At 47.2% G+C, this 57,671-nt stretch carries 43 protein-coding genes (2 of these 43 only partly in view); 32 read left to right on the forward strand and 11 right to left on the reverse strand.

Going from position 1 to position 57,671, the window contains the following annotated elements:
- The 3 genes from QP794_RS06325 to QP794_RS06335 all read left to right on the forward strand — a co-directional run.
- Positions 1 to 1,257 carry the 3' portion of a sensor histidine kinase gene (locus QP794_RS06325; RefSeq protein ID WP_285075428.1) on the forward strand. It extends 75 nt beyond the left edge of the window, so only the last 1,257 of its 1,332 coding nucleotides appear in the window; its start codon lies beyond the left edge, outside the window; the stop codon is at positions 1,255 to 1,257.
- A 151-nt stretch (positions 1,258 to 1,408) separates the two neighbouring features.
- The gene (locus QP794_RS06330) at positions 1,409 to 1,762 is read left to right on the forward strand and encodes an ArsR/SmtB family transcription factor (protein ID WP_483311882.1); all 354 of its coding nucleotides are present in this window, start codon (positions 1,409 to 1,411) and stop codon (positions 1,760 to 1,762) included.
- A 17-nt stretch (positions 1,763 to 1,779) separates the two neighbouring features.
- Positions 1,780 to 2,778: an NADP-dependent oxidoreductase gene (locus QP794_RS06335; RefSeq protein ID WP_285075429.1), complete on the forward strand. Its 999-nt coding sequence runs from the start codon at positions 1,780 to 1,782 to the stop codon at positions 2,776 to 2,778.
- A gap of 206 nt (positions 2,779 to 2,984) precedes the next feature.
- Here the strand turns inward: QP794_RS06335 and QP794_RS06340 are convergent, their stop codons facing one another.
- Positions 2,985 to 3,860, reverse strand: a complete 876-nt coding sequence (locus tag QP794_RS06340) for an AraC family transcriptional regulator (RefSeq protein WP_285075430.1) — start codon at positions 3,858 to 3,860, stop codon at positions 2,985 to 2,987.
- Between the two features lie 202 nt (positions 3,861 to 4,062).
- Between QP794_RS06340 and QP794_RS06345 the strand changes: the two genes are divergently transcribed.
- Positions 4,063 to 5,589: a glycoside hydrolase family 43 protein gene (locus tag QP794_RS06345; RefSeq protein ID WP_285075431.1), complete on the forward strand. Its 1,527-nt coding sequence runs from the start codon at positions 4,063 to 4,065 to the stop codon at positions 5,587 to 5,589.
- Positions 5,590 to 5,662: 73 nt separating this feature from the next.
- Here QP794_RS06345 and QP794_RS06350 read toward each other — a convergent pair whose 3' ends face one another.
- Entirely contained in the window at positions 5,663 to 6,436 is a 774-nt protein-coding gene (locus QP794_RS06350) for a helix-turn-helix transcriptional regulator (protein WP_285075432.1), read from the reverse strand.
- 181 nt (positions 6,437 to 6,617) lie between these two features.
- On the opposite strand from QP794_RS06350, the gene QP794_RS06355 reads away from it, so the two are divergent.
- The 5 genes from QP794_RS06355 to QP794_RS06375 all read left to right on the forward strand — a co-directional run bounded on the left by QP794_RS06355 (position 6,618) and on the right by QP794_RS06375 (position 13,380).
- Complete coding sequence (locus QP794_RS06355) at positions 6,618 to 7,391, forward strand: glycoside hydrolase 43 family protein (RefSeq protein ID WP_285075433.1); 774 nt, start codon at positions 6,618 to 6,620, stop codon at positions 7,389 to 7,391.
- Positions 7,392 to 7,436: 45 nt separating this feature from the next.
- Positions 7,437 to 8,180: a beta-xylosidase family glycoside hydrolase gene (locus QP794_RS06360; RefSeq protein ID WP_285075434.1), complete on the forward strand. Its 744-nt coding sequence runs from the start codon at positions 7,437 to 7,439 to the stop codon at positions 8,178 to 8,180.
- A gap of 91 nt (positions 8,181 to 8,271) precedes the next feature.
- Positions 8,272 to 9,951, forward strand: a complete 1,680-nt coding sequence (locus QP794_RS06365; RefSeq protein ID WP_285075435.1) for an extracellular solute-binding protein — start codon at positions 8,272 to 8,274, stop codon at positions 9,949 to 9,951.
- On the forward strand, positions 9,914 to 11,767 hold the full coding sequence (locus tag QP794_RS06370) for a sensor histidine kinase (RefSeq protein ID WP_285075436.1): 1,854 nt from the start codon (positions 9,914 to 9,916) through the stop codon (positions 11,765 to 11,767). Before QP794_RS06365 ends, QP794_RS06370 begins: the two co-directional genes overlap by 38 nt.
- The gene (locus tag QP794_RS06375; RefSeq protein ID WP_285075437.1) at positions 11,752 to 13,380 is read left to right on the forward strand and encodes a response regulator; all 1,629 of its coding nucleotides are present in this window, start codon (positions 11,752 to 11,754) and stop codon (positions 13,378 to 13,380) included. Before QP794_RS06370 ends, QP794_RS06375 begins: the two co-directional genes overlap by 16 nt.
- Positions 13,381 to 13,470: 90 nt before the next feature.
- Here QP794_RS06375 and QP794_RS06380 read toward each other — a convergent pair whose 3' ends face one another.
- Complete coding sequence (locus QP794_RS06380; protein ID WP_285075438.1) at positions 13,471 to 14,238, reverse strand: response regulator; 768 nt, start codon at positions 14,236 to 14,238, stop codon at positions 13,471 to 13,473.
- A 304-nt stretch (positions 14,239 to 14,542) separates the two neighbouring features.
- On the opposite strand from QP794_RS06380, the gene QP794_RS06385 reads away from it, so the two are divergent.
- The 15 genes from QP794_RS06385 to QP794_RS06455 all read left to right on the forward strand — a co-directional run bounded on the left by QP794_RS06385 (position 14,543) and on the right by QP794_RS06455 (position 37,246).
- On the forward strand, positions 14,543 to 15,898 hold the full coding sequence (locus QP794_RS06385; protein WP_079349034.1) for an extracellular solute-binding protein: 1,356 nt from the start codon (positions 14,543 to 14,545) through the stop codon (positions 15,896 to 15,898).
- Between the two features lie 59 nt (positions 15,899 to 15,957).
- Positions 15,958 to 18,855 carry an extracellular solute-binding protein gene (locus QP794_RS06390; protein ID WP_285075439.1) on the forward strand — a complete coding sequence of 966 codons (2,898 nt, stop codon included), beginning with the start codon at positions 15,958 to 15,960 and terminating at the stop codon, positions 18,853 to 18,855.
- Positions 18,856 to 18,912: 57 nt separating this feature from the next.
- Positions 18,913 to 19,830 (forward strand): carbohydrate ABC transporter permease, encoded by a 918-nt coding sequence (locus QP794_RS06395; RefSeq protein WP_373456170.1) that lies wholly within the window; start codon positions 18,913 to 18,915, stop codon positions 19,828 to 19,830.
- Positions 19,831 to 19,832: 2 nt separating this feature from the next.
- Complete coding sequence (locus QP794_RS06400) at positions 19,833 to 20,708, forward strand: carbohydrate ABC transporter permease (RefSeq protein ID WP_024633348.1); 876 nt, start codon at positions 19,833 to 19,835, stop codon at positions 20,706 to 20,708.
- 27 nt (positions 20,709 to 20,735) lie between these two features.
- Positions 20,736 to 22,187, forward strand: coding sequence for a hypothetical protein (locus tag QP794_RS06405; protein WP_285075440.1), 1,452 nt, complete (start codon positions 20,736 to 20,738; stop codon positions 22,185 to 22,187).
- On the forward strand, positions 22,171 to 22,806 hold the full coding sequence (locus tag QP794_RS06410) for a Yip1 family protein (protein ID WP_024633350.1): 636 nt from the start codon (positions 22,171 to 22,173) through the stop codon (positions 22,804 to 22,806). The genes QP794_RS06405 and QP794_RS06410 overlap by 17 nt, the downstream gene beginning before the upstream one ends.
- 15 nt (positions 22,807 to 22,821) lie before the next feature.
- Positions 22,822 to 25,392, forward strand: a complete 2,571-nt coding sequence (locus QP794_RS06415) for a DUF5696 domain-containing protein (RefSeq protein WP_285075441.1) — start codon at positions 22,822 to 22,824, stop codon at positions 25,390 to 25,392.
- Positions 25,389 to 26,291, forward strand: coding sequence for a carbohydrate ABC transporter permease (locus tag QP794_RS06420; protein ID WP_285075773.1), 903 nt, complete (start codon positions 25,389 to 25,391; stop codon positions 26,289 to 26,291). Before QP794_RS06415 ends, QP794_RS06420 begins: the two co-directional genes overlap by 4 nt.
- Before the next feature lie 16 nt (positions 26,292 to 26,307).
- Complete coding sequence (locus QP794_RS06425) at positions 26,308 to 27,252, forward strand: carbohydrate ABC transporter permease (protein ID WP_285075442.1); 945 nt, start codon at positions 26,308 to 26,310, stop codon at positions 27,250 to 27,252.
- 104 nt (positions 27,253 to 27,356) lie between these two features.
- The gene (locus QP794_RS06430; protein ID WP_285075443.1) at positions 27,357 to 29,051 is read left to right on the forward strand and encodes an RICIN domain-containing protein; all 1,695 of its coding nucleotides are present in this window, start codon (positions 27,357 to 27,359) and stop codon (positions 29,049 to 29,051) included.
- A gap of 214 nt (positions 29,052 to 29,265) precedes the next feature.
- Entirely contained in the window at positions 29,266 to 31,587 is a 2,322-nt protein-coding gene (locus QP794_RS06435) for a helix-turn-helix domain-containing protein (protein WP_285075444.1), read from the forward strand.
- A 269-nt stretch (positions 31,588 to 31,856) separates the two neighbouring features.
- The gene (locus QP794_RS06440; protein ID WP_024633356.1) at positions 31,857 to 32,711 is read left to right on the forward strand and encodes an ABC transporter permease; all 855 of its coding nucleotides are present in this window, start codon (positions 31,857 to 31,859) and stop codon (positions 32,709 to 32,711) included.
- Between the two features lie 32 nt (positions 32,712 to 32,743).
- Positions 32,744 to 33,673 carry a carbohydrate ABC transporter permease gene (locus QP794_RS06445; RefSeq protein WP_285075446.1) on the forward strand — a complete coding sequence of 310 codons (930 nt, stop codon included), beginning with the start codon at positions 32,744 to 32,746 and terminating at the stop codon, positions 33,671 to 33,673.
- A gap of 34 nt (positions 33,674 to 33,707) precedes the next feature.
- Positions 33,708 to 35,354, forward strand: a complete 1,647-nt coding sequence (locus QP794_RS06450) for an ABC transporter substrate-binding protein (protein ID WP_285075447.1) — start codon at positions 33,708 to 33,710, stop codon at positions 35,352 to 35,354.
- 65 nt (positions 35,355 to 35,419) lie between these two features.
- Positions 35,420 to 37,246, forward strand: a complete 1,827-nt coding sequence (locus QP794_RS06455; protein WP_285075448.1) for a beta-L-arabinofuranosidase domain-containing protein — start codon at positions 35,420 to 35,422, stop codon at positions 37,244 to 37,246.
- 139 nt (positions 37,247 to 37,385) lie between these two features.
- On the opposite strand, the gene QP794_RS06460 is transcribed toward QP794_RS06455, so the two are convergent.
- Complete coding sequence (locus QP794_RS06460) at positions 37,386 to 37,874, reverse strand: phenolic acid decarboxylase (RefSeq protein WP_079349731.1); 489 nt, start codon at positions 37,872 to 37,874, stop codon at positions 37,386 to 37,388.
- Positions 37,875 to 38,165: 291 nt separating this feature from the next.
- Positions 38,166 to 39,260 (reverse strand): family 8 glycosyl hydrolase, encoded by a 1,095-nt coding sequence (locus QP794_RS06465; RefSeq protein WP_483311883.1) that lies wholly within the window; start codon positions 39,258 to 39,260, stop codon positions 38,166 to 38,168.
- 322 nt (positions 39,261 to 39,582) lie between these two features.
- Here QP794_RS06465 and QP794_RS06470 point away from each other — a divergent pair, with 322 nt between their 5' ends.
- The 6 genes from QP794_RS06470 to xynC all read left to right on the forward strand — a co-directional run bounded on the left by QP794_RS06470 (position 39,583) and on the right by xynC (position 48,756).
- On the forward strand, positions 39,583 to 41,829 hold the full coding sequence (locus QP794_RS06470; protein WP_285075451.1) for a glycoside hydrolase family 95 protein: 2,247 nt from the start codon (positions 39,583 to 39,585) through the stop codon (positions 41,827 to 41,829).
- A gap of 202 nt (positions 41,830 to 42,031) precedes the next feature.
- Positions 42,032 to 43,237 carry an SGNH/GDSL hydrolase family protein gene (locus tag QP794_RS06475; RefSeq protein ID WP_285075452.1) on the forward strand — a complete coding sequence of 402 codons (1,206 nt, stop codon included), beginning with the start codon at positions 42,032 to 42,034 and terminating at the stop codon, positions 43,235 to 43,237.
- A gap of 57 nt (positions 43,238 to 43,294) precedes the next feature.
- Positions 43,295 to 44,062 carry an alpha/beta hydrolase gene (locus QP794_RS06480; RefSeq protein ID WP_285075454.1) on the forward strand — a complete coding sequence of 256 codons (768 nt, stop codon included), beginning with the start codon at positions 43,295 to 43,297 and terminating at the stop codon, positions 44,060 to 44,062.
- A 183-nt stretch (positions 44,063 to 44,245) separates the two neighbouring features.
- Positions 44,246 to 44,566: an ArsR/SmtB family transcription factor gene (locus QP794_RS06485; RefSeq protein ID WP_285075456.1), complete on the forward strand. Its 321-nt coding sequence runs from the start codon at positions 44,246 to 44,248 to the stop codon at positions 44,564 to 44,566.
- Positions 44,563 to 47,064: an FAD-dependent oxidoreductase gene (locus QP794_RS06490; protein ID WP_285075457.1), complete on the forward strand. Its 2,502-nt coding sequence runs from the start codon at positions 44,563 to 44,565 to the stop codon at positions 47,062 to 47,064. The genes QP794_RS06485 and QP794_RS06490 overlap by 4 nt, the downstream gene beginning before the upstream one ends.
- Before the next feature lie 345 nt (positions 47,065 to 47,409).
- Complete coding sequence (gene xynC, locus QP794_RS06495) at positions 47,410 to 48,756, forward strand: glucuronoarabinoxylan endo-1,4-beta-xylanase XynC (protein ID WP_285075458.1); 1,347 nt, start codon at positions 47,410 to 47,412, stop codon at positions 48,754 to 48,756.
- 139 nt (positions 48,757 to 48,895) lie between these two features.
- On the opposite strand, the gene QP794_RS06500 is transcribed toward xynC, so the two are convergent.
- The 6 genes from QP794_RS06500 to QP794_RS06525 form a co-directional block, all read right to left on the reverse strand.
- The gene (locus QP794_RS06500) at positions 48,896 to 49,675 is read right to left on the reverse strand and encodes a Cof-type HAD-IIB family hydrolase (protein WP_285075459.1); all 780 of its coding nucleotides are present in this window, start codon (positions 49,673 to 49,675) and stop codon (positions 48,896 to 48,898) included.
- 4 nt (positions 49,676 to 49,679) lie between these two features.
- A complete protein-coding gene (locus QP794_RS06505) occupies positions 49,680 to 50,729 on the reverse strand; it encodes an ABC transporter ATP-binding protein (protein ID WP_285075461.1) in 1,050 nt (349 codons plus the stop codon).
- On the reverse strand, positions 50,726 to 52,480 hold the full coding sequence (locus QP794_RS06510) for an ABC transporter permease (RefSeq protein WP_483311875.1): 1,755 nt from the start codon (positions 52,478 to 52,480) through the stop codon (positions 50,726 to 50,728). Before QP794_RS06510 ends, QP794_RS06505 begins: the two co-directional genes overlap by 4 nt.
- Before the next feature lie 17 nt (positions 52,481 to 52,497).
- Positions 52,498 to 53,493, reverse strand: a complete 996-nt coding sequence (locus QP794_RS06515; protein WP_483311884.1) for an ABC transporter substrate-binding protein — start codon at positions 53,491 to 53,493, stop codon at positions 52,498 to 52,500.
- A gap of 114 nt (positions 53,494 to 53,607) precedes the next feature.
- Positions 53,608 to 54,465, reverse strand: a complete 858-nt coding sequence (locus QP794_RS06520; protein WP_285075464.1) for an HAD family hydrolase — start codon at positions 54,463 to 54,465, stop codon at positions 53,608 to 53,610.
- A gap of 25 nt (positions 54,466 to 54,490) precedes the next feature.
- Positions 54,491 to 55,225: an MBL fold metallo-hydrolase gene (locus tag QP794_RS06525; RefSeq protein ID WP_285075465.1), complete on the reverse strand. Its 735-nt coding sequence runs from the start codon at positions 55,223 to 55,225 to the stop codon at positions 54,491 to 54,493.
- Positions 55,226 to 55,441: 216 nt separating this feature from the next.
- Between QP794_RS06525 and QP794_RS06530 the strand changes: the two genes are divergently transcribed.
- Entirely contained in the window at positions 55,442 to 56,398 is a 957-nt protein-coding gene (locus tag QP794_RS06530; protein ID WP_285075466.1) for a sugar-binding transcriptional regulator, read from the forward strand.
- A gap of 296 nt (positions 56,399 to 56,694) precedes the next feature.
- Positions 56,695 to 57,671, forward strand: partial view of a cache domain-containing sensor histidine kinase gene (locus tag QP794_RS06535; protein WP_285075467.1) — the 5' portion only. Its footprint extends 727 nt past the window's final position; only the first 977 of its 1,704 coding nucleotides appear in the window; its start codon is at positions 56,695 to 56,697; its stop codon lies beyond the right edge, outside the window.

The raw sequence follows: 57,671 nt of genomic DNA on the forward strand, positions 1-57,671 counted from the left end.
GTCACGGCTCACTTTATGTACACGCAAACATTTCATATCTCTAAAAGCCAACAGCAAAATGAAACATTGCAAAGACATCTCAGTAAGGTGATTCACACGATAGAAGTGGGTACAGATCATTGGACCGATCCAAGCTGGCAACATCTGTTGTACACCGAGTTGAGTAAAGCAAAGATGGACGTGGTCATTGAATCTGGGACCCATTCGGAAATTTATCGTTCCAGTTCAAAACGCCACAGTTCATTAGCGTCGACTGAACAGTTCTCTGTCATTGAAGACGGGCAACTCATGGGAAGGGTTGTGCTATATCTGCCTAAATCCAATGGAGTTCCACTGATTGCGGCCTTTTTCGGACTGCTGCTTGCTTTCTTTGTGGTTGGAGTTGAAATGAGGAGGTTCCTTCTTAAGCCCCTGGAGAAAATGAGCAGTGCAGCTAGGCAAATGGCGTCAGGGCAGTGGGAAGTGCATTTGCCTGATTCCAGAATCACGGAAATCGCCGAAGTTCGCGACGGATTCGAGGTTATGGTGAAAGGGCTTGAGAAATCCTACAGGAAACAAGTCGAGCTGGAGGAAGAACGAAGATTTGTCATCGCTGCTGTCGCGCATGATTTACGTACACCGTTATTTGCCTTGCGGGGGTATTTGGACGGATTGGAGCAAGGAGTAGCACAGTCACCAGAGAAAATAACCCGATATATAGCCGTATGCAAAGAGAAATCCGCCCAATTGGATCGATTGGTGGAGGACCTTTTCACTTTTACAAAAATGGAGTACTTGGAAAGTGAACTTAACACCAAAACTTTGGATTTATCGCAAATCCTTCGAAAGTCGATTGAGAGTTTGAGTCCTCAAGCTGAACAAAAACATATTTCTATCTTAGCCCATTTAGCAGAAGGTTGTTTCATTAACGGAGATTCGCATGTATTAGAGCGCGCAATGAACAATGTGTTGGAAAATGCCGTTAGATACACGCCCTCAGGTGGCAAAATAACTGTTCACTGCTGCAACGACGGAAAGAAAATTAAGTTTACGATACGCGATACCGGGTCTGGTTTCTCTTCGGAAGAACTGGAACGTGTTTTTGAACCCCTCTATCGTGGCGAAGCCTCACGGAGTCGTGCAACTGGGGGGAGTGGATTAGGATTAACAATCTCACAACGTATGATGAAGCAGCATGGGGGAGAACTTGCTGTAAGCAATCACCCTGAAGGTGGGGCGGTGCTAACAGGATGGATACCTCTAGCTAACTCGAATTAAAAAGAAAGATTCAATCGTTCCTCTGACCCCGAATGTAAATGTTAAATATTTCCTTGTGGTCTCCATTTTCTTTCTCATCGTTGTCAAGCACGATAACTCATGACATACTCACAATAAAATGCTTCACCTGTTTGAATGTATAACAAAACAAATGAGGTGTATTTTGAAGTTGAATAAGTTAGATAGAGTGGAAGCGATCAAAAAAGATTTCAAATTGTACCAAAAAGTTTTTTTAGCCCTTGGTGATGAAAACCGACAATCGATTATCACTGTACTTATGGAGACAACGTGTATAAAAGGAATGCGTGTAGGCGAGATTGCAGAAAAAACTCATTTATCACGCCCCGCAGTGTCCCATCATCTTAAAATTTTAAGAGAAGCTGAGATCATTATGATGAGGCAGGAAGGATCCAAAAATTATTATTTTATAGATCTTAGAACAAAATTAGGGGATATGAAAAATATGTTTGGCCGTATCGATGAGTTATTACAACTACATTATTAAGAAACGGAGTCATCATAATGAAAGCAATGGTTATTGAAAAGTATGGACAAACATCCCTTCAGTTGACTGACAAACCAATGCCAACAGTAGGTGATTATGATGTGTTAGCAGAAATCCATGCGTCAAGTATTAATCCGATCGATATCAAAGTCAGAGATGGTAAAGCTCGAATGTTGCTGAAATATGATATGCCGCTTATTTTAGGAAATGATTTTTCAGGAGTGATTGTCCAAGTTGGAAAGAAGGTTAACCAATTTAAGCAGGGAGATGAGATTTACGGCCGACCAAGAAAGAGCCGAATCGGAACCTTTGCTGAGTTTATATCCGTACATGAGGACGATATAGCCCTAAAGCCTAAAAATCTCTCCTTTGAAGAAGCAGCATCCATACCATTAGTTGGACTTACCTCATATCAGGCATTACATGATGTATTACAACTTTCGGCTGGGCAGAAGGTATTGATCCAAGCTGGTTCGGGCGGCGTGGGAACCTTTGCGATCCAACTCGCCAAAGCAATGGGGATATACGTTGCAGCAACGACAAGTGAAGCGGGAATTGCCTTGGTCCAGTCGCTTGGAGCCGATCAGATCATCAATTACAGAAAAGAGGAATTTGATCAGGTGCTGCATCATTATGATGGCGTATACGATACTATTGGGGGGGAGACTTTAGAAAAAGCCTTTAAGATCGTCAAGCCGGGGGGACAAATTGTCTCGGTTACAGGCTGGCCCAATGCACGCTTTGGAAAAGCGTACGGAGCTGGTTTTATCAAAACCACTATTTTTCGATTGATCTCTCGTAAGCTTACAAAATTAGAGGAAAAGCATAATGTGAAATATAATTTCTTGTTCATGAAGCCTAGCGGCAAACAATTAGAGATTATTTCTGAACTGATTGAATCAGGGAAAATCAAACCTGTTATTGATAAGATCTTTTCGTTTGCAGACACCCAAAAGGCGATAGAATACGCTGAAAAGGGAAGAGCCAAAGGGAAAGTAATCGTAAAAATGAAGTGAAACAATACATTGTACTAAGCCGGATACGAAATAAAAAGAAACCACGGTGCCGAACTCGGTACCGTGGTTTCTTTGTTTTGTGATTCAATCGTAACAGATTCCTTAACCCAGGCATCGGAAAATGAGGCAGGTTCCAATGCGGAGTTAACTAGAAAATCTCGATTAACTACGTATTTTGCGATAATGACGGTAACTGGGTCGGTTTTTCACTGGGGAATCTTATAGAAACTGTAGTCTGTATTGTTTCGCTCCTGTTTCACAAACTTGCCGGGAGACATGCCAACAATTCGGGTAAAACTGCGAATGAAATTCGCATAATCCCTGAAACCGGACTGAAAGCAAGCTTCCGTTATGCTCAAACCATCAGACAAGCAGTATTTGGCCAGTTCAATACGACGCCCCAGAATGTATGAGCGTAGGGTCAGTCCCGTATGTTTTTTGAATTGGCGACTAATATGTGTGCTGTTGATATAAAACATCTCTGCGAGTTTGTTAAGCGTGATCTCCTGGGCTAGATGTTCTTCAATATAGTCCATTGTTTTACATACCAGTTCGGGCATGATATCGGTTGGAATGGATGTTGTTTCATGATACGAATCGTTTATTGCAACCATGAGCTGTGCAACGACTGCATTGATTTTAACATCCGTTCCATACGCATCTGAAGCCAGCAAATTCTCCAGTTCGGCAGCCAATCGAAGAATCTGTTTCAACTGCTCCTGTTCCAGATGAACGATATTACCTTTGCCCTTAGGACGATAATCAAAACAAGCGGATAGACTGGTTGACGGAGTAGACATTCTCCGGAGATACGTTTTTTTGAGATTGATCGTAATTCGTTCGTATTCGGAATCATCCATAATATAAGAACGGTGCATTTCCTCAGGAGAAATGACAAGCAAATCACCGGGTTCCAAATGGTAGCAGTGATTTTCGACATAAAAATTGACGTTACCACGAAGAAAAAGGTACACCTCATAGGCATCATGTCGATGATAAGAGCTTTCCAATGGGTAGGTTGTCACCCGGTGCAGATATAAGAGTTCAGGTAGGATGGGATCATACAAATAGGAACCATTCACAAGGCACCTCATCCTTTCACGCAATAAATAGACCGTCACACGCAATGAAAAATTGGTTGGTTTACCTTAAAATGTAATCATCCTATCATGGCGTGCTTATTCTTGCAAACGTTTTCTTTTTTTAGTATACCATATTCAGAATTGGGGACAGCTTAGCATGCTCATGGAATATCCAAAATATTTGAATGGAGGGAACATACCCATGAAATTCAATTCTTCTTCAAATGCCAGTGAACAAACGGAATTGCGACCACAATTTGCCTCAACGTCAAGTATCCAATCAGCGATTGGAAAAGCACCTCAAAACGGAAATCCGCTGATTGCCCACAAATTTGGAGCCGATCCCTACGCTCTTGTATTCCGTAATCGTGTCTATATGTATATGACAAGTGATACGCTGGAGTATGATATGGAGGGTCTTCTCCAGAAAAACAGCTACAAATCAATCAACCGCATAACTATCATCTCTTCAGACGATTTGCTCAACTGGACGGATCATGGTGAGGTTCTGGTTGCCGGACCACAAGGTGCAGCTCCATGGGCCACCCAATCCTGGGCGCCTGCAGCTGCGCATCAGATAATCGAGGGAAAGGATCGGTTTTTCCTATATTTCGCTAACAATGCAAGCGGCATTGGGGTATTAACTGCCCCCACTCCTGTCGGACCCTGGACAGACCCGATTGGAGAAGCCCTTATCACGAGGGAGACTCCAGGGGTTGAAGAGGTGACATGGCTGTTCGATCCGGCAGTGCTGGTAGATGAAGACCACAGGGCTTATATCTATTTCGGGGGTGGAATTCCGGAAGGAAAAGCAGAGAGGCCCGACACGGCAAGAGTGATGCGATTGGGAGAGGATATGACCAGTGTAATAGGCCGTGCCAAGGTTATTCCTGCACCATACATGTTTGAGGATGCAGGCATACATAAATTTAACAACACCTACTACTTTACGTACTGCTCAAACTTCTATGAGGGTGACCGACCAGAGGGCAGTCCTCCGCCAGGAGAGATTGCTTATATGACAAGCAGCCAGCCGATGGGACCATGGACGTACAGAGGATGCATCCTCAAAAATCCGGGGCACTTCTTTGGTGTTGGCGGTAACAATCATCATGCCATATTTCAATTTGCCGATTACTGGTACATTGCCTATCACGCACAGACGTTATCCCAAGCCATGGATGCTCCCGAAGGCTATCGTTCCACACATCTGAATCGAATTAACTTCGACACAGCCGATGGGCACATTCATGAGGTATGCGCAGATGTTCAGGGGGTTGATCAGGTGCAATTCTTCGACCCTTATGATGGAGTAACTGCGGCGACCATGGGATGGAGTGCAGGAGTGAAGACTGAGAAATTAAACTTGCATGACTCTGTATCTTCCACTGAATCGGAAGTAGTAATTACAGCAAATATGGGAAGTGGCAGCTGGATCGCTGTATCGAAGGTTCATTTTGGTCATGAAGGGGCAGCAAGCTTCTCAGCAACGATATCCAATAGCGGGGGTGATGGGGTGATCGAACTTCGTCTGGATCAACCTGACGGACAATTCATCGGACAGCTTCTCGTCGAGGCATCCGATGTAAACCATCCGTGGCTGGATTATTCAACCTCCGTTTCAGATGCCCAGGGCGTTCATGATTTATATTTTGTAGTTCATGGAAGTGGGAGCGTAAAGCCGGACATCAGCATCAGACAATGGAAATTTGAAACAGGTAAAGCTTAGCATGTCCCTACTGCGCCGGAGAAGAGCCCCTGCGCAGTAATTTTGTTGCCAAATGGTGACTTTTGCAAGTGTATTATGATGGAGAAGTAATGGACTTACGATAAGCACGTGGTGTACAACCGACCATTTGCCTGAATTGCCTGGAGAAATGCTCCACATTCCGATAACCGCAAAGCTCACTGATGTCTGAGATTCTGGATTGTCCATGGATAAGTCTTTCTTTGGCAAGACGAATTCTGGATTGGATTACATCTTCCATACATGAGATGCCAAATGTAGTTTTGTATAACGATTGCAGATAGCCTGGACTAAGATGAACACAATCAGCCATGACAGTAACGCTCCATTCTTGGCCCGGATTATGGTTAATACTCTTGCGCAGATCCAGAAGATCCTGATAATGCGGCGTGTTAACGGCGGTCTGAGAGGCTTCGAGAAGCTTGTTAAACATAATTCGAAACAAATAATCAATAGAGAGCTCACGATAATCACACGAAATAAAATTTTCGGTAGCGAGCAATTGAAATAATTGATGACAATAGCCGGGGTCCGGAAGAGGAATGGGTGTGCCCAGTGGAAGAGCTGTCTCCAGTACATACGATTCATCCGAGAGAAATCGTACCCAATCATTTATGTATTGATCCGAGCACGCACGATACATGATTTTCTGATGAGGAGGATAAAGGACGGCACAATTGGCAGGATACGCTTTTATCTCGCCATTCACCCAGAATTCCGCCGGAGTCTGTGTGAGAATGAGGAGCCAGAAATCATGCCCATCCGGTATGTCATAAATGAAGTCTCCCGGGTGAGCGGCATCGTAACCGACATAGAAAATCGTATTCATATCATTCTCCAATCTTAGAATAGATCAATTTTGCGGTAGCATATATCATTCTTTGTGATGCACTTCTATTTTATAATTTTAAGGGAAAACCGTTGGGAAATCATTAATTAACAAACGAATTGCTAAGGATCGAAATCGTTGGTTAAGTCTTTGAAATGATCAATAAAAGGGGAGAAAGAACATGATGTATGCTAACCCGATTATTTGGGCTGATTATCCGGATCTGGATGTGATTCGTGTTGATGACACCTATTATATGGTCAGTACAACAATGCACATGATGCCGGGCTGTGTCATTCTACGATCCTATGACTTGGTCCATTGGGAAACCGCTGCTTATGTGTACGATAGACTGGATGATACACCCGCCCAGTGTCTGGAGGAAGGCAAGCAGATATACGGCAAAGGCATGTGGGCTGCCTCGCTTCGACATCACCAGGACACGTTCTACGTCATTTTTGTTGCCAATGATACCTATAAGACTTACCTGTACACTGCCAAATCCATATCCGGTCCCTGGAAGAAGCATAATGTGGAAGGCTTTTATCATGATTGCTCTTTGTTTTTCGATGACGATAGTCGAATCTACCTGGTTCATGGCAATGCCGAGATTTATTTAACAGAGCTAAGCTCTGATCTGTCCGGGCCCGAACCCGGCGGAGTGCAGCGCATGATCGTAAAAGACAGACAGTCTTATTTCCTCGGCTATGAAGGTGCCCATTTCTACAAAATCAACGGGAAATATTATGTGTTTTTAATCCATATCTCCAAAGCTTTGGGGAGAAGAACGCAGGCGTGCTATATGGCCGATTCGCTGGAGAGTGAGTTTATTGGCGGTGAAGTATTTAATGATGATATGGGTTATTTTAATGCTGGGGTAGCCCAGGGAGGAATCGTGGATACACCGGATGGTGACTGGTATGCCATGCTTTTCCAGGATCATGGTGCCATCTGACGCATTCCTGTTCTGGTTCCGCTGCATTTCGAAAATGATATTCCGGTGTTTGCCAAGCAAGCCCCGAATCCAATCCAGATCCCGAGCACAAGACCAGATTATACATATAAACCCCTGGTTGGGAGCGACTCTTTTTATTATGAACCGGACGAAGACGGAAGGGTACGCCTGAACGATTTTTGGCAATGGAACCATACCCCCAACGATGACCTCTGGTCTGTTACCGACAAACCGGGAGTTTATCGCATGCAATCCGGGGATATTCGTCCAAACCTGACGTTTGCCGTTAATACACTGACGCAGCGTGCAATGGGTCCTGCCTGTGAAGTGATCGTTACACTGGATGGAAGCAGACTGAAGGACGGCGATTACGCAGGCTTGTGTTTTCTGATTGGCACCTATGGTATGATCGCGCTCACGAAAAATGAAGGACAGTTTTACCTGGTCATGCTGGCAAGAACCAGTGAAGATGCATCCATTTTTGGTAATCTGGTTGATGCAGAGCCAGCTACCGAATATGCGAGAATACCGATAGAAGAATCAGAGGTTACGCTTAAAGCCACCGGGAATTTCGTGGACAATCAGGACGAGTGTTCATTCTTTTATCTGGAGGGAGCGAGGTGGAAGCCGCTTGGGATCACCCACAAAATGTTTTATAAATTGGATCACTTTATGGGCTGCCGGATCGGATTGTTCTTATATTCGACGAAAATGATCGGGGGGACAGCTGATTTTTCGAATTTTGAATATCAGGTGATGCTCACGGATGAACAGGATGGAATGGATTAAACGGAATGGATTCGTAGCGTAGTGTATCGAAAGGAGTCGCCCAATCGGCGGCTTCTTTCATAATATTTCCAACCAGATCGGGGTGAATCATATGCGCATCACTGTGTTAACCAAAACAAAATTAATCGTGATTTTACTGCTCAGCGCATGTATACCAACAGGGCATACTCGCGGATATTCGGAACAAGATATGGTGGAGATGAAGGTGCAGGCAGCAGACAACCATCCGAATTTTGGGGAATACAGCTCTCCGGTGCAAGTCTCTTTTGTCAGAGAAGCAGGTGACGATCTGGATCAAATGATCAGCGAGCTTCCCGGGGAGACGTTGTTGGACAATCGCTGGACCCGACTTTACGAACAGAAGCTGGGGATTCAGCTGCACTATGATTGGATCGCCAAAGGAGATGTATTCGGGCAGAAGCTGGGTGTCTCCCTTGCTGCCGGTCGTATTCCTGACATCGTAAGAGTAAATCCGTACCAGCTAAGACAGCTGAGTAACGCAGGACTGATTCAGGATCTGTCCGATGTATACCAAACCTATGCCTCTCCGTTAACGAAGAGCATATTGGAGGCAGAAGGAAATGGTCCGTTTGAAGCGGCAACTATTGATGGCAAACTGATGGCGATACCTGAAACGGCATCCTCCATCGAAACAGCCCAGTACTTGTGGATCAGAACGGATTGGCTTGAACGCCTGCAACTTCATCCGCCTGTAACAATGGAAGACGTGCTTGAAATTTCGAAAGCGTTTACAGAGAGAGATCCCGACGGTAACGGTCAACGGGATACGTATGGACTTGCCCTAACGAATCATTTGTGGGACCCGGTCATGGGAGCTGCTGGCCTGATGGCCGGGTATGACGCATATCCGAATATTTGGATTAAGGGTGCGGATGGCAAGCTGGTATACGGCGGCATACAGCCCGAAGTTCGAAAAGCGCTGCAAGTTTTGCAAACGATGTACCTGGAGGGCCAGATTGACCCCGATTTCAGCTATAAAAAAGGAACAAATGAAGCACGCCTGATCCAGAACGGAAAAATCGGCCTGCTTTATGGCGAACAATGGACTCCTTTTATGATCCAGTCAAGTCGGGAGAACGATCCAAAAGCTGAATGGCAGGCTTTTCCCATCACAGCAGCATCCGGCAGATTGGCCAAGGTGCCCCTTCGCACCAATACCTGGCAGTACTTCGCCGTTAGAAAAGACTATCCTCATCCTGAGGTCATTATGAAGCTCATGAATCTGCATTTGGAGACGAACTGGGGCGAGCAGGCTCAGTACGAAACATACTACAATGACGACTCCAAGGCAGTGTGGATGCTCTCGCCGGTCACTCCTTTTCCGGGAACTAAAAATCTGGATGCCTATCGCCAAATTCAGGAAGCAAGCCGTACCGGAGATCTGTCTGTACTTCAGGAGGAAGCATCGGCAATTCAGAAGAGAATTGAAGCTTACATCAAGGAGGGCGTGGAAAGCGGTTGGGGTTGGAATCAGACCTATGGACCATCTGGAGCGTTCAGCATAGCGGATGGTTATGAAAGAAATGGACAGCTTCTGTACGATCAATTCACGGGTGGCATTACCGATACGATGGTCGACCGGCAGATGATACTGAATGATCTCCAGCTTGAAGCCTACCTGAATATTATTCTTGGCAGACCCATTGAGGAGTTCGATCAGTTTGTGGAGGATTGGCGAAAATTAGGCGGAGATCAGATCACAACGGAGGTTAATGCGTGGTTTATTTCAAAAACGGCACTGGAGCAATGAATCGTTTCTCTGGGGCGGATGTAACCCCGAAAGCACCTCACATGCTGGAGGGGATGAATTGATTAAATTCCCGGCCCAATCTTGGCGCAGCAGCATCTTCGCCCGGCTGATCGTGACTTATCTGATTTTTGTTCTTCCATTAATTTTGCTGGGAATATATTTGTACAACTGGAGTTATGACAATGCCAGACAGGAGATATCGTCGTCAACAGAAAGGCGGCTTGTCGGTTATCTCGATGAGTTGAATCGGGAAATGGAATGGATGGAGCTGCAGCAGTTTGACATTGTGGAAGACAGGAAGCTCAACAGGATTGCCATTCTATGGGAGATGATGGATCAGGTGGATCGCCGAGATACACTCCATTATCTGTCCGAACGGCTTGCCACGTTCAAGAATAGCAGTGTTTACATCAAAAATGTTCATGTGCATATTCGCACGATCGGTAAAAGCATTTCCGCCACTCATGGGATTGATGATTACAACAGCGATTCCTATAACTATTTCAGTTCAGGTGTGCAGGGAAAAGGAACTCGTTTTGTGGTGAAAAAGGATGAAATGAACCTGAGTGCCGTAAGGTTGAGTGGTAAAAAAGGAGAGGCTCCGCTATTTGTAGTGCAGGTCGAGCTAGATACGGAACAATTTCAAAATGCACTGACCCAGCTTAACCTGTATCCTGACAGCGGTTCGTTTCTGATGGAGGAGCAAACGGGCCATATCATTACAGACCTTTCGCAGCGTGATTTTATTCTTCAGGCTTATCGGGATCACATCATTAAAGGTGACCATGGTGCATTTCAGGTAAAGGTGGATGGCACACGCTATTATGTCAGTCAGAGCCGGTTGGAATCACTGGGTTTGTCTGTAGCGACGTATTTGCCGGAAAAGAGTGTGAAAAGGCCACTAAGCAAGTTCTACCACTGGGCCTGGCTGTTTGCAATAACTTCGTTTGTGGCAATAACGGCCTTTCTCTATTCAGGCTATAGGCTCATCCACATTCCTCTGCTTCTGCTCGTGAAGAGATTTAAGAAAATGGAGACCGGGGTACTGGACATCCCCATTGTGCATAAGCGAAAGGATGAGTTTGGCTTCCTGTATAGTCGATTTAATCAGATGCTTGAAAGGCTTCAGCTGCTAATTGATCGGGATTTCAAAAAAACAATGATGATGCAGCGTGCCGAATTGAAGCAGCTCCAGTCCCAGATTAATCCTCATTTTTTATATAACAGCTTTTTTATTCTCAATTCACTTGCAAGAACAGGGGATACGGAGCGCATTGAACAATTCACCCACATGCTTGGCGAATATTTCAGATTTATTACCCGAAACGAAACTGATCAGGTCAGGCTGGAAGAGGAGGCAGCTCATTCACGTATTTATACCGAAATTCAGAAGCTGCGGTTTTCCAGACGCATACAGGCAGACTTCGGTGATATGCCCGCGGCGATGGAGCGCATTTGTGTTCCCCGATTGATCATACAGCCCATTATCGAGAATGCGTATGAGCACAGTCTGGAAAAAATGACCGATCAGGGTATGCTTCGAGTGCGGTTTAGCATCAAGGATAATGTCGCAGAGATTAGTGTGGAAGACAATGGCCATGATTTGGAGGAGCATCATATTGAAGCACTTCAACACAGTTTGCTTGAAAAAAGTGACTCGCATGAAATGACGGGTATGATGAATATTCATCGACGCCTGGTACTGACATATGGGGAAAAAAGCGGCCTGTTTTTGACGAGAAGTGAACTGTCGGGGTTAAAGGTCACAATCCGAATTCATTTGGAAGGAAGGGAAGACGGATGTATCGACTTTTGATTGTGGATGATGAGGAAATTATTACGGACGCTCTTTATGAAACCTTTGCAAGATATATGCCTGATCGTCTTGACGTATGCAGGGCTTACTCAGCGAGTGAGGCATTAACCTGGATGGAACGCTCAAGAATTGATATCGTGTTAACTGACATTCGCATGCCTGGCATGAACGGTCTTGAGCTAACAGAGCAGGTTCAGGCTTATTGGCCGCATTGTCGGGTTATTTTTCTAACGGGTTACAGCGACTTTAACTATGCTTACCAGGCTTTTCAGATGCAGAATGTCCGTTATTTGCTCAAAACGGAAGGGTACGACAAGATTTTGGCTGTGGTGGGAGAAGTAGTGGAAGAGATCCGACAGAGTCAGCACATGCACAAGCTGCTGGAGAAAACATACGAGGTTACCTGTCAGCTGGCAGTGTTACAGCAGGAGGAGTATCTGCGGAATCTATTGCAGAACGGGACTGCATATGCAGGTTCTGAGATCGACATCCAGAATCAGTTGGATCAATGGGGCATTGGACTGCGTGCTTCTTCTCCCGTTTATGTTGTGCTTGGCCGAATGACTTACAGGGAGAAGCTCTCCCATGCGGAACGCGCTCAGCTTCAGACATCTGCCCGAATGATCGGTTCTGCTGTGATGGAGGAGCAGACTATTCATATTAGCGTGCTGGATCATTATGGGGATATGGTGTGGCTTATTCAGCCCAAGCAGACGGAATTGGAACCAGGCAGTTCCCTTGTTCGGTATCTGGAGGGTACATTGGAATGGGTGCAGGAGGCATGCATGACTTCACTTGGCATATCCGTGGTCTTTGCATTGGCAGGCAATAGCTGTAACTGGTCCGAAATTCCCCGGCAATACGAGAGGTTGAGGCAACTACACTGGATGAAAATTGGCGATGGCATATCCATGGTGCTTCGGGATTACGATGAGGTTCTTCCGAATCAGGGACAGAGGGAGTTCACACGTATCAGCAACCGAATCGAAGTGATGTCAGGATATTTGGAGACAGGGAAAATCCAGCAATTTTACGAAGTGTTTGAGGCGTTGGCCAATGAACTGATTCATGAGGATGTGACCATGGAGAGGGCCATGGAAACCTACTATAATCTGGCGCTTCATCTGTATTCGACCATCAATCGATGGGGTCTGCATCAGGATATACCCGATCAGCGCAGGCTTTTACATCTCCACGAGTATACTTGTATGAAGGATGCGGTGCAGTTTCTGTATCAGGCAGCCGACCAATTGGTGCGCTTCAAGAGCTCGAATGAACAGGAACGGGCAAATGCCGTAATTCATTCCCTGTGTACTTACGTCACGAAGCATCTGGAAGAAGATCTTTCGCTTGTAAAATTGGCCGAGCTTTATCATTTCAATCCATCGTATCTGTCCCGTTTCTTCAAGCAGGAAATGGGAATCAACCTCTCCGAATTCATTGACGAGCTGAGAATCAGGCGGGCAAAAGAGCTGCTTCGAAATGCCGATCTGATGGTTCGGGAGGTTGCACTGCAGGTCGGCTATGAGTCAGCTCATTCCTTCACTCGTTTTTTCAAAAAGGGGACAGGTATGACGCCTCAGGAATTCAGAGAATCTCTAATGGTTCGTTAAAGCGAAAATGAAGAGAAGCAAGGCTCCAGGAGCGAATGCCCTTTGGCCTTGCTTTTCTTTTGCCTTAACGGATACGGAAGTGCTTCTAAACTAAGCAGTGAATGCTTTTTGTTTTCGATAGGCATTGGGACTTACGCCTGCATATGCCCTGAATTTTTTATAAAACCAGTCTGTATCCATATATCCTACCTCCGCTGAAATTTCATAGATCCGCAAATCGGTGGTCGTCAGCAGTAGTTTGGCTTTTTCCATTCGCTGCTGAAGCAGGTAATCATTGAAGGAGATTTTCTCTTCCATTTTAAATTTCTGTCCAAGGTATGCGTAGTTAAAATGAACCATATCGGAAATTTTCTTCAACGTGATGTCACTACTGAGATGATCGAGGACATAAGCTTTAATCATCTGGATGACCTGGGCGGAATGAACCTGTTTACCCTCAAGCTGAATGATCGACCTTAAGGAGTACAGATTCCGCGTTGGTTGTTCAGGCTCCAGCTTGGTCTGGAGCCTGTCAAGACTATGGAGGAGCGCAGATGCGTTGAGTCTTCCAGGCAGATAATCACTTACTTGATAGGCTAAAGCTTTGCGGACAAGCTGGAACTGATCATTGCCTCCCATAATAAGAATGGGAATCTGGCTTATTTTTCGAATATGGTGACATACCCATAAACCTGCTGCCGAATACCCTCCGGTACTTACGAGCACCACAGCAAATTGCTGCTCGGACAATGCCGATAACGCGGTACGGGTGCAAACAACTCGTTCTCCTATGGCATAATCGGAGTTGCTGCGACGCAGCAGCTGGTGCAATTCCCCGCACATGTAACGACTGAAATCCACAAGCAGAATGTTATGCATGAGCAATCCCTCGCCTTCAATTGTTATAAACCGAATCCCACCGCACATCGATAGCTGAATGACAGATGTCTACATTCCATTAATTCCATTATGAGAAACAAAGAAAGCGCATACAATGTGCATTTGTTTGCTGAGGGAGCATTTATTTACCAATTACCTAGGAAAATGCTTCAATTTGGATTCGAATGGCCCAAACCTATAGTTTGACCGGGTAAATACCTTTATTTTCACAGGTTGTTTGCGCTTTCATTCGAAGGCTACACTTTGATGGCAAACCGAAAAACCACATTCAGGGGGGACAACAATGAGAAAAAACATGTTCATGCTGATGAGTCTGGTCCTTGCAGTCATGCTGTTGCTGAGTGCTTGCAGCTCTGGCTCCAGCGCTCAGACAGAGCCGGAAACGAAGGCACCGCAGGAGGAGCAGGCTGCAAATGAAACAGAACCAAAGAATGAGAACTCTACACCAGAAATGGATTTTGACATGGGGGGAAGAACGATCAAGGTCGTTGCCTGGTGGGATATGGAAATGACCGATAGCAATCCGGACAACATTCAGCGAATCGAGAACCTGGAGGCGCTGAAGAAAAAGCATAACTTTGACATCGAATATATTTCAATTGATTTTGGTGAGTACCAGGAAAAGGTAGTAGCCTCCCTGATGGCAGGAGAACCGCTTGGTGATATTGTACGGCTGGGCAAAAGCTACGCTATCCCCGCACTCACCAAGCAAGATTTGTTATGGCCAGTGGATGAGTATACCAAAAACGATAAAGTGTTTAACCAGAAAACAACGAACCAATATATGCAGTATGAAGGTCGGGGATATGGCTTCACAGAGGACCAATCTTCATTCATAAGCGGTATTTTCTATAATCGCACACTCATGCAGGAACTGGGTATGAAGCCGTTACAGGAATACGTGGACGAAGATCAATGGAGCTGGGATACGTTCATTGAAGTTGCCAAAAAGGCGAACAAGGATCGCAATAACGATGGCAAACTCGATACCTGGGGTTTGGCACAAAGAGGGCTGCTTGAACCCGTGCTGTACTCCAACGAGGCCTCGCTGACCAAGGGTGACAAGCAAAACCTGGATGATCCAAAAACAAAAGAAGCGCTGAAATTCGTGTCCAGAATGGCTACGGAGAAAGTGGGAAGAGCTTCGGAAGGCGGCGACTGGACGGAACCGGCTACCTTCTTTCGGCAAGGCAATACGTTGATGTATTCCGGCGCCATGTACGAGATTGAAGGAATTAAGACAGATATGCAGGATTATGATATCGGCTTCCTTCCGTTCCCGAAAGGACCAAGTGCGACCGCCTACCACTCCGGTGAATCGCAATATCAGGCACTTACCATTCCGAAAGCGGTCGAAAATCCGGAACAACTGATGTACATCTGGGAAAAAATCAACGAGATTGACTCCATCTACGATTACCCTAGTCAGTCAACCCTGGAGACTCATCTGACGGACGAAGCCGATATTGAAAATGCAAAAACGGTTGCCGAGGGCATGCTGGTGCTGGACCATAATACGTTCCCATCTCTGCCGTTCTGGGATTTTAACGGTGAGCTGGTCGATGGTGTTTCCGTTTCGACCGTTATCGAAAAATATAAAGCACCCTTCCAGGCAGCCATCAGTGAGGTATACAAATGAGTCATTTGCTAAATCCAATGGATGCAAAATGCTGAAATAAAAGGGGGACATATGGGAACATGCGGTCACGAAAGAAAAAGGGACTAATTGTGCTGCTCGCCTTTGCCATGATCTTCTCCTTATTGAGTCTGTACCCTACGCGAGATCGCGGTCCGGGCATTGCACAGGCGTACGAGGACTTTGAAGCGGTATCGGGTACAGCTGATTCCCGCAGCTATGAGCACTACATCTCCACTCTCTCAAACACAGATACACCTGATCAGATTATACGAATTGAAGGGGAAGCTTTCCTGCAGGCTGCGGACGGGGAGTTTGAGGTTATTGATGGCTACGCAGGGCTGGACGGAAAGGCGGTAGTCACACCTGAGTCTGGCACCATCAGTTGGAATGTTCCTGTGCAGGCCAGTGGTTTATACCAACTACGCATTCATTATTATCCAGTGGCAGGCAAAAGCTCAGCGATTGAACGGAAGCTGGAGCTGAATGGAGAGGTTCCTTTCAGAGGAGCGGATGTGCTGCTTTTTGACCGAGTATGGGGGAATCGCGAAGACACGATACGAAGAGACGATCGCGGTAATGATCTCAGACCCCGGCAGGTCGAAACACCAGCTTGGCAGCTTGCCTCCTTCAAGGACAGCGCAGGTTATTTCGAAGAGCCCTATCAGTTTTATTTTGAAAAGGGCAACCAGCAGCTGTCGCTAACCTCGCTGCGCGAAAGTATGGCGATCGATTATATCGAGCTATATCAGGAAGAGAGTATCCCAGCTTACGAAGAGCTTCAGGCTGCTTATGAATCGGCGGGCTTGAAGCCGGCTGATCCCGTCATGCTCAAGCTGCAGGGAGAACAGGCAGTGAGCAAATCCTCACCAACCCTTGCTCCCATCTCGGATCGCTCAAGCCCGTCTCTTGAACCATATGACGTCTCCAAGATCCGTATCAACGCTATTGGAGGCCTCAACTGGAAGCTTCCTGGGGAATGGATCGAATGGGATGTCGATGTACCGGCTGATGGCCTGTACCAGATTGCGCTCAAAGTGAAGCAGGATCAGCTTCGCGGCGTGTATGCCACACGGAGTCTGATGATCGACGGTAAAGTTCCTTTCAAGGAAATGGAGCGTATTCGCTTCAACTACAGCCCTGATTGGCAGACGCGGGTGCTGGGCACAAGTGAAAGTGAACCTTACCTGTTTCATTTGAAAAAAGGAACGCACCGTTTGCGAATGACCGTTACGCTGGGGGATATTGCCCCACTACTGCGAACGGTGGAATCCAGCGTGTTGGAGCTAAATGAAATGTATCGCAAAATTTTGATGATTACATCCAACAAGCCTGATCCGCTCAGGGATTATCAGTTGGAGCAGCGCATTCCTGAGATGACGGAAGTATTCAAGCGGCAGGCTGACATTCTCCGTTCTGTTGCGGATTATTTGGAGAAGGCAACTGGTGAACAGAGTGACAAGGTAGCCGTATTACACGCTATGGTTGTTCAACTGGAGGATATGGCGGCAAGGCCGGAGACGGTTCCGAAACGTCTGGATACCTTCAAGATCAATGTGGGCGGGCTGGGAACATGGATTTTGTCTGTCCGTGAACAGCCTATAGCACTGGATTATCTGCTGGTGTCCTCGCCTAATCATGAGCTGCCCAATGCTGAGGCTAACCTTTTACAGCAGATGAAGCACGAAGTGGGAGCCTACGTCGCTTCCTATACAGAGGATTACGACAGTATTGGCAATATGAAGCAGAATACGAATGCCATTACCGTGTGGATTACTACCGGACGCGACCAGGCTCAGGTTTTGAAGAGCCTGATTGATGATTCCTTTACTCCTGAAACTGATATTTCAGTCCAGCTGCGTCTCGTTCCGCCCAATATTTTGCTGCCTGCTACGCTCGCTGGAGAAGGGCCGGATGTAGCCATGCAGATGGGCGAAGATATTCCTGTCAATTACGCCATGCGGAATGCAGCGGCTGATCTGAGCGGCTTCCCGGACTTTGATAAGGTTGCGGAGAGGTTCCGCGAGAGTGGAATGACGCCGTACCGATTCAACAACGGCGTGTATGCCCTACCGGAGCAGCAGCATTTTCCAATGCTGTTTTATCGGAAAGATATCTTGAATGAACTCGGCCTGGAGCCACCCGAAACATGGCAGGACGTTTATAATGCCATCTCGGTATTGCAAAAACATAATATGGAGTTTTACCTGCCTATCGAGGATGCGACGAACAATGCCAACATGATACCGAACGCAACGTTTGCTATGTTGCTTTATCAGAACAATGGCGAATTTTATGCGGAAGATCAGAAGGCAAGTGAGCTGAATTCAGAGATTTCCATGGATGCGTTCAAGCGATGGACGCAATTCTACACCAATTACAAGTTCCCGCTTAAAGCCGATTTCCCCAACCGCTTCCGCACCGGAGAGATGCCCATTGGAATTGCGGACTACACAACCTACAACATGCTAACCGTCATGGCGCCGGAAATTCGCAATCTGTGGGATTTCACAATCGTACCTGGCACGGAGCTGGAAGATGGGTCCGTAAGGCATGAGGTGGCAAGTGCCACAAGTGCGGTCATGATGCTGGAAAATGCCAAAAACAAGGATGCTGCCTGGATGTTCATGAAATGGTGGACTGACAAGCAGACCCAGATTGAATACGGCAGGGAAATGGAAGGCCTGATGGGCGCTGCGGCTCGTTACCCGACCGCCAATATCGAAGCACTGGAGCAGCTGCCTTGGCCTGTTAAGGATTACCAAAACCTGGAGAAGCAATGGGAGTGGGTGCAAGGCATTCCTCAAGTTCCCGGTGGATATTTTACAGGCCGACACCTGGACAACGCGTTCCGCAAAGTGGTCAACGCGAATGAGAACCCGCGCGAGGCCTTGCCAGACTATGTTCTGTATATCAACGATGAGATCGAACTCAAGCGAAAGGAATTCAATCTGAAGTAGAGGAAGGGAGGGTAACGGTTGCACGCAGAAACCACCAAGGCATCGACTGCTCCTGCCATTCACGCAAGACAGGACAGTCGGTGGTCCCTTATGAAACGGGATTTGTATCGAAGCAGACACTATTACGTTCTAATGGCACCGTTTATGCTGATCTTTTTCATGTTTACTGTCATTCCGGTAGGTATCTCGCTGGGACTCAGTTTTTTTCACTTCAACATGCTGGAGCTCCCTCGATTTATTGGCTGGCAAAATTACTCGCGCCTGTTTCTGAATGACGATGTTTTTTTGATTGCGCTTAAAAATACGCTGCTGTTTGCCGTTATTACGGGGCCTGTCAGCTATATTGCCTGCTTTTTATTTGCATGGATTATCAATGAGCTGTCCCCGAAAATCCGTGCAGTCATGACACTAGTATTCTATGCGCCCTCCATTTCGGGAAACGTTTTTTTCATCTGGTTAATCGTGTTCTCTGGAGATAGCTATGGGTATATGAACGGCTTTCTCATGCGCCTTGGCGTTATTCTGGAACCGATCCAGTGGCTTTCGAATGAGAAGTACGTGCTGGCAATTGTCATCCTCGTACAGTTGTGGCTCAGTCTCGGCACGAGCTTCCTGGCCTTCATTGCGGGTCTGCAAACGATTGACCGTTCTCTGGTCGAAGCGGGTACGGTGGACGGTATCAAAAACCGTTGGCAGGAGCTTTGGTATATTACGCTGCCTTCGATGAGACCACAGCTCATGTTTGGGGCGGTCATGCAAATTACAGCCTCGTTCGCTGTGGCCGAAATCTCCATCGCACTGGCCGGTTTTCCGAGCGTTAACTATGCAGCGCATACCGTTGTAACCCACTTGATGGACTTCGGCACCATTCGGTTTGAGATGGGCTATGCGTCCGCGATCGCAACCGTTTTGTTCGCCCTGATGCTGGGAACGAACATACTGACGCAAAAAATGCTGAGAAAGATAGGTGAATGACAATGACCAGCAAGGTACGTGCCGTTTTTGGCATGCCGAGAAGACTCAACCGGTCATTTTCCGTCAGCCTGATGCTGTTTGCGCTGCTGGCGCTGTTCGGGTCATTCATGGTATTGCCGCTGATCTACACGGTTAACAATGCCTTCAAACCGCTTGATGAGCTGTTCATATTTCCGCCACGCTTTTGGGTAAACAATCCGACGATGGAAAATTTCTCGGATCTGATCAATCTGATGGGTAACTCCTGGGTTCCTTTATCCCGGTATATTGCCAATACACTGTTGATTACACTGCTCGGAACGGCGGGCCATATCCTGTTGGCCTCCGCAGCGGCATACCCGCTGGCTAAATATCGGTTTCCCGGCTCAAATGTGCTGTTTACCATCGTCATCCTGTCGCTAATGTTCTCACCACACGTCACGGCGATTCCGAACTACATGGTGATGTCCTGGCTTGGATGGATCAACACACATGCTTCCATCATTGTGCCTTCTCTCGCATTTTCCCTCGGGCTCTTCCTGATGAAGCAGTTTATGGAACAGATCCCCGATGCGCTGCTGGAGGCCGCCAAAATCGACGGGGCAAATGAATATCGTATATTTTGGAGCATCGTGATGCCTAACGTGAAGCCAGCCTGGCTGACGCTTATGATTTTACAATTTCCGGCCCTATGGGGAACAGACGGCGGAAGCTTCATTTACAGTGAAAATCTGAAAACGCTGCATTATGCGCTTAGTCAGATTATCCAGGGGGGGATTGCCCGAGCAGGTGTCGGTGCTGCAGTTGCACTGCTGCTTATGATCGTGCCAATCACGCTGTTTATCATCTCCCAGAGCAGTGTCATGCAGACGATGGCAACTTCCGGTATGAAAGAGTAGAAGGGGGGCAGCAACATATTGAATGGCATGTGGAAAAGATGCGGATGGCTCACCATGGCTCTTGCCTGCCTCCTGTACTTGGGGAATGCGGCGTCAATAGCTTACGCCGACGGACAGACGAATGCGTACAATTATTCGTACTGGGGAGAGGCGGTTCGTTCTCCTGCCGCATATGAGGCGACAACAATCATTACAGGCACGGGGCTGAAGATTGACGCATTCAAAGAACCGACTGACATGCACGTTACGGCTGATGAGCGAATTTACGTGCTGGATTCGGGCAACAGCCGAATCGTTGAGTTGGATCGGGATTTTAATCTGACACGGATTATCGATTCATTTGATCATGATGGACAGAAGGATCACTTCAAACATCCGCAAGGATTATACGTTTCGGACGACAGCCAACTGCTCATCGCCGATTCGGATAATCAACGGATTGTTCATCTGAATGAGCAGGGGCAATTGATCAAAATGGTAGACCTGCCTCAATCCGACCTACTGAAAGAAGATTTCCAATTCAGACCCATACGGGTTGTTATGGATAAAGGAGAGCGGATCTATGTCATGGCTGAAGGCGTCTTCGACGGTTTCATGGAGTTTAATTCCGACGGTTCATTTGCCTCGTTTATCGGCGCTAACAGAGTTTCGGTCGATCCGGTGGAATATCTATGGAAAAGATTCGCTACTCGTCAGCAGCGCAGTCAGATGGTCATGTTCACACCAACCGAGTTTACGAATATGGACATTGACGAGGAGGGCTTCATTTATGCAACCAGCGGTGACCAGACCGGACTCCCGATCAAGAAACTGAATGCACAGGGCACGGATATTCTAAGAAGGGAAGGATACTATTCGCCCCAGGGTGACTTGTTGTACAGCAATGAGAAAGGGCCTTCACGGCTGATTGATGTCGATGTCGGGGACAGCGATATGTATTCCGTGCTTGATGCCAATATGGGTCGGATTTTCACCTATAACGGGGACGGATATTTGCTTCACATGTTTGGAGGTATCGGCAATCGGCTCGGACAATTTAATACGCCTGTTTCTCTGGAGCGTGCCGGGGATCGGATGCTGGTGCTGGACAAAGCACTTGGAGAAATCACTGTTTTTCAAACCACTGAATACGGGCGTACGCTTCATGAGGCAGTACGCAGTTATTTCAATGGGGACGAGAAAGGCTCTGCGAAGCAATTTGCCAAAGCTGCAGACATGAATGCCAATCTCGAATATGCCTACGCAGGCATTGGAAAAGCGCTGTTGCGGCAGAAGGATTATGCGAAATCTACGCAATACTTTAAGCGAAGCATGGAACGAGAAGGGTATTCCAAAGCGTTTCTTCTGTATCGAAAAGACCTGCTCCGCGAGCATTTCTCATGGATAATGTCCGGGCTGATTCTGGTTGCTGCCGGAATGGTAGCCATAACCATCGTTCGCAGACAGAGAAAGGGGACAACGAATGCAAGCATCAAGTAGACAATGGGTTCGATATCCGCTGCATCTTATTTTTCACCCGTTTGACGGCTATTGGGAGCTGAAATACGAGCGGAATCAGAAAACAACGCTGATGATTGCGTTGGTCATTCTGGGATTGCTGGCGATCACGACGATCCTTCAGGCACAATATAGCGGGTTCCTGGTCAATTATAACAATCCGAAACGGTTGAACAGTCTGCTGGAAATGGTCTATGTCATTGTTCCGGTATTGTTCTGGTGTACAGCGAATTGGTCGTTAACCACACTCATGGACGGTGAAGGCAAATTCTCGGAAATCTTCATGTCCACCTGTTTCGCATTGGTTCCGCTAATTCTGATTCAGTTTCCGTGGATTTGGCTCAGCCTAATGATTTCCGGGCAGGAAACGGCCTTTTATTATTTTTTCAACCTGGCTGCAACAGCTTGGACGGTATATCTGTTATTTGTGGGCAATATGACTGTGCATCAGTATTCGCCGGGCAAAACGGTGCTTACCATGCTTTTGACGCTGGTTGCCATGGCCTTCATGGCATTTCTCTGCCTGCTGTTCTTCAGTCTGGTGCAGCAGATTGTGTCCTTTGCAGCCACCATCTATCAGGAACTTGTACTCCGGGGCTAAGGAAGGAGAATGGAGATGTTTTTGTACGTGGCCAAAAAAATGATCGTGATCCTGCTCGTATTCATCCTGTTTCTTGGCGGCTGTCAGCCCGACTCTACGCCTGTAATTACGTTGTCGGCAAATGCGGATGAACAAGCAGAAGTGCCTGTACTGCCGCCTGGTCAGAAGCTGGCCTCATCCTTCAGCAATGCCCGTCTGCCAGACATGCTCGGGCTTGCCCAGAATGATGAGCTGCAGCTACTCATCCAGGAGGATATAGCCGAGATTGCGGTGATTCACAAGCAAAGCGGGCAGATCTGGCGCAGCAATCCGGAAGATCGGAAGATCGATTCGCTTGCGTCGGGAATCAATAAGGATCTGCTGTCTGCGCAGTCCAAGCTGAGCTTCTATAACAGTCTGGGTCAGAGCAGCTCGGTCAATTCCTATACGGACAGCGTAGCTCACCAGCAGATAAGCTACGAAGCATTGCCGAATGGGGTTCGGGTGAACTACCAGTTCGGAACCAATGAGAGTTCTGTGGAAGATCTGCCTGTAAAAATCAGCAAAGAGCGCTTCGAACAGAAGCTGCTTGCCTTGCTCGACAAGGCAGGACAACGTGCCTTGAAGATTGGGTATGCGGAGGAGAAGGACGGGGGTGTATACGTTCGGAACGACAAAGCGCTGCAGGGTCTTCAGTTGACGCGTGCTCTGAAGGCTTTTGAGACAGCCGGCTACACGTCCGAGGACCTAGAACTGGACAATGCCGAGCATGGCATCGAGCAGGAAAAAAGCGGCCCCCGATTGTTTATGCTATCCATTGAATATGAGCTGGATCAGGAATCATTGGTTGTACGTGTACCTGCCTCCGGCATCCATTTTCCGGAGCAATACCCGATCAACAGCATATCCGTGCTGGATTATTTCGGGGCTGGCGCAGCGGATCAGGAAGGTTCCCTGTTTGTACCTGACGGGTCGGGAGCACTCATTCATTTTAATAATGGAAAGGTACAATACCCTGCCTATCAGCAGGATGTATACGGACCGGATCTGACGATGAAGCTTCGTGAAGCGGACTCCTCCGAGGAAAGAGCAAGGCTGCCGGTATTCGGTCTCATTCGTGAGGGCGGCGCATTTCTTGGCATCATTGAGGAAGGAGCAGCGGTGGCGGTTGTAAATGCAGATATCAGCGGAAAGCTGAATAGCTACAACAATGTGTATGCGAGCTTCTACGTTGTAAACAAAAGTGATGTAACACTCCAGGCCAGCGACATGGTACGGACACTTCCCAAGTTTCAGAAGAAGCCGACCGCATCGGATTTTGTCGTCCGTTATGCCTTTGCCGGGGCAGAGAATGCCTCTTACTCCGGTCTGGCTTCCTTGTATCGTGACTACTTAATCCAGACGAATGGTCTTCCTGCGAACCAAACAGCTGGGGGAGAGATGGATATTCCGTTTTACCTGAAGCTTATCGGCGGAATGACGACCAGAAAACATATGTTGGGCATACCTTACGATTCTACTGAAGCGTTGACCACCTTTGATGAAGCCCGGCAGATTCTGTCAATCCTTAAGAAAAAACAAGTATCCAACATTCAGGTTCGGTATGCGGGATGGTTTAATGGAGGGCTTCAACATCAGATACCGGATTCCATCAAAGTGGATGGAGCGATTGGAGGACGAAAAGGCATGCAAGAATTCAGCGACTATGCTCGTAAGGAGGGAATTGGATTTTACCCCGATGTCGCTGTACTAAATGTACATTCCAAGACAGGATTCAGTCCTTCCAAGGAAGCTTCACGCACACTGACGCAGGAGCCTGCACTTCTATACCCGATGGACCCGGCAAGACAGCGCCGTGACCGGGATCGACTTCCGTCCTATATCCTGTCTCCGCATTTGCTGGGAGATGTGACTCAAGACCTGCTGAAAGCACTCCAGCCCTATGAGCAAGGGGGATTGTCGGTGCGTGATCTGGCTGATCAAGTGAACAGTGATATGAATCCGAAGAAACTGCTGGATCGCACAGAAGCACAAACAGCCGTCACCGAGAGCTTGAAGCAGCTTGCGCAGCAAGGGATATCTGTTGTTGCCGAAGGCGGGAATGCGTATGCGCTGCCCTATGTGACAGGTCTCACGGATGCCCCAATGTCCAGCAGCCGCTTCAAGCTGGAGGATGAGGAAATTCCGTTCTTCCAACTGGTTGTACATGGTGGCATCAGCTATACGGGAGCTGCTTACAACCTGTCAACCTATACGGATGCGAGACAGTATGTACTAAAGCTCGTGGAGTATGGGGCAAGCCCCTATTTTACTTGGTTTAACGCACCGAATCATGTTGTGAAGGAAACGGATTACGACAATCTGTATGCTGCGCACTATGAACAATGGATTGATCTCGCAGCGAAGATGTATGAAGAGGTCAATCAGGCCAATCGTCCTTTCGCAGGGCTTCACATGGTGGCACACGAGAAGCTGGCTGAAGGAGTGTATCAAACGACATACGAAAACGGAAGCTTCGCTCTGGTGAATTATAACGACTTCCCGGTGCAGGCTGGCGGTCATAACGTGGAAGCCAAAAGTTACGTGACAGGTGGTGAGCAACTCTGAAAGCGCTACTAAAAGGGAAGTGGGGACGCCGAACCTACGCTCAGCAGAAAGCGGTCTGGGGAGTCATCTATGTGCTTCCCTGGCTTGTCGGTTTTGTCCTGTTCTTCCTGGTTCCGCTGCTGGCTTCCTTGCGCTACAGCCTGAGTTCAATTCAGGCGAATGCACAGGGGATATCCATCCAGTACACAGGTCTCGCTAACTATATCCAGGCAATGACGGTAAATACCAGCTTCAACCGGGCACTGATCGAATCCATCACAGATGTGCTCGTTAATGTGCCTCTGATCGTAATATTCAGCCTGTTCCTTGCAGTTATTCTGAATCAGAGGTTTCCGGGGCGAGCAGTAGCGAGATCCATATTTTTTCTGCCGGTGATTCTGGCATCCGGCGTCATCATGACGCTGGAAAGCACCAGTCTGATCGAGGCTGTGAACCAGAGCAATACAGGTGGCAGCGCCTTGGGAACCTTTGAGATTGAAAAGCTGATGCTGGATGCGGGGTTGAGCGAATGGGTCGTGACATATCTGAGCGGTGCGGTAGACCGGATATATCAGATTGTCAGTCAATCCGGTGTACAGATTCTCATATTTTTGGCAGGTATCCAAACGATATCGCCCCAGCTATATGAAGCATCCAAGATGGAAGGGGCCACTGGATATGAAGCGTTCTGGAAAATCACGTTTCCGATGGTCAGCCCGCTCATTTTTGTGAACGTCATTTACACCATCGTCGATTCTTTTGCAAACAACGCCATGACCAAGCTTATTCGCGATACAGGCTTCGTTAAATTTGATTTTGGGTTAAGCTCAGCCATGGCATGGGTGTATTTCCTGGCTATTGCCGTCATTTTGGTGATCGTTTCAATTATCTTCTCCAAACGTGTCTTCTATCAAGATTAGAAAAGGGGTGTGTGCGTTGATGATATCAAGACTGTTGTCGCTGGAGCAGTGGAAAAGCTGGCTGTGGTCTGTTGTGAGATTCACACTCATTGCAGGACTATCCTTCGTTATTTTGTTTCCTATCTTTCAGAAGATATCAACGTCCATCAAGGATAAAAGTGATTTGTATTCAGCGGTTGTCGTCTGGATTCCACAGAATTTCTCTATCGACAATTTTCGAGAGGCTATTCGTGTCATGGATGACTGGGCAACACTGTTCAATACATTTGCGTTGTCTGCAACAACGACTATTTTGACCACGCTTTCCTGTGCACTTGCCGGATACGGGTTTGCCCGCTTGAAGTTTAAGGGAAGTAATCTGTTGTTTGCCGGAGTCATTCTGACCATACTGGTGCCGCCCACCACGATCCTGATCCCGGTGTATCTGAATCTGAAGAGCTTCGATCTGATGGGACTGATGACGCTGATTGCAGGAAAACCCGTCAATCTGCTGAATACGTACTGGCCGTTTATTCTGACTGCCATAACAGCCAATTCGCTCAAAGCAGGTTTGTATATTTTTATCTTTCGCCAATTTTTCAGGGGCATTCCCAAAGAGGTCGAGGAAGCCGCTTACGTTGATGGTGCAGGCATCAGCCGAACCTTTGCACGCATCATGCTGCCGAATGCAATTCCATCAATCGTTACTGTACTGCTGTTTTCTTTCGTCTGGCAATGGAATGACAGCTTCTACACGACAACCTATCTGACGTCCAGCAAGGTGATGTCAACGCAGCTGTCCTCTCTTCCATATAATCTGGCACAGCAGGTTAGTGATGGCGCATCCAAAGCCGATCCATTCTATCTGAGCATGATTCAGGATACAGGCATTCTGCTGGCGATCCTGCCTTTAATCATCATTTATCTGTTTGTGCAGCGTTATTTCGTTGAAAGTGTTGAACGTACAGGCATCGTAGGATAATGATTCTCTCTTGGATGGGGGCTGGAAGGTCTAGCCCCTTCACAATAAAGGAGGTGTTGCCGTCCGTTTTAACGTTTTACACTTTAAGATCAGGAGGGATTATATTGAAGAGATGGTTGGTATCTTGTAAATTTATGATCATTCTCGGTTTGCTATTGTCTATTATGCCGTTCGGAACCGAACGTGCGGAAGCGTGGGTCGGCATGCCGATGGGCAAGCTTCATGTCAGCGGCAAAAACTTGGTGAACAGTAGTAACCAGCCCGTCGTGCTAAGTGGTTGGCATCAGCCTTCAGGCGCCTACTGGACATATCAGAACAGCAATTATTATCTGAATCTTCATGGCAACAACCGTCATGCTGCCACATTGGCTTATTTGAAGGATATTACGGATACATTCACAAGTACGAGCCCGAAATACGGGAGCAGCCACGGCTGGAATATGAATCAGATTCGGCTGTTCATCGACCGTGAGGACATGGGGGATGTGGCGGCAGGCACCTACAATTTTGCAGGTGTACAAGCCGTGACACAGAACGTCATTATTCCTTATATTCAATATGCCAAAACCAAAGGCGTCTATGTTACGCTTGGACTCGATTTCACACTGAAGGATGATCAAGCCACCACTTCGGCCAATCTGCAAAAGTTCAATCAGATCTGGGGGTATCTCGCTGCTCGTCCAGAGATAAAAAGTGCCGATAATGTACATTTCGAGCTGATCAACGAGCCGGTAAAATCCTATGCGAACGGACATTGGGGTGGTTATAACGGCGAGAACGACTTTGTGGACCACTGGAACGACTTGCGCAATTTCCAGAATTCCATTATCTCGACCATTCGGAGCCAAGGCGCGGATAATGTCATCTGGGCCGCTGGTTTGGGATATAACCAATTCTACAGTCTGACAGCAAGCCATCCGTTGACAGACCCGCTGAACAATTACGGTTATGCCGTTCACTGGTATCCGGGTTACGGAGCATATGACAACATGTCCATTCTGCAAGATCAATGGAATACCAATGTAAAGGCAGCGGCCGATAAATATCCGATCAACATTACCGAAGTCACATGGTTCAAAAAGAAAGCCGGCGATTCCGAATACTGGAATCTGTTCAATGGCAGCAATGAAGGCTTTGGTAACAATACGAAGACCATTTTCAACGCGGCAGGCAATGTCAGTATTGCAGCTCACATGAACGGTTTTATTCTGGATGCTGGACAGCGAAGCTCCTTTGCTGATCCTACGGCAGGATTGAAATGGGACGGGGATGCTTCAAGAAGCGCAATGGGACGATTCCTCTTCGAATGGTTCTATGAACGTGCTCAGACCTATCCGAACGGTGGCACTCCATCAAGCGGTCTAGTCTCGGGTGCGACCTACAAGATTGTAGCCAGACATTCGAACAAGGTTATTGATGTACCGGGTGGGGTAAACGAGAACAACTTGCAGCTTCAGCAATGGTCTGATCTGGGGGGCAATCCTCAAAAGTGGGTCCTGAATCAAATAGCTAGCGGAATTTACAATCTGACGAGTGTGAATTCGCCTGATAAGGTGATCGACATCCGAAATGGCACCAGTACCAACGGAGAGGCAGTACAGCTTATGAGCAATTTAAACACCACTGCGCAGCATTTCAAAATCAATGATCTGGGCAATGGGTACTGGAGTATTATTAACGTGAATAGCAATAAAGCCATTGAGGTAACCGGTTCTGCGACGACAGACGGTGCAAAATTGCAGCAAAACGATTACACAGGCGCAACCAACCAGCAATGGAAGTTTGTAGCCGTCAATTAAACAAAAGGTACAAAAGGAGCCTTCCAGTCTATTGCGGCTGGGAAGGTTTCTTTTTGGTGTTCAGAAGTAGTCCTCTATTAACTGCTAGTGGTTTAGTACAAAAATTTTAAGTATTTGTACCAAAAAGATTAAGGTGTACCTTCACCACACACAAATGAAAGGTGTATTATGAAACAAATCAATTTTGTAAACGCTTACCAAAAAGGAGGTACAAATGCAGCGTCTATGGTTCAAATTCACGCCGTTATTCCGCAGATTTATGGTTTCTTATCTCATTATTCTGATGATTCCTCAAATTGCCGGATATGCCTCCTATAGGGCATCCATTGAAGCAGCGAGGACAAGCTCCATTGAAAACAGTCTGAAATCGCTCAACCTGGGCAAGGAAATTATTGAACGAAATCTCATGCAGGTTGAGGATTTCACAAGGCAGTTAGCGATTAACCAGGAATTGTACCGTTTAATTGCTGATCCTAAGCCGCTCGATGCTAATAATGTTTATGGTTTGGGCCGTATGCAGCGCAGCCTGTCTATGTACAGCAGCACCAATGATTATTTGTCTCATTTCTTCATATATATTCCGAATTATAATGTCATCATCACGCCTACCACCGTTTACTACCGACCTGAGCATTATTACGCCACCAATGCGCTGGAAGGCATGACGTTCGAAGAATGGAAAGAAAACATTTTGAAAAAGCCACATTTAAACGAGATTATTCCCCTTCGGAACTACAAGCAGGAGATTCGCAGTAATCTGCTTGTGGACGCTCCAGCCATTACGTTTCTTCAGTCGCTTCCTTTAAATAGCTTCAACAAACCTCAGGCTACCATCGGTGTCATGATTGATGAGAATCAGATGGCGAGCCTGACTCAACATATTGTGGAGCAATATGGAGGGTGGACACTGGTAACAGACGCCAATGGGAACATCATTTTTTCGCGTGGCATGAATACAAGTGAGGCAAAGCAACTGAAGGATATACCTGCTGCCAAGGATCGTGAAGTGCAGCCTATGGGAGACGGTCGTCTGCTGATTTCCATTCGCTCGGATCAAAATGGCTGGAATTATATGGCTGGCATTCCCGAACGGGCGTTAATGATAAAAGCAGACCAGATAAAGCAGGTTACCTTTACCTTCACGTTAGCCACACTTGGTTTCGGACTAATCATTGGACTTTTACTGGCTTACCGCAACAGTGCGCCGATTCATAAGCTTTTGTTCGTGTTTCGGGATCAGAATATCGGACTACCGGGAAAAATAAGTAACGAGTACGATTTCTTGGCCAGCAATATTACGAGTCTTATTACGAACAACCATCTTCTCAAAAATGCATTGAGTGAGCAGCTCCCGATGCTGCGAGACGGGTTCATCAAGCGTTTGTTGACCGGTGAGTTTTATACAACTCGTGAGTTGGAGGCGATCTCTTCCCAGACAGACATTTCGCTTCATACCAGTCGGGGGGTTGTGGGGATTATGAGAGTAGATGGCTATGGCAGCCCGGATAGCGAAGAAATTATTCAAGAATTAAGTGTTGCGAGGCTAATCGTGCGTGAAGCCCTGACGACATGGAATGCGGATGTTTTGATAACGGAGTGGGGAACGGATCAGATTGCTTTTGTGCTACCGCTGAGGGATGAAGCTTTGGATCAAACCTTGCTCACATGTGAAGCCCAATTGATGAAACTGATGGATTCTGTGTATCAGGATTACCGGGTATCGACGACCATCGGTATGGGTTCTTCGTATGATGTATGGAATGACGTAGGCCGTTCGTTCAACGAGGCCAGACAAGCGCTCGAATATGCCATTCACATCGGGGCTGACCAATTAGTAAAGTTCGAAAACGCTGTAAAGGAAACCGAATTGTACTACTATCCGATGGAGTCCGAACAGCGGCTGATAAATACGCTTAAGGCGGGAGAGACGGAAGAATCCAAGCGTAACTTGGATCAACTGTTTAGCCGAAACTTTGCAGAGCAAGAGCTGTCGTACGATATGACACAGCAATTTATTATGGAATTAAGGGGAACATTTCTAAAGCTGGAGCCTAAGATCATGCTGGATGAAGCGCTTGTCGAGGAGTTCAAGAATCGGATCGCTGGGATTCAGGTCACGGACAGTGTTGCCGTACTACGGGACAAGTTCCATCAGCTGGCGGAAGAGGTCTGCCAGAACGTGCAACGTAAAAAATCCAACATGCATGCGGAAATTGTTAATGAAACAATGGTTTACATCCAGAAGCATTATGCCGATGCGAACCTGACGGTATACCGGATTGCGGAACAAATGGGCAAACCGGAAAAATATATCTCCCAATTATTCAAGGAGCATACCGGAGAGAACCTTTCCGACTATGTAGAGGTGGTGCGAATCAGCAAAGCGGCTGAGTTGCTTCTTGAGAGCCAGCAGACAATTGATGAGATTGCACAGACAACCGGATATAATAGCGCACATTCGTTCCGAAGAGCCTTCAAACGTGTTAAGGGCATCTTGCCAAGTGCATTTCGGCAGATGGAAGATCAAATGAAATGAAGTCGTACGTGATTCGTACCTCATTCGATAAAGTGTACCTTTACGCAATTGGGGAAGCGCTCTTATGATTACCAACAAGAAAGCGCTATCAAAAATGCGCTAACCAAAAAAAGCGGTCTGCCAAAAAGTCTTACTGGCCACCGCATGGGGGGATGAATCTGAGAACGACAATATCTAATGTGGCTTCGGCAACAAGACAGAGCAGACGCTCGGCTGTCAAGCGAGCCGTATCCAGAAGTCTGCGGAGGCATTGGCAGCTATATCTGCTAATCCTTCCACCCGTCGCTTACTTCATCATTTTCAAGTATGTTCCGATGGCTAATGCGGTCCTGGCATTCAAGGATTACAACGTTATCAAGGGGGTATGGGGCAGCCCATGGGTAGGCACCAAGTATTTTGAATTGCTTTTCCAAAATCCCGCCTTCGCCACCCTGATCAAAAACACGCTGTATATTTCCTTCTATCAGTTAATTGTCGGCTTTCCGGTGCCCATTTTGCTGGCGCTGGCACTGAACGAGGTCAAGAGCGCAACGTTTAAGAAAACCGTTCAGATGGTTACCTATGCTCCCTACTTTATTTCGACCGTGGTTATGGTATCCATTATCATGTTATTTCTTTCTCCCCGGCTTGGCATCGTTAATACGATTCTGGGCGCTCTGGGGTTGGAAGCGGTGAATTTCCTGGGAGAGCCTGGATTGTTCCGGTCTTTATATGTGTTCTCCGACGTGTGGCAGAGCATGGGATACTCCGCAGTGATTTATTTGGCAGCGTTGGCTGGCATCGACCCTTCGCTGTATGAAGCGGCCAAAGTCGACGGCGCAAGCCGTTTCCAAAAAATATTGAACGTTGATCTGCCTGGCATACTGCCTGCGGCAGTGATCATTCTGATCCTGAGCGTTGGCAACATCATGGCGGTCGGATTTGAGAAAATTTATTTGCTCCAAAATCCGTTGAATTTGTCGGCTTCTGAAATAATTTCTACCTACGTGTACAAAATGGGGCTGCTGAACGCCAATTATAGCTTTGCAACGGCGGTTGGCCTGTTTAATTCTCTGATTAACCTGATCCTGCTGCTGACGGTGAACGCAGCCGCGAAGCGATTGTCCAATACAAGCCTGTGGTAGTGCACTAGGCCCGAAGGGAGGAAGTTCATCTGATGAGCGAGTTACAGACATACTCACGCCGTTCGACGAATAAAGGGAAACCCACGATCAGGGAGTCCTTTGGGGACCGAATATTCATGACCATCATCTACATCGCTCTGATTGTCATTTTAATTGCCGTGCTTTACCCGCTAATCTATATCGTTAGCTCTTCCCTAAGCAGTCCAGCCGCTGTCTCTTCCGGGAAAGTCTGGCTGTGGCCGGTTGACTTGACGCTGGATGGATACAAGGCGGTATTGCAGAACGATCAGGTCATTACCGGATATGCCAATTCCTTGTTTTACACCGTAAGCGGCACGCTGATCAGCGTAGCGCTGACGATCATGATCGCTTACCCGCTCTCCAAAAAAACCTTTGTCGGACGCAGTCCGCTGATGATGTTCATCACGTTCACCATGCTCTTCTCCGGTGGATTGATTCCAACTTATCTCGTAGTCAAAACACTGGGATTGATCGATACCCGCTGGGCGCTGCTGATCCCCAATGCCATCTGGGTGTGGCAGGTCATCATAGCGCGCACGTTCTTTCAAAATTCCATTCCAGAGGAACTGTCCGAAGCAGCCGACATTGACGGATGCAGCGATATCCGTTTTATTTTCAGCGTCATTCTGCCTCTGGCGAAGCCAATCGTTGCGGTGTTATCGCTGATGTATGCAGTCGGGCAGTGGAATGCGTACTTCGATGCATTGATCTACTTAAAATCGCAATCGCTTTATCCGTTGCAGCTAATTTTGCGGAGCATCCTCATTTTGAACAATGGTACCGGAAACATGGACGCAGGGGAAATGTTGAAGCAGCAGCAAATGGCTGAATTAATGAAATTCTCGTTAATCGTCATGGCCAGCTTGCCGGTGCTGGTTATCTATCCCTTTGTTCAGCGCTATTTTGTGCAGGGCATGCTGATTGGCTCGGTCAAAGGCTGACGTTTTACAATCATCAGTAAAGGAGAGGATTTTTTTGAGAAAACCAGGGTCCATCATATTTGCCTGCCTGCTTCTTCTTGGCGTGGCGCTTACGGGATGTTCATCCACCGAACAAGGCAGCGGATTGAAGGGGGAGGGTTCCTCCGGCAATAAAGTCTCTATTAATGTATTTGCACATCAAGGTTCGGATACGAATCTTCAAACCAATAAATTCACCAAAAAGATGGAAGACAAGTTCAACATCCATTTTAATTGGACGACAGTTCCGTTTGACGGAGCATCGGAGAAGAGACAAATCTCGTTGGCTTCGGGAGACTATCCTGATCTGTACCTGCTCATTCCGTGGGTAGATCGATTTTCGCAAACGGACTTGTTGAAATTCGGCCAGCAAGGTGTCATCGTGCCTCTCAACGATCTGATCGACAAATATGCTCCAAATATTAAAAAGGTGCTGGACAGCAACGAATATTATAAAGCGATTAACACGGCTCCTGATGGCAATATCTATGGTCTTACGGGCTTGAATGAATGCTTCCACTGCTCCTATCCAAACAAGATGTGGCTCAATACAAAATGGCTGAAGCAGCTCGGATTAGCTGAGCCCAGAACCTTGGAGGACTTCAAAGGGGTGCTTGAGGCGTTCAAAACAAAGGACCCCAACGGGAATGGCAAGGCGGACGAAGTACCGCTTAGCGGCTCCATTGAAAATTTTGGCGTGCACATTATTCCGTATCTGATGAATGCCTTCATTTATGACGACGACAGAACGTATCTTCTCGTTAAGGATGGCAAGATAGACACTGCTGCCAATAAATCGGAATGGAAAGAGGGACTTGCCTATATCCGATCCCTTTACGAAGCAGGTCTGATTGATCCAGGGGCCTTTACACAGAATTCGGGCGCATTCAAGAAAATCGGTGATAATGCTGATGCACAACTATTAGGCGCAGGCGCAGCCATGCACCCGGCCCTTTTTGTGAATACCGATGAGGGCTCGCCTTATGGCAAGGACTATAACGCGATTCCTCCGCTGCAAGGACCGCATGCCAACTATGCAACCTATAACTATCCGATTGATCCCGGGGCGTCGTTTGTGCTGACGAACAAGGCAAGCGAAGAAACGCAGATTGCAGCCATTCAAATGCTGGATTATCTCTACACAGAAGAAGGAGCCATGAGTGCATATCTTGGTGAGGAGGGCACAAGCTGGCGCAAGCCGCAAGAAGGGGAAGTGGCCCTGAATGATCAAGTGCAGCCACTCTACAAAGCAATTCCGCTCCCAACAGGAGCAGAGCCGCGCAATGATAGCTGGGGTGCCCTGAGTCAGTACAATCACCACAGGGCATACCGTGATGCCGAAGTTCAGGGCAAGGACATCTACGCAGGAGACGGACAGGAACGCAGGTTATACGAGGCGACGCTGCTGATGGAAGGCAAGGAGCCTGAGAACGTATTCCCGCACTGGGCGCTGTGGGTTGACCCGGCAAGCGCCGATGAAGCGAGCATGATGCAGACAAATCTCAAGGATTATATTGACCAGAATGCGCTGCAATTCATTACAGGAGCGAAGAGTCTGGATAAGGATTGGGATGATTACGTGAAAGGGCTGGAGGGCCTGAACATCAAGCGTTATCTGGAAATCATGCAGTCTTCGTATGATTCTTCATCCATTTCTAAATAAAGGACACCGGTCTGAATGTGGTTATAATTCCTCATATGTATCATAGGGAATGGAGGTGACCGATATTGTTTGCCAATTTTGGCTTGAATGAAGTGAGGTTAAATACAAATGAATTTGCTACCCGCCGGCAATACATCAAATCGTACCTTGCTTCATTTGATGTTAACCGGCTTATGCATACATTCAAATATAATGCGGGAATAGCTTCTCATACCGAACCGCTTGGGGGTTGGGAAGCTGAGGATTGCGGCCTTAGGGGACATTTCGCTGGACATTTCCTTTCGGCTTGTGCCAAATACGCCTTTGCCGATCAGGATCAGGTGCTTCACAGCAAAGCCAGCGAGATTGTGGACATCATGGAATCCTGTGCTCAGCCCAACGGATATGTGAGTGCATTTGGGGAGGATCAGCTCGATCTGCTGGAAAGCGAGGAGAACCGGAAAGTATGGGCCCCGTATTATACTTTGCACAAAATTATGCAGGGACTTATCGATTGCCATGTGTACCTTGGCAACTCGAAGGCACTGAAGATTGCTGTGAATCTGGCCCTCTATATTCATGGGCGGTTCACAAAGCTCTCCTTTTGGAAAATCGATGGTATTCTCCGCTGTACACGGCTGAACCCGGCTAATGAGTTCGGAGGTATGGGAGATGCGCTGTACTCGCTCTATGATCTCACAGGAAATGCCGAAATACTGGAGCTTGCCTATCTGTTCGACAGAGACTATTTTGTAGGTCGCCTTGCCAACGGTCAGGATGTGCTTGCAGATTTGCACGCCAACACTCATCTCCCCATGATCATAGCGGCCATGCACCGTCATGATATTACCGGCGAGGAGCAATACAGAGCGGCAGCCTTATATTTTTACGAATGCTTGAAGGGGAGAACATTTGCAAACGGCAATAGCAGCTCAAAGGCTGCAGCTCCTGTTGAAGGTGGAGTTTCCGAAAAGTCGGAACACTGGGGAGGGTTCGGAAGACTGGAGGATGCCTTGACAGGTGGAGAGAGCGAGAGCTGCTGCGCGCACAACACAGAGCGAATACTGGAGAGATTGCTGTCATGGTCAGGAGCAGTTGAATATCTGGATCATATGGAATCATTGAAATATAACGCGGTTCTGAACAGCGCCAGCAGCCAAACGGGGCTATCGCAATATCATCAGCCAATGGGGAGCGGTGCAACCAAAGCCTTCAGCAGCGCGCATGATTCCTTCTGGTGCTGTACGGCTTCCGGAATCGAGGCGATGAGCGAACTGCAGAAAAATATCTGGTTCAAAAGCGAAAACATGCTGCTGTTGAATGCATTCATATCGTCAACGGTCGAATGGAGCGAGCACACCAGCATTGTGCAGCATACCCGTTTTCCTGATGGGCTTGCGTCCACCCTGATGATTGAGACGCTCATACCCGTGACATTAGCATTGCTCCTGAAAGCGAAGTCTGTCAAAGCGGTGAAGATCAACTCGGTGCCGGTGGAACTGGAACATAACAACGGGTACATCGTCATTCAGCGCGAATTTCATGATCGGGATATAATCGAGATCGAAATCGCTGCCGAGCTGCATCTGGTCCTACTGCAAGGCTCGGACAGCATGGCAGCGGTAATGTATGGCAGTATTCTGCTTGCACAACTGGGGGAATACACAATATTGAAGGGAATTACCGAGGGCAATCTGCATGAGAAAATCGTCAGACTTCCCCAGGAACAACTGGCATTCGCCGCAGAGAGTGAGCAGGGGAATCAAGTGAAATTCATCCCGCTGTTTCGCGTGGAGGAAGAAAAGTACTCGGTCTATCTGGATTTGCAAAATGATTCTCCTGGTGTCCAACGATTCTCAATGGCCGAGTTGGGCAGCCCGGCTTATGAGCAAGAAGAGGCACCCAGTCCTTGAAGAGCATAGGATGAGGGCAGAAAAGTGACATTGGTTGCTGGATTTGCATACCCCAAAACGTTCCCGGTTCGCAGGAATACGATGCGAGCGGGAACGTTTTGGGTTAGATATATTGAAATTTTATGTTGCAATGAAGCGTCTATTTCAGTTTTCCGGCACGAATATCGTCGGTCATACCGGGATAAGGCGCGATGGAAATAAGCTTCTGATTGTCGATCCCGGCATTTTCCATAAATGTGATATCGGCAAATTCGGGAACGACGTATTTAGGATATGTTTCATACTTTTCGCGTGACTCGATCATGAGATCGATATAGTCGTTCTGGTAGCAGACGGTAATTTCCGGATGCTCATGAACCCATTTCGGGAAAAAAATAATCCCGTGCATCCGCTTCTCGCGCGGCATGAAATTCAAGGAAACATCTGTCCCTGTCGGCTCGGTCCATGATACTTTGTAGACACCCTCAGTTAATTTCACAATGTTGACTTCCTGATCCCGCACCCAACGCCCTGCAACCATCCCGCTGTGAATGCGATAATCAATGGTATGATCGTTTTTGATGTAGATTTCGTATTCCCAGCCATTTTCGTAAGTATAGATCATATGGCTCCCTGTAAAGCCTTGCAGTGCATCCTTGGTTTCCATCATAGAATGCTCCCTTCCTGATCTTATATTTCCATTCGTTTTCGATGCCCATTCCTATTCAAGTGAGACTGGCTTTCGATTTCATATCTCGCCAGCTTCGAATATTATATTCCCATATATATGTATACTTTCCGATGATGTCTCTTGCCGTTTTCGGCTTTTGTCCCGTCAGAATTTCAATGGCGTAGAGGGGAGTGATCCACCTATCTCAATCCTGTAGACAGTTTACGTTTACGGCTTGAAATAGGCGGAAATATGGCCCTGAAATCTATGTTAATAGATACGATAGTTGCCGCTCAAAGCCAGCAGACTAAAGAAATAAAGACAGTTGTCATAGTATCGGCGCACACCTTTGCGCAGCGGCGTGTTCCAAAACTGGTGCACGAACTGGCTTGCATGTGGACCGTCCGCTGCCAGAGAAGCCATAGCATTGGTGGCGAGGAGCCCAACCGGATGCAGCGATGGCTCGTCAAAAGGCTCACCTTCAATGGTATAGCGACGATAATCAGACATTTCAATTTCACTGAAAAAAGCCTGTATGCGATTGGACTGCTCCACTTGCCAGCGATCCTTACGGAACCATTCCCAGTCGAGGGCTATATTGGCCGCAACCCGGTAAGCATCACTGTAAAAGTGTCTGAAATCTCCATGACGTTGTGGCGGTGCAGGTGTGCCGTCAAAATTGGCGTACTCGGGTGAGAGTCCGGTCACCGGATGACATGCTTTGTGCAGATACACCCGGCTGGTTGCCGCAGCCTCTTTCCAAAAAGCTTGATCGCACTCATCTGCGTACTTCGCGAACAGTTCATAAAAATGGGGCAGATGATAGGACGGGTCGCTAAAAGGTGATTCCGGTATGAACTTGATTAATTTCGTTTCCGGGTCCCACATCGGATCGCCTTCGCCATGTTCTCCTTGATGTAGGCATGCATGTAATATTGTTCTCGCTTGCTCTGCATAATCATATGGCGCAGGTCCATCTCCCCAGCGGTTGGAGGCAAAGAAAAGGGCCATCGCAAAAAATTCTTCACCGTCCGGTGCTGGGCCTTGCGATATCCGCGTGCCATCAGGTTTGCAATGCCATGCAAAATAATCCTTGTATCGACCTTCCGCATGCTGCATGAATGTTTTCGAGAAATTCCAGAGTCGATCGAACTCTTCTTTTTTGTTCATTTGCACAGCCATCATCATGCCGTAAGACATGCCCTCGGAACGCACATCCAGATTGCCAGTGTCAAGGATGTATCCTTTGTCCTCACCCATGGGGTGATAGATGCGCGTATCCGGGTCACCGTAGAACAGCTCGGTCCAAGTGTCCTCGATTCTTGCATTGATTTCCTCATCCGTATAACCGAGTTCCAAAAACATATTTCTGTATTCAGAGGTGGTGTAAGCGCCTTCAATAGTGTGAGTCAAATTCGTTGCCTCCTTTTAGTCAATCATACTTGCTAAAGTATATCATGCAGGCTACTTATCAAATTAAAGCATTCACTTATAAAATTACAGTATTTTGGCCCGAGCTATTGGCCTGAAGAAAAATATGCGGAATAATGCAATGGTGCACATTGAAATATACATATCATGAAAGAGTACTAATTGGTTGGATTACGTCATTTTCTTTCCATATTTGAATGTTAAAATGAATTATAGACCTAAAAGTTGTATCGAATATGAATATGGGAGGAACGTAATGACAGAAGCAAATCAGAATCATCAACGCATGTGGTACAGCAAACCTGCCAAGATGTGGAACGAGGCTCTGCCAATTGGAAATGGTCGCCTTGGTGCAATGATATTTGGAGGCGTAGCCGAGGAACGCTTGCAGTTGAATGAGGATTCCATGTGGTACGGTGGGGCTCGTGATCGTAACAATGAAGATGCACTCCCAAATCTGCCTCGTATCCGCAAGTTCATTATGGAAGGGAAACTTCGGGAGGCTGAAGAGATTGCTTCCATGACGATGGCGGGACTTCCAGAGGCGCAGCGACATTATGTGCCACTTGGGGAACTGCAGTTATCGTTAAGCCATCATGATGGTCCAGTCGAGGATTATGTACGGGAGCTTGATTTGGACCGGGGCGTTTCAAGGGTAAGCTATCAGGTCAACAACATCCGTTATTCACGTGAGCTGTTTGCCAGCCACCCGGATCAGGCCATCATACTTCGAATCTCCTCAGATACAAAGAATGCAGTATCGATAAAAGCCCGATTCAACCGACAGAATTGGAGGTACATGGAGAAAACAAAGAAGTGGGACCAGAGCGGTCTGATCATGCTTGGTGAATGCGGTGGTAAAGAGGGTAGTTCTTTTGCTGTTGTTATGAAAGCGATTCCAAACGAGGGTTTCTGCCGCCTTCTGGGCGAGTACCTGCTGGTGGAGGGCGCGTCCTCGGTCACACTGATGCTTGCTGCGGGAACGACTTTCCGTCAGGAAGATCCGGAGTCACACTGTAAACTTCTTCTGGAAGAGCTTGGCCGGATTCCTTATGATACGCTGCTTGCAAGGCACACAACGGATTATGGTGAACTCTATAACAGAGTAGCATTGGATCTGACAAAGAGCTCTGATCGTAATGAACTTCCAACTGACAAAAGATTAGAAGAATTCCAAAAGGGATCTGAGGACCCGGGATTGATCGAGACCTATTTTCAGTATGGCCGTTATCTGCTCATTTCCTCCAGCCGGCCAGGCTCTTTGCCTGCAAATCTTCAAGGGATATGGAATGACAGTTTTACACCGCCGTGGGATAGTAAATTTACGATCAATATTAACGCACAAATGAATTACTGGCTGGCCGAAAACTGCAATATCGCAGAGTGTCACGAGCCATTGTTCGATCTGATTGAGAGAATGCGGGAGCCGGGCCGAATCACGGCACGGGTTATGTATGATTGCCGGGGGTTTACGGCACATCACAATACGGATATTTGGGCAGACACAGCGCCACAGGATACCTATCTTCCAGCTTCGTTCTGGCCGATGGGCGCTGCTTGGTTATGCTTGCATTTGTGGGAGCATTATCGCTATAGTCAGAACCGCATTTTTTTGGAACAGGCCTATGAAACCATGAAGGAATCGGCCGAATTTCTCCTGGACTATCTGATCGAGGATGCAGAGGGCCGTCTGATTACTTGTCCATCCGTCTCTCCTGAGAACAGCTATAAGCTGCCTAGTGGCGAGATTGGGGTGCTTTGCGCTGGGGCTTCAATGGACTTTCAGATCATCGAAGCACTGTTCAACGCTTGTATTCGCAGTGCCGAGTTGATTGGAAGAGACCATTCATTCAGGAAAGAACTCGCTGATGCCCTGAAGCGAATCCCGAAGCCGCAGATCGGCAAGAACGGCCAAATTCAGGAGTGGATGGAGGATTATGAAGAAGTGGAACCAGGCCATCGACACATCTCGCATCTATTCGGGCTGTATCCTGGAGAATGTTTCACTCCAGCACATACGCCGGAATTGGCGAAGGCTGCACGAATCACGCTGGAGCGCAGGTTGGAAAATGGCGGTGGACACACAGGCTGGAGCCGGGCCTGGATCATTCATTTCTGGGCACGCCTTGAGGATGGAGAGATGGCTTACGAAAATGTCAGAGCTCTGTTGGAGCACTCAACGTTGCCTAATCTTTTTGACAATCACCCGCCGTTTCAGATTGACGGCAACTTTGGTGGAGCATCGGGAATTGCTGAGATGTTACTGCAGAGTCACACTGACGTGATTCGGCTTCTGCCTGCTGTACCTGTCCAGTGGCATGAAGGGAGTGTTAGAGGCCTCAGAGCCCGAGGCGGATATACACTCGATTTCTCCTGGAAGATGGGGGAGGTGACTACAGTAACCGTAAAAAGTACAAACACTGGTGTTTGTCAGTTGCAAGGCCTTGGTCTCAAGCCCATTTCCTTTAATGCAGAGGCTGGACAGTCCTATACTTTCACCTGACGGATTGACAATCAAAATGGCTGGCAGAAGGCTGGGTATTGGAATAGAAACTATACTTTGTCAGGTAAAGACATAGCATTTAACAGGTTGTCTGCTTTACGTGCGAGCGTTAGACTTTAAGTTAATAAAGTATAAAAGACATCTGTTAGCATACGATGTTACTCTCATTTATCCGGGGAAGGAATGATTTTTCATGCAGGACATGAGTGAGACATCCTTGAACTTCGAGTCGCAAGCTTATCGTGATCTGATTGCAAAATCACTGCTGCATAAAGGTCATAATGCCAGACTGAAGAAGGCTATCGAGAAAACAAAACGAGGTGAGCCTGTAACGATTGCATACATCGGTGGCTCGATTACTCAAGGTGCCGGGGCGGAACCGATTCATATAAATTGTTATGCATATCAATCCTTTCACCTTTTCAAGAAAATGTTCGCTCCAACAAGTAACAGCTCACTACGTTTTATTAAGGCCGGGTTAGGCGGAACACCTTCCGAGCTTGGTGTAATCCGCTATCATCGTGATGTACTTAGAGAAGGGGAAGTCAAGCCAGATATAGTCATTGTGGAGTTCGCCGTGAACGATGCCGATGATGAAACCGAAGGAACCTGTTATGAAAGCCTTGTGCTGCAAGCATTAAGAGCTGACAATGACTCTGCTGTCATTCTGCTATTCAGCGTATTTAAGAACGACTGGAATCTGCAGGATCGGCTGGCTCCTGTAGGTCGGCACTACAACCTCCCGATGGTAAGTGTGAAAGATGCTGTTGTAGAACAGTTTCAACTTCCCCCTGAGGAAGGAAGACTCATCTCCAAAGAGCAATACTTCCACGACATCTATCATCCGACCAATGCCGGGCATCTCATCATGGCCAACTGTCTGGGCTGGCTGTTTGAGGTAACGGATCGTTCTGATCTGGATCAAGGAAAGGATACGATTAATAAACCACCACTAATCGGAAATGCATTTGTGGATGTGAAGCTGCTGGACCGACTGAATGGCGTGAGCGTCGCCCGCATCGATGTGGGAGGTTTTGGAGAAACGGATACGGATCTGCAAATGGCTGAGATGGATGATGATCCATACGGCACGCCTCATTTTCCTAATAACTGGATGTATACCAGAGAGAGCGGGAGTCAAGCTGGCAGCTTCAAGATGATTCTGCGGAGCAAGCGGCTCATTCTGATTTTCAAGGATTCTGCAAATGATGAGTTTGGTACCGCAAATATATGTGTGGACGGGGAGCTGGTCCATAAAGCAGACCCGCATCAAATCAATTGGACGCATTGTCATGTGCTGCTCCTGTTCGATGAGAAGCAGTCCAGCGAGCACATCATTGAGATTGGAATGGCCGAAGGTCATGAAGACAAATCGTTTACGATATTGGGGTTTGGTTATGTCGATTAACAACGGCATCTGGCTCAATAGAAGCTTGAGATGCAAGTGTAGGAGAGGAGAATGAGGATGATCGCAGCACCAAAAGGATACGACCAGTATAGGGAGGGCATACCGCGCGGGATCATTGAGACGGTGGAATATCCCTCGACCACGGTGGGGAATTCGCGCAAGGTAATGGTGTATACGCCTCCCGGATTTTCTTCGGATAATACGTATAACGTCCTTTATCTTTTACATGGCATAGGCGGGGATGAAACCGAGTGGTACAATCATGGCACTCCTCAGGTCATTCTCGATAATCTGTACGACGAGGGCAAACTTGAGCCGATGATTGTCGTTTTCCCCAATGGCCGCGCGATGCCGAATGATCGAGCAGAGGGGGATCTGTTTGCTCCGGATAAAATTCAAGCGTTCGAGAGATTTGAATCCGACCTGCTTGACGATTTAATTCCTTATATTGAAGAGAATTACCCGGTGTGGATCAATCGGGAAAACCGCGGGATTGCCGGTTTATCGATGGGCGGTGGTCAATCCTTAAATATCGGATGGGGTAATCTCGATCGATTTGCATGGATTGGAGCCTTTTCCGCTGCCCCAAACACACGTGCTCCGGAAGTGCTCATTCCTAATCCGAGTGAGATTACCGGGCTTGTGAGAAAACTTTGGCTGTCCTGTGGTGATCAGGATAACCTCAAACATATCAGTGATCAAATGCATGCTTATTTGGCACAACACGGCATTTCTCATATTTGGAATGAGGAACAAGGTGGGCATGATTGGCCAGTATGGAAGAATGGACTGTATCAATTTTCCCAATTGCTTTTTAAAATTTGATTTGGATCTCTTGGATCACTTAACTTAGTGAAACCTGATTTAAACGGTTAGACTTTATCCTGTCAAACCGTTTTTTTTGTTGTCTGACCATTCGGGAATCAGGTGATCCGAATCCTGATTAGGTTTGCCATTTGACATCTACATCACTATATCGTAATATTGTAATATAACGTTTTAGGAGGAATGAGTTTGTATACACCTGCCTTTGATAGTAGTGATCTTAAGCAGTTCGACGAACCTGCTAATCTGCTGAAAGCTTTATCTCATCCCATTCGTTTGTGCATTGTACGTGGGCTGATGCGCAAAAAGAAATGTAACGTTTCATATATGCAGGAGTGTCTTGATCTGCCGCAATCAACCGTATCTCAGCATTTGCAGAAGCTGCGCAGTGCAGGTATTGTCGCCACTGAGCGCAATGGCCTTGAAGTGAATTACGTGCTTGCGGATCAACGGATTGAACAGATTATACCTATTCTTTTTGGAGAGGACGATTGTGAATCATGAGCAAAAAAGTATTGATTGTTGGTGGCGTAGCAGGGGGAGCATCTGCTGCTGCTCGCCTGCGCCGCCTGGATGAACACGCCGAAATCATTATATTTGAGAAAGGACCCTATATTTCATTTGCCAATTGTGGGTTACCTTATTATATTGGAGGCACGATCGCTGAGCGCGATCGTCTGCTGGTACAAACACCTAAAGGAATGGCTGATCGTTTTCGAATCGATGTACGTACGAAGAGTGAAGTCATCGCGATTAATCCGCACAATCGAACCGTTCAGGTACAGAGCCATGAGCGCGGACAATATGAAGAAAGCTACGACGAGCTAATTTTGTCACCAGGTGCACGGCCTATTATTCCTGATCTGCCGGGGAAGGACAACCCGCTTATTTTCACCGTTCGCAGCATACCGGATATTGACCGCATCAAAGAGCAGGTGAATTCAGATAACAACGCTTCTGCAATCGTTATTGGTGGTGGATTTATCGGTGTTGAAATGGCGGAAAATTTAAAAGAAGCAGGACTGGACGTCACACTGGTCGAGGGTAACGGACAGCTGCTCACCCCATTTGATCCCGAGCTGGCAGCGGCACTGGGACAGGAAATGGAGCAGCATGGCGTTAAGCTGCTATTTTCACAGCGTGTCCAGGGTTTCCAATCACGTGAACAAGGGATTGGTGTGGAGCTTGCCGATGGTCGGGTTCTTGCCGCTGATCTGGTCATTCTGGCAATAGGCGTAGCTCCGGACACTGCTTTTCTGCAACATAGCGGTGTTTCCCTGGGTGCACGTGGACATATTATGGTCAACGAAGCGCTGGAGAGCAGTGTGCCGCATATCTATGCAGTTGGTGATGCCATTGAAGTAAATGATTATATTCATGGAACGAAGACTGTGATTCCGCTGGCTGGACCTGCCAATAAGCAGGGACGAATTGTTGCCGATCGGATTGCGGGATTACATTCAACGTACAAAGGAACACAAGGGACGTCCATTATTAAAGTATTTGGAATGACCGGTGCCTCAACCGGCAGTAATGAAAAAACACTAAAACGTCTCGGAATTGATTATCGCACGGTTATCGTACACCCTGGCTCTCACGCCTCGTATTATCCAGGTTCCAGCGCGATCACTCTCAAGCTGCTGTTTGCACCGGATGGTAAAATTCTTGGCGCTCAGGCCGTCGGTTATGACGGAGTGGATAAACGAATAGATGACATTGCGGTAGCCATACATTTTGGCGGTCAAATCAGCGATCTGGCTGAGCTTGAGCTGAGTTATGCACCGCCATATTCCTCTGCGAAAGATCCAGTTAACATGGCTGGATATGCAGCAGAAAATATCGTGACTGGGCGGGTAGACACGTTCACCTATGATCAGTTGTCTGCACGCGAACCCGAACAGTCTATATTGCTCGATGTGCGCAGCGAACTGGAGTATCGTAATGGGAACATTCTGGGTTCATTAAATATTTCAGTGGATGAGCTTCGTCAGCGTATTCATGAATTGGATTCCTCCAAAGAAATCTGGGTCTACTGTCAGGTCGGCTTGCGCGGATATACAGCTTCGCAAATTTTACGACAGCATGGCTTTAAAGTGAAAAACCTGAGTGGAGGCTATAAAACATACCGTCAAGCGCAATTTATACCCACACCATTTTTCACAGAAAGTCATGATAATACAAACGGTCAGCGTTCTGTCGAACAACTGCCAGCTACCAAAGAAACTGGATTGGAGCCGACCCAGCCGTCGTTAATGCAACCTTTGCTTATTGATAACGAACTGAACGTATGCGGTTTAAGTTGTCCAGGTCCGCTAATCCAGGTCAAGCAAAAAATGGATCAACTGACAGACGGACAGACCCTGCGCGTAAAAGCTTCCGATCCGGGATTTTATGAAGACGTCAAGGCATGGGCAACCATGTCAGGCTCCACACTTCTACAGTTGGAACGTGGGAAGGGGAGCATTATTGAGGCAGTACTTGCCAAGAACACAGCCCAACCCGTATCCTCAGCTAAGCAAACTCCTGAAGCTGAGCCTGCCAGTACGTTGGTTGTTTTCAGCGGCGATCTGGATAAAGCCATTGCGTCATTTATTATTGCGAATGGGGCAGCGGCAAGCGGACGAAAAGTAACGATGTTTTTTACCTTCTGGGGATTGAATATCATCCGCAAGCATGAGCCACAACCTGTATCCAAAACAGGGATAGGCCGAATGTTTAACATGATGCTGCCAAGCAGCAGCCGCAAGCTGGGTATGTCCAAAATGAACATGCTGGGAATCGGGCCAAAAATGATCCGCGGTCTTATGAAAAATAACAATGTTGCTTCTCTGGAGGAACTGATACAGACCGCAGCAGAGCAAGGCGTTGAGATGGTGGCTTGCCAGATGTCCATGGATTTAATGGGCATTCAACGTGAAGAAATAATGGATCAGGTTACCATTGGTGGCGTGGGTTATTATTTGGGACAAGCGGCTCAGGCAAATCATAACCTGTTTATATAAAAATCGATATTAATCGGATCTCTGTTACAACCTGAACATCTTAATCTTATAAAAAATTATCTATTTGAGTCTGTACGTTTTTCGATGAAAGCCACTAATGTAGTGGCTTTTTCTTTATATACTTTTTCTTTACAAACCAAACTTCGCTCTTGTTGTTCATGAATGAACCTTCTTGTCCTTTCACGCAATAAACGGAACGGAATATGCAATGAAAATGTACCTTAATTACCTTATTATGTAATAAACCCGCCATGATTCAGTCCATATAGTAAGCGCTTTCCAGTTAGTTTCTCATGGGTTAGTACAATGTACAGGATTCTTTATTTGAAGAGGAGGATGAGGTTAATGAGTGTACGTTTCAAAAAAACGATTAGCGTAATACTTGCCTGCTTGACTGCTCTGCCAGTTATGATCACGGCACAAACTCCAGCGAAGGTGTCCGCAGCCAGTGATGTAACGATTAATCTGTCGGCAGAAAAACAAATTATACGGGGCTTTGGAGGGATCAATCATCCTGCCTGGATCGGAGATCTTACAGCGGCGCAACGGGAAACCGCTTTTGGTAACGGTCAGAATCAACTTGGCTTCTCTATACTGCGAATCTATGTCGACCCGGATCGGAATAACTGGTCTCGCGAAGTCCCCACAGCCAAACGTGCGATTGAGCAGGGCGCTCTCGTATTTGCTTCACCATGGAATCCGCCCAGTGACATGATTGAAACCTTTAATCGCAACGGGGATACAAATGCCAAACGACTCAAATACGACAAATATGCCGCATATGCGCAGCACCTGAATGATTTTGTAACCTATATGAAAAATAATGGTGTAAATCTGTATGCGATTTCCGTACAAAACGAGCCGGATTATGCACATGATTGGACTTGGTGGACGCCTGAAGAGATGCTTCGGTTTATGAAAGAAAATGCCGGATCAATTAACAACACCAAAGTGATGGCACCCGAGTCGTTCCAATATTTAAAAAATATGTCTGATCCGATATTGAATGACCCGCAGGCTCTTGCCAATATGGATATTCTCGGTGCCCATACGTATGGAACACAGTTCAGCAACTTCCCTTATCCATTGTTCAAACAGAAAGGCGCAGGGAAAGAACTTTGGATGACTGAAGTTTATTATCCAAACAGCAACAATAATTCGGCTGACCTCTGGCCAGAAGCGCTCGACGTCTCTTATCATATGCACCATGCTATGGTAGAAGCAGATTTTCAGGCTTATGTCTGGTGGTATATCCGCAGGCAGTACGGTCCGATGAAAGAGGACGGCACGATTAGCAAGCGCGGTTACAATATGGCTCATTTCTCCAAATTCATTCGTCCAAGTTATGTTAGGGTTGACGCAACCAAAAATCCGGATACGAACACATATACCTCAGCTTACAAAGGAGATAACAAGGTCGTTATCGTTGCAATCAACAGAGGTACCTCGGCAGCAAGTCAAAGGTTTGTTTTGCAAAACGGCAATGCTTCGACAGTTTCCTCCTGGGTCACGGACGTCAGCAGAAACCTGCAGGCAGGATCACCCATTAGTGTATCCAGTGGTGCTTTTACAGCCACGCTGCCACCACAGAGTGTTACAACCTTCGTTGCCAGTTTGACAGGTGTTTCGAGTGTTTCCAACGATAGTACCTATGAGGTCGAGACGGTTCCTAATCAGGCAGCAGGCAATTGAAATCATTCAACGTTAAAGGAACAGCCTGCTGCATTTAAGGCCAATTCATTCAAGAAAAAAAGACGTTCCTGGATTACCGGGAGCGCCTTTTTTTTCGTTATGACTGGTGTAACTTATAACGGGGAGGTGACTGTTCCTTCTATAATAATCCAGCCCATTTCAGACCAAGCCAAATCCCGTCTTGCTCTGCATGGGTCGTCACATGGGAAGCTATTTGTTGCAGAGGATACGGGGCGTTGCCCATGGCAATGCTACAGCCTGCATAGCGAAACATCTCCATATCATTGAAGTTGTCACCGAAGGCATACACATCTTCAGGGGGAAATCCGATTCGGGCAGCGAGTTTGGAAACACCTTCCGCTTTGGAGCCCCCCGCAGGCAGAACATCCATGGAGAACGGATGCCAGCGGACAAAGTGGAGATCACGAAACCTTTCGCGGTAGGACGATTCCTCTTCTGTTGAACAGAACAGCATCGTCTGATAGATAAGTCTGTTTTTGCAGAATTGCTGATTAACCCCAGGGTGGGTCACGCCAAGCGAAGTTAGGCAAAGGTCTACATGGGGGTGATAATCCTGACTGCAGCTCATTTGCGAATGATCAAGATAGATAAGTGGATGTCCGGATAAGCCAGCGAATGCAGACAGTTGATTCAAAGCATCCGAGCGGATGGGATTGCTGTGAATGAGTTCCCCGTGATGAATCACATATTGTCCATTGAAGCTAACATAAGATGCCAGTCCAAGTTCAAGGCGAACCTGTTCCAACATGAACGGAGATCGTCCTGAAGCCAAAGCTACTGTATGACCGGCTTCTTTTAACGCCTGAACGGCTTGCTTAGCGGAAGCGGGAATCCGATTATGACGATCCAGAAGAGTACCATCGATGTCAAAGAAAATCAGTTTCTTGGTTTGAATCAAAACGTCACACTCCTTCGCCGCTGACGGAAGAAAGACTCAGACTCACTTGGTCGTTCAGGGAGAACGGAAGGGGAGAGATGACTTCCCAACGTGTGTCATCGCTGCGGATGTCATAGTGAAATTCCTTCCCTTGAAACTGGACATTGACAATCTCACCCGATATCCCCGCTTTGCCTGAAGGCTGCAGCTGGAACTGATCCGGCCTGACGGGATATAAGCCGTGTGATTTGAAATAGTTCGCAACCTGCTTGCCAGGCCAAGAAATATTCGTGCTGCCCTTAGGCATGAAGACATCCGCATCCCAGTGACCTGTGACCAAATTGGATTTCGATACGAATCTCGCTACGAATTCGGTCTCCGGCCGCAAATAGATCTCCTGTGGCGTTCCAGCCTGCTCAATCCGTCCATCCTTCATAACGATGATGCGGTCAGCCATAGCAAGGGCTTCGCCTTGATCATGCGTAACGTAGACTACAGCCGATTCGGTATTTCGATGTACCTGTTGAATCTCACGTCGCATATCCATGCGAAGCATGGCATCCAGACTGCTGAGAGGTTCATCCATCAGCAGCAGTGAAGGCTGGGGAGCGATGGCCCGTGCGATAGCGACGCGTTGTTTTTGTCCCCCGGACAGCTCATGCGGCATGCGGTCTGCCAGATGTGAAAGTCCCGACATATTCAGAACTTCATGGATCCGGTTCTGTTCGTTATTTTTAATATGAGAAGGTGTTGATTTGTGTGTCCGTATGGGGAAGCGGATGTGCTCAGCCACATTCATATGCGGCCACAGTGCAAAGGACTGGAATACCATGCCGATTCTTCGTTTTTCCGGGGGGAGCAATGTCCCTGAGCCTGCAACCACCAGGTCATCCATGAGAACCTCGCCGCTGCTCGGCTGCTCGAATCCGGCAAGAATGCGCAGTAATGTAGTTTTCCCACAACCTGACGGTCCAAGGATCGCTACGAATTCTCCATCCTTAATCGTTAAGTCGATGGAATGAAGTGCCTGGAAACTGCCGAAGGACTTGCTAACCTGTTTGATCTGGATACTCATGACTTCACTCCCTTACGTGCAGCCCATCGCTGAGCAATGAGCAAAATTACTCCTCCTGCCGCAATAAGTGCGACAATCAGACTGGACAATGCGGTTGAATAGAGGGTATCCCCTGCTTGCTCAAAACTAAATATGGTGACATCAATAGTCTGTGAACCTGAAGAATACAACAGTGCCGATACGGTAAGCTCGGTCAGGGCAGTCAGGAAGACCAACATGCCTCCTGTCAGAATACCCGGCAGTAATAATGGCAGCAAAACTGCCGTCCACTTGCGCCAGAAACCGGCCCCGGAGATCCGTGCAGCCTCCTCCATCGATGAATCCAGCTGCATGAATGAAGTGACACTTGAACGAATCTGAAGAATAAGAAATCGACAGATATATGCGATAAACAAAATGGTCATCGTCCCATATATGCCAGGGTTCCAGCCAGGGATCGGCTCCATCCATACCAGAATCATGGACAGGGCGAACACGATACCAGGTAAGGTGTAGGGTACGGCAGTGGCCAGCTCGGCCATTTTATTGAATCGATTAGGCTTACGTACCCGTATATACGCAAATCCTGAGCCTATAATCAGACAAGCGAGCATCGTGACGAGGGCGAGGACAAGACTGTTCTGGATCGCCTGCCACACACGCTCATTCTCAAAGAGAATATATCTGTAATTGTCTAAAGTCATATTGGCACGTGTAAGACCGAGCCCATAGGCTCTTTTGAAAGACATCGAGAACATGGAAGACAATGGTACAATAGTAATCAGCAAGAGACCCGACCATATAGCCAATGTTAATGGCTTCCGCATGCGACCCAAAGCATATCTGGGGGCCAGATCGGGCTGCATCGTGTCGGAAGCATGATTTTTGCGCAAAAGCATCCATTGCAATAGACTTCCGACTACCGCAGCTGCACCGAGCAGCACAGATAAGGATGCACCACGGGCGAATGCCGAAGGTCCAAACCCGATAATTTCTTCATATATAAGCGTGCTGAGAACTGAAATGTTTACAGGTGTGCCGAGAAAGGCCGGTATGCCGAAATTGTCCAGCGAAGCCAGAAATACAAGCAATCCTCCAGCCGTCAGGCCCGGCAGGGCAAGTGGCAATGTAATGCGACGGAAAACTTCCATCCTTCCGGCACCTCCAGCTCTTGCCGCCCATTCCAGATCACGCGGGATTTTGCGCAGTACATCCAGTGTGAACATGTACACCAGCGGAAAATGATGAATACCCATAACAAATACAATTCCACCTAAACTGTACATACTCCATGGGGCGAGTCCGGGATGAATCCATTGCAGTACACCCGCAAGCCATCCCTGTGATCCGGTAAAAGAAGACCAGGACAACGTAAGAACATAGGAGGGTAGAATAAAACAAAGTAAAATCCCCATATGCAGGGCGGACTTATTCCGGATATCCGTGTAGGCAACGATCCAGGCCAGTGCTGTTCCGAGCACCAGAGAGAGCACAGTAGAACCGGTAACGATAAATACGGTATTGCGTAATGTGGACCAAAAACGGTCCTGTTGCAGTAATTCGCTATAGTGAGATAGCGTTAAACCTTGCTCGCCTTGAAAACTGAGAAGAACCAGCTTCAGGATGGGGTATACAAAAAATATCAGTACGGCTGCTGCACCCAACAGGGCTGCAAGTCGATTCCAACGTAACAGGTCGGAGAGGGAGGAAAAGGGCTTGCGCCCTTTTGCTTGTCCCCGCAGAACCATTCTATTTGTTTTCACTTTCTCCATAAGAACAGCTCCAATCCTTACTCGCCAAACACATTAATGAATTGCTGTTTGTCTGTTTCACGATCAGCTGCAAGCTTGGCTGCATCGCCAGGCAAAATCTTCATTTCCGATACACCTTTAAGTCCTTCAGGTGGAGCAATGCCTTCACGAATAGGGGAGTATCCGATCTCGGCTGACAGCTTCTGGCCATCTTCAGAGAGAACAAAATCCACAAAAGCCTGGGCAGCAGGAACATTGGCAGCTTCTTTCATGATCCCAATCGGTTCAGTGATGATCGGAACACCTTCTTCCGGATAGATCAGTTCAACCGGAGAACCTTTCGCTTTTTCTCGGGCCACGAGGTAATCAACAACGACCCCATACGATTTTTCACCGCTGGCTACAGCTTTTATTACGGCACCGTTACCTTTAATGACGGACATACCATTCATCTTGGACTCCTGCAGAAAATCCCATCCGAATCCATCTGTACGGCTGAAGACACCAATGTTGTAAGCGGCCGCGCCAGAGTATAGAGGACTCGGCATGATACTTGCATTTTTGCTCTCAGGCATAGTCAGCACTTGCCAGGAAGTTGGTTGTGCTGTGACTTTTTGGGTATTGGTAGCCAGTACCGTTGCCATCACCTTCGTACCAGCGTACATGCCATCCGGATCAACAAGATCTGTCGGAATCTGACTTAATTCTGGTGACTTGTAAGCGAGCAGAAGATTATCGGTTTTCAGATTTTCAAAGGTAACTGCATCCGCCAGCAGGAGTACATCCGCCTGAGTTTTGCCGGCCTGGCGCTCTGCCTGAATTTTGGCTGTGACTTCCTCCGTTCCAGAACGGAAGATGCTAACCTGAACATCGGGATATTTTTGGTTAAAAGCATTGACCAGTTTGCCTGCATCCTCTTCAGGCTGTGAGGTATAGAAGGATAGCTTCCCTGATACCGAATTTGAAGCTGCGCCTGAATTGCCTTGATCTGGAGTGGCTTGTCCCTGAGCGGCACAACCACTGAACACAATCATGCCTGCCAGCAGGGGCAGTAGTAACGTCTTTTTAAATGGAATCACAGATAATCTCTCCTTTGGGTGTCTATCTTATCGTTCAGTAAGTCATACTATTTCAGAAATGAGAATCGATTAGAGCAAGTAATTGTGGATGGCCTGTGCCACACCGTCTTCGATGTTGCTGCCCGTAACTATATCCGCTACTTCCTTCACATGAGGCTCAGCATTGCCCATGGCAATACCGATTCCTGCCCATTGCAACATATCCAGATCATTATCATAATCCCCGGCAGCCGCAACCTGCTGAGGTTTGATATCGTGTGCGAGGCACAATCTCTCCAAGGCTTCACGTTTACTAATTCCAGCGGAGTTGACATCGAATCGCAAACTTCCAGTTCGCGTGCATTCAAACAATCCTAACCCGCCAAGGGTATGAAACAGTTTCTCGCGTGAGGCATGGTCCTTACAGATGACAGCTGCTTTGTAGAGCGTGTTCGGCATATTGCGTACAAAGGTTCTGAAATCCTGTCCGACCTCGACCAATTGAATAAGATCAGCCTGATCCTTGTACCGTTCTTCCGATCCTTCTAATTCGGGTCGGATGACGACATTGTTCAAGGCCCAATTCCTGTTGATATCATTGATTTCCTGAACATAGAGCACATTGTACCCATAGAAATGAATGTAGGCTCCTTCTTGCTGGATGACATCCAACATAAGCAGAATATCTTCCGTTTTCAGTGGAACACCTTCAAGCATTTCACCTGTCACCGGATCTACGGTCACCGCTCCGTTAAGTGCAACCAGTGGGAAAGTCATGGAGACTTCCCGGGCATGAAGCCATACGGAAGCGGGAAATCGGCCGGATGCAATGGTGACATTCACATTCCCTGACATGAGTTGCTTGATGGAGCTTCGTGTCATGGGGGTTATTACTTTGTCCGGATTCAGCATCGTGCCGTCCAGATCAAGGGCCAACAATTTGTACATGAGAAGATCCCCCCGGTTAAATAGCTTACACGGTATACATTCGCAGTGGCTCGGGTATATCCACAAGCCCCCCATAGGAACGACTTGCTTCATGTCGCATCAACTCGAGATTGCCATCCCCGGGAAGATGAACCAGAACGAGCTGTTTTACATTGGCTTGTCCAGCAATCATGCCTGCCTCAATTGCATCCATATGTCCCTGGCCGGTGGTATGCACACTGCCTTCACAGATGGTAGCCTCGCATAAAAAAATGTCAGCATCCCGTGCAAGTTCGATAAGAGAATCACAATAGGAGGTATCTCCGGAATACACCAGCACCTTGCCTTTATATGTGATCTTGACGGCATAACACGTAATGGTATGCTGCACCTGTACAAATTCAATCTCTGCACCTGCTAGTCGAATCGTGGTTGAAGGATCAATGGTAATGACCTCGGTATGCTCACCACGCAAACCACTCAGGAGCTCAACTGGATTATCCGGAGCATACAGCTTCAGTTTATGCGACATACGTCCATTGCGAATGGCGCCAGCAGCAGCATATTGGAGCACACCAAGATCTGCAATATGATCATGGTGTAAGTGAGACAGAATAACACCAGATAGTGCCTCGACACCTGTCTCGGAGGGAAGCTTGCTCATGACGCCACTGCCACAGTCCAGCAAAATTTGTCCTTCATCTGTGGTTACAAGGTAACCCGCAGTGGCTCCTCCTGCGGCGGGATATCCCCCCCAGTAACCCAAAATTTTCACATTCATCTTTTGCACCTCAGTCTGTCTTGTTCTACATCCTTTACAAATGTTCCGCTCAGTTACAATTGTAAGAAGGCTTTATTACTTACGTGTCAAACGAATGTCAATCTTGTGTAAAATGCCATTGGGGCATATCTTCCTTGCTTGACTCGACTGTGAGTGCCATTCTATAGTGGGACATATGTACGGATGGAACTATAAAATTAAAAGGCGGACTTGTATGTGAACATAGACGAACGCAAAAATATGGTAAGAGTCTGTAAAATGTATTATTACGAATCCTGGACACAGGAGAAGATTGCCGAGAAGTTGGGTGTATCCAGGCCAGTCATATCCAAGATGCTCCAGCGTGCCCGGGAAGAAGGAATTATTGAAATTGTCATTCACGATGATGATCATGAAGTCTCCAAATTGGAGAATGAGCTGGAAGCTCTGTTCAATCTGAAGCAGGCGTTGGTTGTTCCAACCAAGGATCTCAACAAAGAATTGTTATCGAGTGCCGTGGGTAAGGCAGCAGCACAATTTGTTCTGAAATTAATCAAAAACGGAGATCGTGTAGGTGTTTCCTGGGGCAATACGCTGTATCATATGGTTCGGGAATTTCCTCTGGAGAAAAAAGAGAATGTTAAAATCATTCCACTCGTTGGCGGAACAGGAAATTATCGAAATGAAATGCATTCAAACCAAATAGCCTATGAGTTATCCAAAAAGTTGGGCGTGACCTGTGATACATTGTATGCTCCTGCAGTCGTTGAAACAGAAGAGCTGCGAGAGCAAATTATCGGCATGCCCAATATCTCGGCCGTGCTTCAAGAGGGAGAAAATATCGACCTCGCACTGGTAGGGATCGGGAATCCGTATTCGATGTCAACAATGGAACGCTCAGGTTATCTCAACGAGCAAGTATTAGCTGAGTTAGAAGAATTGAATACGGTTGCGGATATTAATTCTGTTTTTATCACCCGTGAAGGCACGGTTACGGAACACCCCATCAATCACAAAGTGATTGGTCTTGGACTTGAGCAGTTAAAGAAGACAAAAACAGTGGTGGGTATGGCATTTGGTCTTCACAAAATTGATTGCATCCTGGCAGCTGTACGCGGAGAGTACATCAATATGCTGATTACGGATGAATCTACAGCAAGTCATATTATTAAGCTCACCAATGCAAAGAAATGAGTGCAGAAAGAACCTACGACAGTCGATTATTTGGCTGTCGTTTTTTTACCTTAAGGAAAGAGGAGAACACTGCCAACTCCTCATCTAGCGCTTATAATTTACTATTGCGATCAGGCGTAACTTTCAGTAAATTGGGAGGTATACACCGATGGAAGGGCTGAGCAATAATCATGTGGACCAGATGGCTGCAACGAATAACCCCTGGCACCTTTAAACACCGAATATTATTTTCCTTCCTGTTATTTCTCCTCGCGCCCATAGCCATATTATTCCTCTACAACTTCCGAGAAACAGAAATGATGCTTCAGCGGGACGCTTCGGACAGTAACGTCAAGCAGCTCGAAGGCATCAAAGCCGATCTTATCGATTTGATGAGTCTTGTGATGAAGACTGGGATGTTGCTGGATCAGGATTCTGTCCTTCGCGAAGTGATGCAGAAGCCGGAATTATACGATGCCATCCATCGAAAGCGGATTGTGGAAAATAAATTCGCCAGTATTGAAAACAGCTTTTTCCTTACGGGTGCTACGGTATTCTACACATTGATCGATTTAAAAGGAAACGCTTACACATCATATACGCCGGAGAATTCTCTGAACTATGCCCACATCAGCACCGAGCCCTGGGTACAGGAGCTAAAGAGGGCTGAGGGACAGCGGTACGTATGGAAATCCAATGATCTGACGACCGGCGTTCGTGAGAGAAAAGGTAATCGGATGCTGAGCCTTTATGAAGTGCTGCGGGACGACGGATTACAACCATTCGCCTACGGACGTTTTAGTTTCGATTATGAAGAATGGTTTCAGGATAAAACGAAAAAAAATCCATTCGGCAGCGATAGGGAAGAAGCCTATTTTCTGCTGGACGGACATGGAAATACGATGCTTCAATCAAAGTTAGGGGAGGACGTGCCCTCTACCGTGTCATCTGCCATAGCGACAGCAAGTCAGAGCCAAGGCCAGGGACAGGGACAGGATTCCTCCTCGCAATCCATTGTGAACAATCACATGCTGTATACCTATAGCAAAATTCAAGAGCTTGATGGTTATCTTGTAAAAAAGATACCTCTTTCCTTGTTATTTGAAGAGGTGAACAAACAGAAGCTGAGGTTTTATACCGTATACGGTGCCATCCTGCTGCTGTTTGTGCTGTTAACTTACCTCATTTCTTCAACCGTTACCGGTTCATTAAAGCAACTTCAACGCAAGATGGAGACCACAGTGAAATTGAATTTGAAGACAAAGCTGCCGGAACAGGGCAGAGGTGAATTGCT

Source organism: Paenibacillus sp. UMB7766-LJ446 (assembly GCF_030226665.1).
GTDB lineage: Bacteria > Bacillota > Bacilli > Paenibacillales > Paenibacillaceae > Paenibacillus > Paenibacillus vandeheii.

Excerpts from the sequence above, each read along its gene's own strand:
- QP794_RS06385 (WP_079349034.1), top strand. The coding sequence starts at position 14,543 with ATGAGAAAAAACATGTTCATGCTGATGAGTCTGGTCCTTGCAGTCATG.
- QP794_RS06400 (WP_024633348.1), top strand. The coding sequence starts at position 19,833 with ATGACCAGCAAGGTACGTGCCGTTTTTGGCATGCCGAGAAGACTCAAC.
- QP794_RS06345 (WP_285075431.1), top strand. The coding sequence starts at position 4,063 with ATGAAATTCAATTCTTCTTCAAATGCCAGTGAACAAACGGAATTGCGA.
- QP794_RS06355 (WP_285075433.1), top strand. The coding sequence starts at position 6,618 with ATGATGTATGCTAACCCGATTATTTGGGCTGATTATCCGGATCTGGAT.
- QP794_RS06505 (WP_285075461.1), bottom strand. The coding sequence starts at position 50,729 with ATGAGTATCCAGATCAAACAGGTTAGCAAGTCCTTCGGCAGTTTCCAG.
- QP794_RS06380 (WP_285075438.1), bottom strand. The coding sequence starts at position 14,238 with ATGCATAACATTCTGCTTGTGGATTTCAGTCGTTACATGTGCGGGGAA.
- QP794_RS06480 (WP_285075454.1), top strand. The coding sequence starts at position 43,295 with ATGATCGCAGCACCAAAAGGATACGACCAGTATAGGGAGGGCATACCG.
- QP794_RS06415 (WP_285075441.1), top strand. The coding sequence starts at position 22,822 with ATGTTTTTGTACGTGGCCAAAAAAATGATCGTGATCCTGCTCGTATTC.
- QP794_RS06520 (WP_285075464.1), bottom strand. The coding sequence starts at position 54,465 with ATGTACAAATTGTTGGCCCTTGATCTGGACGGCACGATGCTGAATCCG.
- QP794_RS06335 (WP_285075429.1), top strand. The coding sequence starts at position 1,780 with ATGAAAGCAATGGTTATTGAAAAGTATGGACAAACATCCCTTCAGTTG.
- xynC (WP_285075458.1), top strand. The coding sequence starts at position 47,410 with ATGAGTGTACGTTTCAAAAAAACGATTAGCGTAATACTTGCCTGCTTG.
- QP794_RS06370 (WP_285075436.1), top strand. The coding sequence starts at position 9,914 with ATGCGTGGTTTATTTCAAAAACGGCACTGGAGCAATGAATCGTTTCTC.
- QP794_RS06330 (WP_483311882.1), top strand. The coding sequence starts at position 1,409 with ATGAGGTGTATTTTGAAGTTGAATAAGTTAGATAGAGTGGAAGCGATC.
- QP794_RS06405 (WP_285075440.1), top strand. The coding sequence starts at position 20,736 with ATGTGGAAAAGATGCGGATGGCTCACCATGGCTCTTGCCTGCCTCCTG.
- QP794_RS06515 (WP_483311884.1), bottom strand. The coding sequence starts at position 53,493 with ATGATTGTGTTCAGTGGTTGTGCCGCTCAGGGACAAGCCACTCCAGAT.
- QP794_RS06435 (WP_285075444.1), top strand. The coding sequence starts at position 29,266 with ATGCAGCGTCTATGGTTCAAATTCACGCCGTTATTCCGCAGATTTATG.
- QP794_RS06490 (WP_285075457.1), top strand. The coding sequence starts at position 44,563 with ATGAGCAAAAAAGTATTGATTGTTGGTGGCGTAGCAGGGGGAGCATCT.
- QP794_RS06445 (WP_285075446.1), top strand. The coding sequence starts at position 32,744 with ATGAGCGAGTTACAGACATACTCACGCCGTTCGACGAATAAAGGGAAA.
- QP794_RS06350 (WP_285075432.1), bottom strand. The coding sequence starts at position 6,436 with ATGAATACGATTTTCTATGTCGGTTACGATGCCGCTCACCCGGGAGAC.
- QP794_RS06470 (WP_285075451.1), top strand. The coding sequence starts at position 39,583 with ATGACAGAAGCAAATCAGAATCATCAACGCATGTGGTACAGCAAACCT.
- QP794_RS06485 (WP_285075456.1), top strand. The coding sequence starts at position 44,246 with ATGAGTTTGTATACACCTGCCTTTGATAGTAGTGATCTTAAGCAGTTC.
- QP794_RS06525 (WP_285075465.1), bottom strand. The coding sequence starts at position 55,225 with ATGAATGTGAAAATTTTGGGTTACTGGGGGGGATATCCCGCCGCAGGA.
- QP794_RS06365 (WP_285075435.1), top strand. The coding sequence starts at position 8,272 with ATGCGCATCACTGTGTTAACCAAAACAAAATTAATCGTGATTTTACTG.
- QP794_RS06510 (WP_483311875.1), bottom strand. The coding sequence starts at position 52,480 with ATGGAGAAAGTGAAAACAAATAGAATGGTTCTGCGGGGACAAGCAAAA.
- QP794_RS06475 (WP_285075452.1), top strand. The coding sequence starts at position 42,032 with ATGAGTGAGACATCCTTGAACTTCGAGTCGCAAGCTTATCGTGATCTG.
- QP794_RS06410 (WP_024633350.1), top strand. The coding sequence starts at position 22,171 with ATGCAAGCATCAAGTAGACAATGGGTTCGATATCCGCTGCATCTTATT.
- QP794_RS06390 (WP_285075439.1), top strand. The coding sequence starts at position 15,958 with ATGCGGTCACGAAAGAAAAAGGGACTAATTGTGCTGCTCGCCTTTGCC.
- QP794_RS06465 (WP_483311883.1), bottom strand. The coding sequence starts at position 39,260 with ATGTTTTTGGAACTCGGTTATACGGATGAGGAAATCAATGCAAGAATC.
- QP794_RS06375 (WP_285075437.1), top strand. The coding sequence starts at position 11,752 with ATGTATCGACTTTTGATTGTGGATGATGAGGAAATTATTACGGACGCT.